General features: G+C 64.3%; 48 protein-coding genes and 1 pseudogene (2 of these 49 only partly in view). 34 read left to right on the forward strand and 15 right to left on the reverse strand.

Annotated features, from left to right (window positions below):
* A protein-coding gene (locus tag Q2K57_RS10260) for a bifunctional diguanylate cyclase/phosphodiesterase (protein WP_304524976.1) crosses the window boundary here: on the forward strand, positions 1-940 show its 3' portion. Its footprint begins 683 nt before the window's first position; the window shows 940 of its 1,623 coding nt (coding positions 684-1,623); the start codon falls outside the window, past its left edge; its stop codon occupies positions 938-940.
* A gap of 43 nt (positions 941-983) precedes the next feature.
* Here the strand turns inward: Q2K57_RS10260 and Q2K57_RS10265 are convergent, their stop codons facing one another.
* Complete coding sequence (locus tag Q2K57_RS10265) at positions 984-1,916, reverse strand: LysR family transcriptional regulator (protein WP_112055130.1); 933 nt, start codon at positions 1,914-1,916, stop codon at positions 984-986.
* 178 nt (positions 1,917-2,094) lie between these two features.
* Here Q2K57_RS10265 and Q2K57_RS10270 point away from each other — a divergent pair, with 178 nt between their 5' ends.
* The 4 genes from Q2K57_RS10270 to Q2K57_RS10285 all read left to right on the forward strand — a co-directional run bounded on the left by Q2K57_RS10270 (position 2,095) and on the right by Q2K57_RS10285 (position 5,859).
* Complete coding sequence (locus tag Q2K57_RS10270; protein ID WP_112055131.1) at positions 2,095-2,565, forward strand: DoxX family protein; 471 nt, start codon at positions 2,095-2,097, stop codon at positions 2,563-2,565.
* A 153-nt stretch (positions 2,566-2,718) separates the two neighbouring features.
* A complete protein-coding gene (locus Q2K57_RS10275) occupies positions 2,719-3,543 on the forward strand; it encodes a class III extradiol ring-cleavage dioxygenase (RefSeq protein ID WP_112055132.1) in 825 nt (274 codons plus the stop codon).
* A gap of 339 nt (positions 3,544-3,882) precedes the next feature.
* Positions 3,883-4,491, forward strand: a complete 609-nt coding sequence (locus Q2K57_RS10280; protein ID WP_112055133.1) for a LysE family translocator — start codon at positions 3,883-3,885, stop codon at positions 4,489-4,491.
* 108 nt (positions 4,492-4,599) lie between these two features.
* Entirely contained in the window at positions 4,600-5,859 is a 1,260-nt protein-coding gene (locus tag Q2K57_RS10285) for an EAL domain-containing protein (RefSeq protein ID WP_112055134.1), read from the forward strand.
* A 74-nt stretch (positions 5,860-5,933) separates the two neighbouring features.
* Here Q2K57_RS10285 and Q2K57_RS10290 read toward each other — a convergent pair whose 3' ends face one another.
* Positions 5,934-7,586 carry an acyl-CoA dehydrogenase family protein gene (locus tag Q2K57_RS10290; RefSeq protein WP_112055135.1) on the reverse strand — a complete coding sequence of 551 codons (1,653 nt, stop codon included), beginning with the start codon at positions 7,584-7,586 and terminating at the stop codon, positions 5,934-5,936.
* A 163-nt stretch (positions 7,587-7,749) separates the two neighbouring features.
* On the opposite strand from Q2K57_RS10290, the gene Q2K57_RS10295 reads away from it, so the two are divergent.
* From Q2K57_RS10295 to Q2K57_RS10315, 5 genes are read left to right on the forward strand one after another with little or no spacing between them, the layout of a single operon-like run.
* Entirely contained in the window at positions 7,750-8,289 is a 540-nt protein-coding gene (locus Q2K57_RS10295; RefSeq protein WP_112055136.1) for an NUDIX hydrolase, read from the forward strand.
* Complete coding sequence (locus Q2K57_RS10300; protein ID WP_112055137.1) at positions 8,286-9,215, forward strand: MoxR family ATPase; 930 nt, start codon at positions 8,286-8,288, stop codon at positions 9,213-9,215. Before Q2K57_RS10295 ends, Q2K57_RS10300 begins: the two co-directional genes overlap by 4 nt.
* Before the next feature lie 3 nt (positions 9,216-9,218).
* On the forward strand, positions 9,219-10,391 hold the full coding sequence (locus Q2K57_RS10305; RefSeq protein ID WP_112055138.1) for a DUF58 domain-containing protein: 1,173 nt from the start codon (positions 9,219-9,221) through the stop codon (positions 10,389-10,391).
* Complete coding sequence (locus tag Q2K57_RS10310) at positions 10,388-12,760, forward strand: DUF3488 and transglutaminase-like domain-containing protein (RefSeq protein WP_112055139.1); 2,373 nt, start codon at positions 10,388-10,390, stop codon at positions 12,758-12,760. Before Q2K57_RS10305 ends, Q2K57_RS10310 begins: the two co-directional genes overlap by 4 nt.
* Before the next feature lie 19 nt (positions 12,761-12,779).
* On the forward strand, positions 12,780-13,274 hold the full coding sequence (locus tag Q2K57_RS10315; protein WP_112055140.1) for a glutathione peroxidase: 495 nt from the start codon (positions 12,780-12,782) through the stop codon (positions 13,272-13,274).
* 56 nt (positions 13,275-13,330) lie between these two features.
* Here the strand turns inward: Q2K57_RS10315 and Q2K57_RS10320 are convergent, their stop codons facing one another.
* Positions 13,331-13,726 (reverse strand): hypothetical protein, encoded by a 396-nt coding sequence (locus Q2K57_RS10320; RefSeq protein WP_112055141.1) that lies wholly within the window; start codon positions 13,724-13,726, stop codon positions 13,331-13,333.
* A gap of 139 nt (positions 13,727-13,865) precedes the next feature.
* Here Q2K57_RS10320 and fabV point away from each other — a divergent pair, with 139 nt between their 5' ends.
* The 4 genes from fabV to rluF all read left to right on the forward strand — a co-directional run bounded on the left by fabV (position 13,866) and on the right by rluF (position 17,876).
* Positions 13,866-15,065, forward strand: coding sequence for an enoyl-ACP reductase FabV (gene fabV / locus Q2K57_RS10325; protein WP_112055142.1), 1,200 nt, complete (start codon positions 13,866-13,868; stop codon positions 15,063-15,065).
* A gap of 65 nt (positions 15,066-15,130) precedes the next feature.
* On the forward strand, positions 15,131-15,334 hold the full coding sequence (locus Q2K57_RS10330; protein WP_112055143.1) for a hypothetical protein: 204 nt from the start codon (positions 15,131-15,133) through the stop codon (positions 15,332-15,334).
* Between the two features lie 201 nt (positions 15,335-15,535).
* Positions 15,536-16,510: a GlxA family transcriptional regulator gene (locus tag Q2K57_RS10335; RefSeq protein WP_181463077.1), complete on the forward strand. Its 975-nt coding sequence runs from the start codon at positions 15,536-15,538 to the stop codon at positions 16,508-16,510.
* Positions 16,511-16,712: 202 nt separating this feature from the next.
* Entirely contained in the window at positions 16,713-17,876 is a 1,164-nt protein-coding gene (gene rluF / locus Q2K57_RS10340) for a 23S rRNA pseudouridine(2604) synthase RluF (protein ID WP_304524977.1), read from the forward strand.
* On the opposite strand, the gene Q2K57_RS10345 is transcribed toward rluF, so the two are convergent.
* Positions 17,856-18,488 carry a class I SAM-dependent methyltransferase gene (locus Q2K57_RS10345; RefSeq protein ID WP_304524978.1) on the reverse strand — a complete coding sequence of 211 codons (633 nt, stop codon included), beginning with the start codon at positions 18,486-18,488 and terminating at the stop codon, positions 17,856-17,858. The genes rluF and Q2K57_RS10345 overlap by 21 nt on opposite strands.
* A 158-nt stretch (positions 18,489-18,646) precedes the next feature.
* Positions 18,647-19,441, reverse strand: a complete 795-nt coding sequence (locus Q2K57_RS10350) for an SDR family NAD(P)-dependent oxidoreductase (RefSeq protein ID WP_112055146.1) — start codon at positions 19,439-19,441, stop codon at positions 18,647-18,649.
* A gap of 259 nt (positions 19,442-19,700) precedes the next feature.
* Between Q2K57_RS10350 and Q2K57_RS10355 the strand changes: the two genes are divergently transcribed.
* The 6 genes from Q2K57_RS10355 (at position 19,701) to zapE (ending at position 27,434) form a co-directional block, all read left to right on the forward strand.
* Entirely contained in the window at positions 19,701-20,915 is a 1,215-nt protein-coding gene (locus Q2K57_RS10355) for an aspartate aminotransferase family protein (RefSeq protein ID WP_112055147.1), read from the forward strand.
* A 65-nt stretch (positions 20,916-20,980) separates the two neighbouring features.
* Positions 20,981-22,045 carry an arginine N-succinyltransferase gene (locus Q2K57_RS10360; protein ID WP_112055148.1) on the forward strand — a complete coding sequence of 355 codons (1,065 nt, stop codon included), beginning with the start codon at positions 20,981-20,983 and terminating at the stop codon, positions 22,043-22,045.
* Positions 22,045-23,103 carry an arginine N-succinyltransferase gene (gene astA / locus Q2K57_RS10365; protein WP_304524979.1) on the forward strand — a complete coding sequence of 353 codons (1,059 nt, stop codon included), beginning with the start codon at positions 22,045-22,047 and terminating at the stop codon, positions 23,101-23,103. The genes Q2K57_RS10360 and astA overlap by 1 nt, the downstream gene beginning before the upstream one ends.
* 116 nt (positions 23,104-23,219) lie before the next feature.
* Positions 23,220-24,689, forward strand: a complete 1,470-nt coding sequence (astD, locus tag Q2K57_RS10370; protein ID WP_304524980.1) for a succinylglutamate-semialdehyde dehydrogenase — start codon at positions 23,220-23,222, stop codon at positions 24,687-24,689.
* Positions 24,686-26,029 carry an N-succinylarginine dihydrolase gene (gene astB / locus Q2K57_RS10375; protein WP_304524981.1) on the forward strand — a complete coding sequence of 448 codons (1,344 nt, stop codon included), beginning with the start codon at positions 24,686-24,688 and terminating at the stop codon, positions 26,027-26,029. The genes astD and astB overlap by 4 nt, the downstream gene beginning before the upstream one ends.
* A gap of 241 nt (positions 26,030-26,270) precedes the next feature.
* Positions 26,271-27,434 carry a cell division protein ZapE gene (gene zapE / locus Q2K57_RS10380; protein ID WP_304524982.1) on the forward strand — a complete coding sequence of 388 codons (1,164 nt, stop codon included), beginning with the start codon at positions 26,271-26,273 and terminating at the stop codon, positions 27,432-27,434.
* A 55-nt stretch (positions 27,435-27,489) separates the two neighbouring features.
* On the opposite strand, the gene Q2K57_RS10385 is transcribed toward zapE, so the two are convergent.
* The 5 genes from Q2K57_RS10385 to Q2K57_RS10405 form a co-directional block, all read right to left on the reverse strand.
* Positions 27,490-28,878 carry a PepSY domain-containing protein gene (locus Q2K57_RS10385; protein ID WP_304524983.1) on the reverse strand — a complete coding sequence of 463 codons (1,389 nt, stop codon included), beginning with the start codon at positions 28,876-28,878 and terminating at the stop codon, positions 27,490-27,492.
* A gap of 99 nt (positions 28,879-28,977) precedes the next feature.
* Positions 28,978-29,427, reverse strand: a complete 450-nt coding sequence (locus tag Q2K57_RS10390) for a DUF2946 domain-containing protein (RefSeq protein WP_304524984.1) — start codon at positions 29,425-29,427, stop codon at positions 28,978-28,980.
* Positions 29,428-29,749: 322 nt separating this feature from the next.
* Positions 29,750-30,799 carry an SPFH domain-containing protein gene (locus Q2K57_RS10395; RefSeq protein ID WP_304524985.1) on the reverse strand — a complete coding sequence of 350 codons (1,050 nt, stop codon included), beginning with the start codon at positions 30,797-30,799 and terminating at the stop codon, positions 29,750-29,752.
* A gap of 2 nt (positions 30,800-30,801) precedes the next feature.
* Positions 30,802-31,275: an NfeD family protein gene (locus Q2K57_RS10400; RefSeq protein ID WP_304524986.1), complete on the reverse strand. Its 474-nt coding sequence runs from the start codon at positions 31,273-31,275 to the stop codon at positions 30,802-30,804.
* A 106-nt stretch (positions 31,276-31,381) separates the two neighbouring features.
* Positions 31,382-31,591 carry a hypothetical protein gene (locus Q2K57_RS10405; RefSeq protein WP_112055155.1) on the reverse strand — a complete coding sequence of 70 codons (210 nt, stop codon included), beginning with the start codon at positions 31,589-31,591 and terminating at the stop codon, positions 31,382-31,384.
* A gap of 185 nt (positions 31,592-31,776) precedes the next feature.
* Between Q2K57_RS10405 and Q2K57_RS10410 the strand changes: the two genes are divergently transcribed.
* The 3 genes from Q2K57_RS10410 to rmuC all read left to right on the forward strand — a co-directional run bounded on the left by Q2K57_RS10410 (position 31,777) and on the right by rmuC (position 36,260).
* Complete coding sequence (locus Q2K57_RS10410) at positions 31,777-33,120, forward strand: DUF2252 domain-containing protein (protein ID WP_304524987.1); 1,344 nt, start codon at positions 31,777-31,779, stop codon at positions 33,118-33,120.
* A 57-nt stretch (positions 33,121-33,177) separates the two neighbouring features.
* A complete protein-coding gene (cysK, locus tag Q2K57_RS10415; protein WP_304524988.1) occupies positions 33,178-34,149 on the forward strand; it encodes a cysteine synthase A in 972 nt (323 codons plus the stop codon).
* A gap of 74 nt (positions 34,150-34,223) precedes the next feature.
* Positions 34,224-36,260, forward strand: coding sequence for a DNA recombination protein RmuC (gene rmuC, locus Q2K57_RS10420; protein WP_304524989.1), 2,037 nt, complete (start codon positions 34,224-34,226; stop codon positions 36,258-36,260).
* 6 nt (positions 36,261-36,266) lie between these two features.
* On the opposite strand, the pseudogene Q2K57_RS10425 reads toward rmuC, so the two are convergent.
* Positions 36,267-37,213 (reverse strand): annotated as a pseudogene (locus tag Q2K57_RS10425) (IS1595 family transposase).
* A 457-nt stretch (positions 37,214-37,670) separates the two neighbouring features.
* On the opposite strand from Q2K57_RS10425, the gene malE reads away from it, so the two are divergent.
* The 5 genes from malE to Q2K57_RS10450 all read left to right on the forward strand — a co-directional run bounded on the left by malE (position 37,671) and on the right by Q2K57_RS10450 (position 43,903).
* Positions 37,671-38,855, forward strand: a complete 1,185-nt coding sequence (gene malE / locus Q2K57_RS10430) for a maltose/maltodextrin ABC transporter substrate-binding protein MalE (protein ID WP_112055158.1) — start codon at positions 37,671-37,673, stop codon at positions 38,853-38,855.
* 84 nt (positions 38,856-38,939) lie between these two features.
* Entirely contained in the window at positions 38,940-40,493 is a 1,554-nt protein-coding gene (malF, locus tag Q2K57_RS10435; RefSeq protein WP_112055159.1) for a maltose ABC transporter permease MalF, read from the forward strand.
* A 13-nt stretch (positions 40,494-40,506) separates the two neighbouring features.
* Positions 40,507-41,397, forward strand: a complete 891-nt coding sequence (gene malG, locus Q2K57_RS10440) for a maltose ABC transporter permease MalG (protein ID WP_112055160.1) — start codon at positions 40,507-40,509, stop codon at positions 41,395-41,397.
* A gap of 268 nt (positions 41,398-41,665) precedes the next feature.
* The gene (locus tag Q2K57_RS10445; protein ID WP_112055161.1) at positions 41,666-42,937 is read left to right on the forward strand and encodes a maltoporin; all 1,272 of its coding nucleotides are present in this window, start codon (positions 41,666-41,668) and stop codon (positions 42,935-42,937) included.
* Positions 42,938-43,036: 99 nt separating this feature from the next.
* Positions 43,037-43,903, forward strand: coding sequence for a MalM family protein (locus tag Q2K57_RS10450; protein ID WP_181463078.1), 867 nt, complete (start codon positions 43,037-43,039; stop codon positions 43,901-43,903).
* A gap of 95 nt (positions 43,904-43,998) precedes the next feature.
* On the opposite strand, the gene ugpC is transcribed toward Q2K57_RS10450, so the two are convergent.
* The 3 genes from ugpC to malT form a co-directional block, all read right to left on the reverse strand.
* Positions 43,999-45,114: a sn-glycerol-3-phosphate ABC transporter ATP-binding protein UgpC gene (ugpC, locus tag Q2K57_RS10455; RefSeq protein WP_112055163.1), complete on the reverse strand. Its 1,116-nt coding sequence runs from the start codon at positions 45,112-45,114 to the stop codon at positions 43,999-44,001.
* Entirely contained in the window at positions 45,102-46,787 is a 1,686-nt protein-coding gene (locus Q2K57_RS10460) for an alpha-glucosidase family protein (protein WP_112055164.1), read from the reverse strand. The genes ugpC and Q2K57_RS10460 overlap by 13 nt, the downstream gene beginning before the upstream one ends.
* Positions 46,788-46,952: 165 nt before the next feature.
* On the reverse strand, positions 46,953-49,679 hold the full coding sequence (malT, locus tag Q2K57_RS10465; RefSeq protein WP_112055165.1) for an HTH-type transcriptional regulator MalT: 2,727 nt from the start codon (positions 49,677-49,679) through the stop codon (positions 46,953-46,955).
* A 150-nt stretch (positions 49,680-49,829) separates the two neighbouring features.
* Between malT and Q2K57_RS10470 the strand changes: the two genes are divergently transcribed.
* Positions 49,830-51,407, forward strand: a complete 1,578-nt coding sequence (locus Q2K57_RS10470) for a glycoside hydrolase family 32 protein (RefSeq protein ID WP_112055166.1) — start codon at positions 49,830-49,832, stop codon at positions 51,405-51,407.
* A 75-nt stretch (positions 51,408-51,482) separates the two neighbouring features.
* On the opposite strand, the gene Q2K57_RS10475 is transcribed toward Q2K57_RS10470, so the two are convergent.
* Positions 51,483-52,511, reverse strand: coding sequence for a LacI family DNA-binding transcriptional regulator (locus tag Q2K57_RS10475; RefSeq protein ID WP_112055167.1), 1,029 nt, complete (start codon positions 52,509-52,511; stop codon positions 51,483-51,485).
* Between the two features lie 449 nt (positions 52,512-52,960).
* Between Q2K57_RS10475 and ltnD the strand changes: the two genes are divergently transcribed.
* The 5 genes from ltnD to denD all read left to right on the forward strand — a co-directional run.
* Entirely contained in the window at positions 52,961-53,866 is a 906-nt protein-coding gene (ltnD, locus tag Q2K57_RS10480; RefSeq protein ID WP_112055196.1) for an L-threonate dehydrogenase, read from the forward strand.
* Positions 53,863-55,197 (forward strand): 3-oxo-tetronate kinase, encoded by a 1,335-nt coding sequence (otnK, locus tag Q2K57_RS10485; protein ID WP_304524990.1) that lies wholly within the window; start codon positions 53,863-53,865, stop codon positions 55,195-55,197. Before ltnD ends, otnK begins: the two co-directional genes overlap by 4 nt.
* A complete protein-coding gene (otnC, locus tag Q2K57_RS10490) occupies positions 55,194-55,841 on the forward strand; it encodes a 3-oxo-tetronate 4-phosphate decarboxylase (RefSeq protein ID WP_112055169.1) in 648 nt (215 codons plus the stop codon). Before otnK ends, otnC begins: the two co-directional genes overlap by 4 nt.
* A gap of 91 nt (positions 55,842-55,932) precedes the next feature.
* Positions 55,933-56,727 (forward strand): 2-oxo-tetronate isomerase, encoded by a 795-nt coding sequence (gene otnI, locus Q2K57_RS10495; RefSeq protein WP_304524991.1) that lies wholly within the window; start codon positions 55,933-55,935, stop codon positions 56,725-56,727.
* 54 nt (positions 56,728-56,781) lie between these two features.
* A protein-coding gene (gene denD, locus Q2K57_RS10500) for a D-erythronate dehydrogenase (RefSeq protein ID WP_304524992.1) crosses the window boundary here: on the forward strand, positions 56,782-56,889 show its 5' end (the start). Its footprint extends 855 nt past the window's final position; only the first 108 of its 963 coding nucleotides appear in the window; the start codon lies at positions 56,782-56,784; its stop codon lies beyond the right edge, outside the window.

The raw sequence follows: 56,889 nt of genomic DNA on the forward strand, positions 1-56,889 counted from the left end.
TCAGCAGGTACCTGTGCGCATGCAGCTGGCGATCGGCAGCAGCCTTCGACAAGGCGACACCGTCAAACAGGAAGACCTTGTCCGTGAGGCCCGTATTGCTCTGTTCACGGCCATCCAGGAAGGCAGCGATCACAAGCATTTTTCCCCCGGATTCGAGCGGCATTCCCTCGATAGCCTGCAACTGATCGCCCGTGTGCGCTGCGCGCTCCAAGAGAAAGAGTTCTCGCTGCACTACCAGCCCAAAATCTGCCTGGTAAACGGTCATGTGTGTGGCAGCGAGGGACTGATCCGCTGGCCACAGGCCGATGGCAGCCTGGTTCCGCCCGGCCAGTTCATGCCCAAGGTGGAAAACACCTCACTGATCAATCCCGTTACCCACTTCATGGCTCGCGAGGCCGCCAGCTTTGCCTGTCGGCATGCGGGCTGGGGTGCCATCAGCATCAATCTGTCCGTGCACAACCTCTATGATGACGAACTGATCGATCTGCTCATCGAACTGGTCGAGCAAGTCGACCTGACCGCCGAGTGGCTGGAGGTGGAAATTACCGAGACTGCACTGATTGGTGACCTGGCGGCGGCACGCCGTGCCATTCAGCGCATTCGTGATGCGGGGATCGGGGTGAGCATTGATGACTTCGGAACGGGGTTTGCCTCTTTTGAGTACCTTCAGCACCTGCCGATCACGGGGCTAAAGATCGACCGTACCTTTGTCGCCCAGCTGGAAGTTAACGCTCGTGCCCGTAAGCTGATGGCCTGCATGATCGAGATGGGGCATGCGCTGGACCTGACGGTCACCGCCGAGGGCGTGGAGACGCAAGGGCAGGCGGATATCCTGCGCGAGCTTGGCTGTGATCAGGCGCAGGGGTTTTTCTATACGGGGGCGCTGCCGGCGAGTGACTACCTTGCCTGGTGCCAGGCTCATGCCAACACCTTGCCCTGAAGCGACTGGCTTGGCTTCCTGTTTGGCCTGTGTCGGGCATGCCTCAGCCGCTGAGCGCCTCGCGCAGAAACTCGCGAAACACGCGGACCCGCGCCGGGGCTTCGAGCCCTGATAGCGTGATGGCATAGAGCCTCGCCGTCGCGACGCTATGGTCGGGCAGTACGGGCACCAGCTTGTGCTCATCCACCAGGGGCTGAACGATCAGGTCGGGCAGCACGCCAATGCCGCCACCAGCGGCCAGCAGACGGGCGAGGCTGGCGTAGTCGGTTGTACGCAGGCGAGGCTGGGCGTTGATCTCGCTGCGCTTGCCGCGTCGGTCGGTGAGCACCAGCGGCGTGGGGCCTTCCAGTCCGCGACGGATCGCCAGTGCGTGATGCTGCAGGTCGCTCGGGTCTGCCGGTGTGCCGTGCCTTTCCAGATAGCCCGGTGCCGCATAGAGCCGCATGCAGAAGTCGGCGATACCCGAGGCACGATAGTTCATGTCGGGCAGGTCGTCGGCGCTGGCCCGCAGCGCCAGGTCGATGCGGTTGGCGGCCAGGTCCAGCGGCGTATCGGTGATCAACAGTTCGATGCGAATCTGCGGGTGGCGCTCCTGGAAGGCCACTACCAAGGCAGGCAACAGGTCGATGCCCATGTCGATCGGGGCAGTGACGCGCAGATTTCCTTCGGGCACCGAGCGTGAGGCGCGGGCGCTTTCGGTGGCATCTCCCAACAGCCGCAGCGCCTCCCGGGCCTTGGCATGGAACAAGAGACCCTCTTCGGTGGCGGTGACCGCCCGCGGGGTGCGGGCCAGTAGCGCCGCACCGAGTCGGCCTTCCAGCCGCGAAATGCGCCGGCTGACGCCTCCTTTGGTTTCATCAAGCTCCCGCGCTGCCGCGGAGATGGAGCCGAATTCCACCACCGCACAGAACGCGCGGATGTCTTCCAGGGCGCCGCCCAGCGCTGCACTGCCTGAGGTTTCCATTTCATCAACCATGAGTTGTCATTCCGCTATCTCCTGCAAAACTGGAAACCCCAATATGCTGTCTTCCATCGACAGGGCGCAAGCGCCTGTTGCGATCAACTAGCTGTCGCATCGCTACCCCAGATGTTGCAAACCACAGACGTTGCAAACCACAGACGTTGCGAACCACAGACGATACGAGGACACGCTCATGAACCAGAACATCAACGCCGCCGCTTCCAATGCCACGCCCGGTCCGGCGATCTTCCAGCGCCTGTCGGTGCTGTCCTATCCGCTGATTCGCGTGACCGCGGGCTTGCTGCTGATGCCTCACGGCGCCCAGAAGCTGTTTGGCTGGTTCGGCGGCTATGGTCTGGAAGCCACCGGCCAGTTCTTCGCCGACAGCCTCGGCATGACGCCAGGGGTGCTGTTTGCCCTGATGGCGGGCCTGGTCGAGTTCTTCGGTGGCCTGGCATTGGTGCTTGGCCTGCTCACACGCCCTGCGGCGCTGGGGGTGATGGTGCTGATGGGCGTGGCGCTGAGCGTGCACATCCCCAATGGTTTCTTCTGGACCAACGGTGGCCTCGAGTATCCGCTGATGTGGGGGCTGGTGGCGCTGGGCATCTTTCTGCGCGGCGGTGATCGCTTCTCGCTGGATGCCAGGTTTGGCCTCAAGATCTAACAAGGCATCCTTGAGCGTCACTTCCTATCTTGAGCGTCACTTCCTATCTTGGGCTCACCCCTATCTTGAGCTCACCTCTTATCGCCGCAGAGCCAGCTTCGATGAGCTGGCCCTGCGGCGATGTTTCCTCCCTCGAGTCACGGAGGTTTGACCATGACCCTTTCTGCTTCTTCCACTTCCTTGCCAGCAGTGTTTCTGCCCCATGGCGCCGGGCCCTGCTTTTTCATGGACTGGCAGCCGGCCGGGCTCTGGGATCGCATGGCCGCCTGGTTGAGCGGTTTAACCGAGGCGCTGCAGGTGAAGCCACGAGCGATCTTGGTCATCTCCGCGCACTGGCAGGCTGAAACCTTCACCGTCAATGCCCAGGCGTCACCATCGCTTTACTACGACTACTACGGCTTTCCCGATCACACCTATCGGCTGAGCTGGCCGGCGGCTGGGGATCCTGAACTTGCTGCGGCGGTGCGCGAGCGGCTGACCGAGGCAGGCCTTTCCTCTGGCCAAGAGCATCAGCGCGGGCTCGATCATGGCGTCTTCATTCCGCTCAAGCTGGTCTTCCCCGAGGCCGAGGTGCCGGTGGTGCAGCTGTCGCTGAAAGAGGGGCTCGACCCCGCCGAGCATCTGGCCCTGGGGCGCGCCCTGGCCCCGCTTCGCGAGCAGGGTGTGCTGATCATCGGCAGCGGTATGAGTTATCACAATATGGCGCGCTTGAGGCGTGGCGGTGCGGCTGTCGATCCGGACTCCCGCGCCTTTGATACCTGGCTCGGCGAGACCGTAGCGCTCCCCGGCGCGGCCCGCTCGTCACGTTTGCAGGACTGGACGTCAGCACCCGGCGCCCGGGCATCCCACCCGGAAGAGGAGCACCTGCTGCCGCTGTTTGTGGTGGCTGGTGCCGGCGGTGACGCCCCCGGTAAGAAGGTCTTCGAGGACGAGGTGATGGGCAGCGTACAGTCGGCCTTCGTGTTCGGTGCACCCTGACCGGTGCACGTGTAGGCAGAGATCGAGGGCCGGTAGAGAGATGGTAGAGGTCTGATAGAGGATAAAGCCGGACGTGCAGCCGGAAGTGCTCCGGGAAATACCCGAGGGTGAAAGAATGAGGCGAAAGAACGCAGTGGAAGAACGAGGCAAAAGGAGCCGCGAATGCTGCATCGAAGGTCGGCTTGGCCGGGGCACGGCCGGCGCCTAATATAGTGCCCTTCTATCGCGTCCTCGGTTATCCATCCAGCTATGGCCGGGGGCAAGTTTGCCTGGATAAGGCGTTGCCAAGGAGGGCGGCCGGCAAGGATTTGCTGCCAGCCATGAAATAAGGAGATGTTCATGCCGTTGACCCTGTGGCTGTCGCTTGCGGCAGTCTGCGCGATGGGGGCCATGTCGCCCGGGCCGAGCCTCGCGCTGGTGTTGCGCCATACCCTGGGCGGGGGTCGTCTGCCCGGCGTGGCCGCGGCGCTTGCGCATGCGCTGGGCGTGGGGCTCTATGCGCTGTTGACCGTCTGGGGGCTGGGTGCAGTGATCGCCCGCCATACGCAGCTGTTCCAGGTCATCACCTGGGCCGGCGCAGCCTATCTCGCCTGGCTTGGGGTGAAGGCGCTGCGGGCCGGCCAGGCATCAGCACTGCAGGCCAGTGGTGTGGCCACGACCCGGGCGCAGGCCGCCCGAGACGGAGTGCTGGTGGCGCTTGGCAACCCCAAGCTGATTCTGTTCTTCGTCGCGCTGCTCAGTCAGTTCGTCAGCCCTGATATGAGCGCGTCGGCCAAGGCCTTGATCGTCGCTACAGCGATGATCATCGACGGTGGCTGGTACGTGCTGGTGGCCGTTGCGCTATCGCATTCTGCAGTGCTGCCATGGCTTCAGGCCCGGGCTCACTGGCTCAATCGTCTTACCGGGGTGATCCTGCTGGGGTTGGCCGTACGGGTACTCATCGGATAGCGCAGTCATTTATACGCTAATCGCTTAGTTGGTCGTATCAGTTGGGTGTATAAGTGAGGGGCCAGGCTCCCTCTGGCCTAGCGACAACTTAATTGTGTGAGAGCTCTCATGCTTCTGGATACTGCGCCACTGGCCGTCGTCGTCGACAAGGATCCAGGTGTTTTGGCCGACCTGACTCAACTATTTCGCACTCTGGGGCTCGACACTCACCACCAGCCTACTGACCTACAAGCTTGCCTTACTCACCTTAGACCTCGGCTAGTGATCCTCGATCTGGAAATCGACGGGGTCGAGGGAATCGACACCCTGCGCTATCTGGCGGACGTCGGCTATCGAGGCTCGGTGATGCTGCTCAGCGCCGTGGACCCCAAGGTAATGCGGATCGCCGAACGGATGGGTCATACCCTTGGCCTGAACATGCTGGATTCGCTGAGCAAGCCGTATGAACTGAATGCCCTGCACGACAGCCTCGATGGACTGCGGATGCCGTCCCAGAGCGAAGCCGCCGGCAAGCACGGTAAAGAATGGGGCCGCGAGGAGATCGTTCGCGCCCTGAAAGAGCAGGAGCTGGTGGTTCATTACCAGCCCCAGTTTGATTTGACTTCCCAGACCCTCAGCGGTGTCGAGGCGCTGGTGCGCTGGCAGCATCCCGAGTGTGGGCTGATCTGGCCGAGCCACTTCCTGAAGCTGATGACCCAGGAGCAGACGCGGCTGATGACGCGCCAGATCGTGGCGCAGGTGGCTCGTGACTCTCAGCTCTGGCGGGTGTCAGACCAGCAGCTGTCGGTGTCGATCAACATTTCTCCCAATGAACTGCTTCACGATGAGCTGGTCCCGCTGATGGACGAACTGCAGCAGTCGCTGGGGTGTCGGCTGTCGCTGGTGCTGGAAATCACCGAAAACGATGCCATGCATGATGAGCTGTTAAGCAGCGAGGTGGCGGCACGGCTGCATCTGCTTGGCATGGAGCTGTCGGTTGACGACTTCGGGATTGGCTTTTCGTCTCTGGCACGTCTGCAGCTGTTGCCGATCAGTGAAGTGAAGATCGACCGAAATTTCGTTCGCCACCTCCACGACAACTCCGAGGATGCGGCTATCGTCGAAGCCGTGGCATTGCTCGGTCAGCGCCTCGGCATCCGGGTGGTGGCCGAGGGCGTTGAGACGCTGGAGAGCCTGGCGCAGTTGGCACGTTTTGGCTGCACCCATGCTCAGGGCTATGCGCTGGCGAGACCCATGCCGGTCGAGGGTCTGCTGGCGCTGATCGCGAGTCTGGGCAGCTGTCAGCCCGCGGCGTCCGATCCCGCCACGCCCCAGACCTATCAGTTCTGGATGCCACGCAACGCCAAGCCCGCCAGTAGCGCGCCCTGATCGAGGCACTGCTGCTTTTCTGGCCACGCGTGGTGTACTTGTCTTGGCGGCAGCGGACGCTTCCTCCGTGGCGCTCAGGGCGTGATTCGCTCGAGGATCGCGGCCAAGGGGGCATCCACGGGAAGTACACCATAAGCCGGGCTCGGCGCCTCGCCGAGCCGCGTTCGGCAGAAGGTATCGGCCACTGCCGCCGGGGCGAAGCGCAGCAGCAGAGCGGCCTGCAGGGCCTGGGCCATGCGCTGGGCCAGCCAGCGTGCGCGCAGGGTCAGGGTCTCGCTGGGCTGCGTCAGCGCCTCGTCGAGCTCGACCAGGGCACGGTCGAAGTCGGCCTGCTGACCGCGCGCCGCCCTGAGCTCGTTCACCAGCGCCTGGATGCTCTCCGGATGGCGCGCCATCACACGCAGCACATCCAGGCAAATGACGTTGCCCGACCCCTCCCAGATCGAGTTCACCGGCGCCTCTCGGTATAGCCGGGCCAGCGGCGTTTCCTCCACGTAGCCGATGCCGCCCAGGCATTCCATGGCCTCGGCCATGAAGCCGGGCCCGCGTTTGTTGTGCCAGTACTTGGCAAGCGTCGGCAGCAAGCGTGCCAGGGCTCGCTCGTGGTCGCTGCCGCTGGCTTCACCATCGAAGGCGCGGGCGGCGCGCAGACTCAGCGTCACGCCGGCCTCGACTTCTAGCGCCAGGTCGGCGATCACCATCCGCATCAGCGGCTGCTCGGCGAGCGGCCGGCCAAAGGCGTGGCGATGGCGTGCGAAGCGCCATGCTTCGCGCAGGGCCTGTCGCATCATGCCCACCGGGGCCACGGCAGCGTCGAGTCGGGTCTGCTGGACCATCTCGAGGATGGTGGCGATGCCGCGGCCCGGCGAGCCGATGGGCTGCGCCCAGGCGTGACGGTACTCGATCTCGGCGGAGGCGTTGGCGCGATTGCCGCACTTGTCCTTGAGACGCTGAATCTCGATGGGATTGCGGCTGCCGTCGGGCTGGAAGCGCGGCACCAGGAAGCAACTGAGACCGTCTGGCGTCTGAGCCAGGGTCAGGAAGGCATCCGACATCGGCGCGCTGCAGAACCACTTGTGGCCGGTCAGCCAGTTGCCGTCGTTGTCGGCCTTGGCGCGGGTGGTGTTGGCCCGCACGTCGCTGCCGCCCTGTTTTTCGGTCATCGCCATGCCCAGCGTCACCGCTGCCTTGTCATTGAGTGGCAGCGCTCGCGGGTCATAGTCCCAGGTCAGCAGCCGCGAGCCCCAGTTGTCCAGCATCCAATCGTCCTGAGCCAGCACCGGCATGGCGGCATGGGTCATGGTCAGCGGGCAGCAGACGCCGGGTTCCGCCTGGGTCATCAAATAGAGCGCGGCAACATGCGCCTGATGGCCGCCGCGGCCTTCTTCCTGCCAGGCCACTGCATGCCAGCCGTGGTCGAAGGCTTCGTGCATCAGCTCATGGTAGGCGGGGTGGTACTCGACCTCGTCCAGACGACGTCCATGCCGATCGAAGAGCCGCAGGCGCGGCGGGTGCTGGTTGGCGGCCTCGCCCAGCGCCTGCAGCCGCCGGCTGCCTACCGCCCGGCCGAGCGCGGCGAGGCGACCGGCGACCCAGGTGGGGGCTTCACGCGCCAGCGCCTCGCGCAGCGGGGTGTCGTCGGCCAGCCAGTCCTCGTCTTCGGGCGGCGGCGGCTGGTTGATGACCTCATGGGTGGCGAGGTGTTCGCGGGGGGCGCTATCGGCCATGGCGGGGCTCCAGGCGGTGTCTCGAGGCAGGCGCTTATGACCGGTCTCAAGGCATGAGTCCTTTGAGCATGGTCAGCGCCCGGTAATCGGTCAAACGCCTTGAGGCTGGCCCCGACCCGGTGGACTGGTTAGGCTAAAAGGCTGATCCGATAGGGAGAGTCCGATGACCGCCGATGATTCCACGCTGCCGACGCCGGTGATCGCCGAAGAACACATTCAGTTGGTCGATGCCCGCAATCGCCCCTGCGGCAGTGCACCCCGGGCGCTGATGCGCCGCTTCCACTTCTGGCACCGGGCCACCTACATCGTGGTGCGCAACTCAAGGGGAGAGATCTGCGTGCAGCGTCGCACCCTGATCAAGGAAGTTTTCCCCGGCGGTGATGATCTGGCCGCAGGCGGGGTAGTCGGCGCCGGCGAAGCGGTACACCTGGCCGCCCGCCGCGAACTTGCCGAAGAGCTCGGCATTCGCGGCCAGCCGCTACGCGCCTGTGGCGGGTTTCGCTATTCAGAAGGCGGCAATCATATCTACGGCAGCGTCTATCTGGTTGATTACGATGGGCCGCTTTGCCTGCAGCCCGAAGAGGTCGATTCGGTGCGCTGGATGCCGCTCAGGAAGGCACTGGCCCTCGACACCGCCACGCCGGATACCCGCTGCGCGCTGGGCATGCTATATGCGGGTGGCTGGCTCAAGGAGGTGGCATGAACCAGCTCTCGCAGCGCCAAGCAAGCTTCAATGAGGTCATTGCGGCGCTGTCGACGGTGGTGCGCGGCAAGCCGCGCGAGGTGCGGCTTGCGCTGTGCTGCCTGCTGTGTCGCGGCCATCTGCTGATCGAGGATCTGCCGGGGCTGGGTAAGACCACGCTGGCCCAGGCGCTGGCCAGGGTCACCGGGCTCGACATGCAGCGGCTGCAGTTCACCAGCGACCTGCTGCCCGCCGACGTGCTCGGCGTCTCGGTGTTTGACCCGGGGCAGGGGCGCTTTCATTTTCATCCTGGCCCGGTCTTTCATGGCCTGGTGCTAGCCGACGAGGTGAACCGCGCCACGCCCAAGACCCAGAGCGCGCTGCTCGAGGCGATGGAGGAAGGACAGGTGACCGTCGAGGGCGAGACCCGGGCGCTGCCGGATCCGTTCTTCGTGATTGCCACCCAGAATCCACAGGATCAGGCCGGTACCTTTCCGCTACCCGAGTCCCAGCTCGACCGCTTCCTGATGCGCCTGTCGCTTGGCTACCCCGAGCGCCAGGCCGAACGCGAGATTCTGCGCGGCGAAGCCGGGCGCTCGCGCCTCGATGAGCTGCCGGTGCTGCTCGATGCGGCTACCCTGCAAGACATGCAGGCACGCCTGGCAGGCCTGCATGTCGCCGAGCCATTGCTCGACTACGTGCAGGCGCTGGCGGCGGCCAGCCGCAGTCATCGCGACCTGCCCTGGGGGCTCTCCACCCGCGGCGTGCTGGCGCTGCTACAGGCCAGCCGGGGCTGGGCGCTGCTCGAGGGTCGGGATCATGTCTTGCCCGAGGATATTCAGGCGGTGTGGGTGCCCGTTGTCGCCCACCGGCTTAGCAACGGCAGTCGCGATGCCGACGAGAGGGTGGCACGCGACCTGCTTGCCGCCGTGCCGGTGCTGGGCTAGCCGATGAAAAAGCGGGGCGCCCCCTTGGCTGGGCCGCTGACTCGTGGCTGGGCGCGGCTGCGTCACTGGAGCTGGACCCGGCGTTCAACCCCAGCCGATGCGCCGCTTTCCCAACATCGGCTGTTCGTGGTGCCGACTGGCTTCGGCCTGGCCTGGGCGGGCCTGATACTGATCCTTTTCCTGTTCGGCACCAACTATCAGAACAATCTGGCCTATGGCCTGTCCTTTTGGCTGCTCGCCATTGCCCTGGTGGCGCTGTTTCGCGGCTGGCGCAACCTGCTGGGCGTGCGTCTGACGATCACCCCCGAGGGCGAGGCCTTCGCCGGCGGCGAGGCGCGGCTTCGGGTGCGGCTCGCTGCCTCCCGGGATCGCCAGGCGCTGGCGGTGTGCCTCGGGCGGCGGCTCGGTCGCAGGGCAGGTCGACGGGCAGGCCGCAGTGCAGGTCGCCGCGTCGGGCGACACCCTGAAGGTCACCGCGAGGTGGTCGATCTCGTCGGTGGCGAGGCCAGCCTGACGCTTGGCTGGCCGGTCACTGTGCGGGGCGATCAGCCACTGCCGCGACTGCGTCTGGAAAGCGACTGGCCGCTGGGGTTGGTGAGGGCGCTGGCCTGGGTCGATAGTGCCGAGACGCTGCTGGTCTATCCGACGCCCTGGTCGAGTACCGATGCCGCCATTCCCGAGCCCCGTTCGCTGGATGAGCCGGCGCCCCAATCGGCAGCGCCGAAAACGCCGCGTGAGGCGCAGGACTTCGCCGGGCTTCGGCGCTACGTGCCAGGGGATGCCCCTTCGCGGCTTGCCTGGAAGCAGTGGAGCCGCACCGGGGTGCTCGCCACCAAGCACTTCAGCGAGCCCCCCGCGGCGCCTACCTGGCTCGACTACGCTGCGGTGATGGGCGATGTGGAAACGCGTTTGTCGTGGCTCTGCTATCAGGTGAGCGCCTATCACCGCCGCGGCGAGTCCTTCGGCCTGCGCCTGCCCGGCCTCACGCTGCCGCCCGCCAGCGGTTCCGTTCAGCGGCGCCGCGCGCTTACCGCCCTGGCGCGCTTTTCTCTGGAAAACGCCGCGTTAGAAGGCCCTGTCCATGGCGCTTTAGAAGACGCTTTCCGCGACAATGACTCGCCCGCTGCGCCTGACGCGGGTGCACCGGGTGGCGAGGCACGCGAGGTGGGCGCATGAGCGAGTTTTCCGCGCCTGTCCTGCTGGCCGACGGTGAGAGCCTCTCTGCGGCCATGCTGCGTCGGCTGTTCATCGGTCAGTGTCTGGTGCTTGGCATGCATCTGGCGTTCATGCCGCTGTGGCTGCTGGCGGTGGCCGCGCTGGTGGCTTGGCGTCGTCATCGCCAGCTCATTAAACGTGCGCCCCGGGCCGGCGTGGCCCTGCGCCTGGTCTCGATTGCGGCGCTGCTGGGTGCGCTGTGGGTCCAATACGGTGGCTTTGGCGATCTCGAGGCGCTGCTCGGGATGCTGATCGGCATCTACCTGCTGAAGCTTCTGGAGGCTCGCACCCGGCGCGACGCGCGGGTGGTGGTCGGTATCGGCTTCGTGGCCCTGGCGGCGAGCTTCCTGCATGACCAGAGCATCGTGATGGCGCTGGGCGCGGTGGTGGCGGCGACCTGGCTGGTGCAATCGCTGGTCGCGCTGTCGGGAGGTTCGCAGGCCCACGCCAATCGCGTCGCCTGGCGTGAGACCGCCTGGCTGGTGGGCCTGTCGGCGCCGCTGATGGTGGCGCTGTTTATTGTCATGCCGCGGTTCGGGCCGCTATGGAGTCTGCCGACACTTGAGCGTGCCTCGACGGGGCTCACCGACAGCATGGCGCCCGGCGAGATTGCGAGGCTGTCACGAAGCGATGCGAGGGCCTTTCGTGTCAGCTTCGAGGGCCCGGTGCCGCCGCCAGCCAAGCGCTACTGGCGGGTCTATACCCTGACGCACTTCGACGGTGAGCGCTGGTCGCGGGAGACGCCGGAGGCACTGGCGACGACCCTCGAGCGACCGCTCAGCGACTTCGCCAGGACCTCGCGGCGCAATCCCTTTGCGGCAGATACGGCCACGAGGGCGGCCTCTGGCCTATCCGGCGACGTATCCAGTTCCCGCTCGAACACCAGTTCGAACTCAGGCTCGAACTCAGGAGCGAGCTCAGGCGACATTCCGCGCTCGCCACACTATCGCACGGAATTCCTGCTGGAGCCGGACAGCCGCCCCTGGCGTCCAGCGCTGGGAACGCCGCTTGCAAGCCCGGAACGACAGCGCTTTCTCGGCGATGGCACCCTCGAGGGGCTGACGGCGCTTTCCTCACGCGGCCTGGTCACCCTCGAAAGCAGCGGCCAGGCGCCGGCCTTCTCAGACCCGGCGGGACGTGCCTGGCATACGCTGCTGCCCCGAGGGCGCAACCCTCGCACCCTGGCGCTGGCCAAGCGGCTGTGGCGGGGCGCCGAGGGCGATCCGCAGGCCTATCTGGCCGCCGTGATGGCGCGCTTCGGCGAGGCGCCATATCGCTATACCCTGGAGCCGCCGCGGCTCACGGGTGAGCACCGCGTCGATGCCTTCCTGTTCGATAGCCAGGCCGGCTACTGCTCTCATTACGCCTCGGCTACCGCCGTGCTGGCGCGGGCGGTGGGCATCCCGGCGCGAGTGGTGGCCGGCTTTCAGGGCGGCGAGCGCCACCCGGATGGCCACCTGACGGTGCGTGATTACGACGCCCACGCCTGGGTCGAGGTCTGGCGCGACGGGGCCTGGCATCGGCTGGATCCCACATCGGTGATCGCGCCCGAGCGCATCGAGCAAGGCACCGCCGCCCTGACGGCCGGGAGCGAGGCCTTCCTGGCCGATGCCGGCCTGTCGCCGCTGCGCTTTCGCGATGTCGCCTGGCTGAACCGTGCAAGGCTTGCCTGGGAGCGGCTCGAGTATCGCTGGCAGCGACAGGTCGTGGGCTATGAGAGTCGTGATCGTGAGGCACTGCTGACGCGCTTGCTGCAGGTGCTGGAGACACCTTGGCAGGCGCTCAATACGCTCAAGGAGCGTGCGTTGTCACTGATGTCGAACGGCGGCTTCGGTGCCCTGCGCATGGGCGCTGAGATACTGGGCGTGCTGATGCTCGCGGCGCTGTTCGGCTTCGGCCTGAAGGAGGGAGTCCGACGCTGGCGCCGACCGTCGACGCTACGCGAACTGCTGCTTGCCGACGCGGCCTGGCTTGCGCGTCATGGCTATCCGGCACGGCCCGGGGAATCGCCATCGGCGCACTTGCGTCGCCTGGCGGCAGCGTGGCCATGCGGAGGGTCGTCATGTGATGAGCCGGGCTTGGCCGGCGGGCGGGTGCCTGATGTGCTGAAGCATCAGCGAGACCTCGCGGCGGCCAGCCAAGCCCTGGCCGAGGCCATCGAGCGGCTCTATTACGCGCCTCTCGACGAAAGCGAGCGACGCCGCTGGCGGCAGTACTTCCATGCGCGGCGCCGACACTGGCGAGGCGTTTTTCGCCGTGTGAGCCGATGTCGCTCGGGAGATGCCGGCAGGCTGGCGCGTTGGCGACAGACATGGCATCTTGGACGCTAAAGCCGGACCGGTGCTCGCCATGCATATCCACGACATAGACTGTCAGACTGCCGCGGGCGACCCCTTCAACCTGCTGGCCCTGCGCGGGCAGGTACTGCTGGTAGTCAACGTCGCCAGCCGCTGCGGTTTTACTCCCCAGCTCAAGGAGCTCGAAAGTCTCTATCGGCGCTATCGCGACCGGGGCTTTACGGTGCTCGGCTTTCCCTGCAACCAGTTTGCCCATCAGTCGCCGGAATCGGCAGGCGCCTTCTGCACTTTCGGCGAGCAGGAATTCGGGGTGACCTTCCCGCTGCTCGAGAAGGTCAAGGTCAACGGCGCTGGCGCCCATCCGCTGTTCATTGAGCTGCGCCGCCAGGCGCCGGGGCTGCTGGGCACCAAGATGATCAAGTGGAACTTCACCAAGTTCCTGGTGGGTCGAGAGGGCCAGGTGCTTTGCCGCTTCGGCCCCCGGGACGGCGCGCGGGAGATCCGCGTGGCGCTGGAAGCGGCGCTGGATGCGCCTTTTTCTGCCTGAGGCACCTTTTTAGCCCGAGGCGTCTTTTTAGCCCGAAGCTGCGCCGCTGGGGCGGGTCAGCGCGAGTCGGGTGTTTCCCCGCGCGCCACCATCACCCGCATCATCAGCTCGTTCCAGCGATGGCGGGTCATCATGGTGGTCAGTCCCGAGAACAGCATCCACATCTTCTTGCGCCAGCCGGAGAGCCGCTTGTAGTGCGCGACCAGCTGGCCTACCAGCTTACGGTCATCGAAGCGTCGCCACTCTCCGGCTACCGATAGCTGGTGGCGCGCCAGGACCGGCGCCAGTTCCAGGCGAAAGATCCACTCCAGCTCCTTGAGCGTCAGATCGTGGCGCTCGATCTCCTCGACCATGCGCGCGTAGTCGCTCTCGCGGGGCTCGCGTTCGAGCCACAGCGGGGCCAGGGCGAGCCAGAGTTCGGCACGCAGGTCGACCAGGGTTTGGGTGTCCATGGTTATCCTCTCGGTTGAGGAGAGCATCTTCGGTGATGGGCGCAGCCGACTCAAGGGGCGGACACTCGCGCGCCAAGTCGCTAGAATATGCACCACTGTCATTTTGCTTGCACTTTATCACCGACTGTCGAGGTTGCCTGTGATCATCAAACCCAAGGTTCGCGGTTTCATCTGCACCACCACTCACCCCGTCGGCTGCGAGAAGAACGTCCTCGAGCAGATCGAAGCCACCAAGGCGCGTGGTCTTGACAAGGCGAGCGGACCCAAGAAGGTGTTGGTGATCGGGGCCTCCAGTGGCTATGGCCTGGCGGCACGTATCACCTCGGCCTTTGGCTACGGCGCCGACACCCTGGGCGTGTTCTTCGAGAAGCCCGGTACCGAGAAGAAGACCGGCACCGCCGGCTGGTACAACTCGGCGGCCTTCGACAAGTTTGCCAAGGCCGAGGGCCTGTACAGCAAGTCGATCAACGGCGATGCCTTCTCTCATGAAGCCCGCGAGAAGGCCATCGAGCTGATCAAGGAGGATATGGGGCAGGTCGATCTGGTGGTCTACTCGCTGGCATCCCCGGTGCGTAAATTGCCGGACAGCGGTGAGATGAAGCGCTCGGTGCTCAAACCGATCGGCGATACTTATCGTGCCACCGCGATCGACACCAACAAGGACGCCATCATCGAGGCCGAGGTCGAGCCGGCCACCGAGCAGGAAATCCAGGACACCATCACCGTGATGGGCGGTGAGGACTGGGAGCTGTGGATGAACGCCCTCGACGAGGCGGGTGTGCTGGCCCCGGGCGCCAAGAGCGTGGCCTTCAGCTATATCGGCACCGAGATCACCTGGCCGATCTACTGGCACGGCGCGCTGGGCAAGGCCAAGGAAGACCTGGACCGCGCCGCTCACGCCATCGACGCCAAGCTCAAGGCGACCGACGGCGGCGCCAACGTGGCGGTGCTCAAGTCGGTGGTCACTCAGGCCAGCGCCGCCATTCCGGTCATGCCGCTCTACATCGCCATGGTCTACAAGGTGATGAAGGAGCAGGGCCTGCACGAGGGCACCATTGAGCAGCTCAACCGTCTCTACGGCGAGGCGCTCTACTCGGGTGCGCCAGCGGCCACCGACGAAGCCGGACGCCTGCGCCTGGACGACTGGGAGCTGCGTGATGATGTCCAGAAGGCTTGCCAGGAGCTGTGGCCGCAGGTCACCACCGAGAACCTGTTCGACATCACCGACTACGCCGGCTACAAGCACGAGTTCCTCAAGCTGTTTGGCTTCGAGCGTGACGATGTCGATTACGAGGCCGATGTGGATACTGTCGCCGATTTTGATGTCGTAACACTGTAAGAGGCCTTTGGCGCACAGCCTGACGGTCTCTGATGCCAACGAATCAGCGATCGCGGAGGTGCGTGATGGACACACGAACCAGTCAGAGTTCCGAGGAAGAGCTTGAGCATCTCAAGGAGGTCAGCCAGCCCGAGGACTTCAAGCATCCGGAGCCCGACGCAAGTCAGCCCGAGGCGCTGGAGCCGGCTCATGGCCTGCACTGGGTGCTGCCGATCGTGGTGGTCCTGGTGTTGGTCGCGGGCGTGGCCTTCGTACTGCTGAAAGCCTGAGTGGCGCCCACGCCACCCGTCGGTGACATGTCTGTTCGCACGGCCGCCTCGCGGCGGCCGTCGTTCTCGTAACGCCCGTCCTCGCTCGGGCGTTTTTTCATGCTGGCACCGCTAGTTTCATCCTCGCTCCGCCGAGCTGTCGGCGGGACGGCGATGCCCTATGATGTGCTTCCCGCGCTGGATAGATGATGGCGATCCGCAATGCATGACCTTTCTGTTGATCCTTCGGCTCAGCCGCCGCGTCAGGTGGGGGTGCTGCTGCTGACCGGTTTCTCGCTGCTGGCCCAGGCCTGTGCCCTGGAACCCCTGGCGGTGGCCAGCCAACTGGCCGGCCGGCGGCTCTATGCGCCGGTGGCCTTCGGCCTCGATGCCCGGGCGGTGACCAGCGCCGCCGAGCTGTCGCTTTCGCCGCCGCTGGTGCCTGGCGACGACGACCGGGAGCTCGACGTGCTGCTGGTCTGCGCGCCGAGCCCGCTGGCCGCCGCGCTGCCGGCGAGCCTCGCCGACTGGCTCAAGCGCCTGGCGGGGCGAGGCGTGGTACTGGGCGGCATCGCCGGCGGCGCCGAGGTACTGGCCTGGGCGGGGGTGCTGGATGGCTACCGGGCGACGCTGCCCTGGCAGCGGGTCGATGCCGTGGGGCAGGAACATCCGGGCATCAATCTGTCGCCGCAGCTCTTCGAGATCGATCGAGACCGGCTGACCTGCGGCGGCGGCACCTCGGCCATGGACATGGTGATGACCCTGATCGGCATGCACCACGGCCAGCGACTGGCCGAGAAGGTGTCCGAACACTTCGTCTGTGAGCGTATCCGCATGGCCGACGAGCCTCAGCACGTGCCGCTGCGCTCCCGGCTTGGTCATGCCCCGCAGAGCCTGATCGACGCCGTGTCGCTGATGGAGGCCAACATCGAGGAGCCGCTGACCACCCACGAACTGGCCGAGCACCTGGGTATCTCCCGGCGCCAGCTCGAGCGGCTCTTCAAGAAGTACCTGCAGGCGGTACCGAGCCGCTACTACCTGGACCTGCGCCTGCAGGAGGCGCGCAAGCTGCTGCGCGAGAGTGATCGCGCGGTGGGCGACATCGCCCTGCAGACCGGCTTCTCTTCCGGCGCCCACTTCTCCACCGCCTATCGTAACCACTTCGGCATGACGCCCCGGGAAGAGCGCTTGGCGTAACGGCCGCGGCGGCGTGTCCGAGCAGGATGACAGGGCAGAGCGCCTGAACGGTATAGCCGAAAGCCGGCCATCTGCCGCCGCCGCTGGGCGCGGGCGGCCCGGGACGCTACCATTGGCCGACATTCATGCACGCAGGATGCGGCGACCATCGAGCCCTGTCTCGACGCCCGTGTCATGCCCTCGACTCTCCACGGTTTCCCCCATGGCACTCGACGCAAGCGATACCCGCCTCAACAAGTTCATCAGCGAAACCGGCATCGTGTCGCGTCGCGAGGCCGACCGGCTGATCGAAGAAGGGGCGGTCAAGGTCAACGGTCGCCGCGCCGAGATGGGCATGCGGGTGACCGACGCCGACCGGGTCACGGTGCGCGGCAAGCCGCTGCGGGCCAAGCCCCGGCCGGTCTACCTGCTTTACAACAAGCCGGTCGGCGTGACCTGTACCACCGATCCCGCCGACCCCACCAACATCGTCGATGCGATCAACTACCCCGAGCGGATCTTTCCCATCGGGCGGCTCGACAAGCCCTCCCAGGGGCTGATTCTGCTGACCAACGATGGCGATATCGTCAACAAGATCCTGAGGGCCGGTAACGCCCACGAGAAGGAATACCTAGTGCGGGTCGATCGCCCGATCGATCAGAGCTTCATCGAGCGCATGGGCGCGGGCATTCCGATTCTCGGCACCGTGACCCAGCCCTGTCCGGTCCGACAGACCGGACCCAACAGCTTCACCATCGTGTTGACGCAGGGCCTCAACCGCCAGATCCGTCGCATGACCGAGTACCTGGGCTATGAGGTCACCTACCTCAAGCGTGTGCGGCTGATGAATATTCATCTGGACAGGCTGTCGTCCGGCCAGTGGCGCGAGCTGAGCGATGATGAGATGGCCACCCTTGAAGGTATGCTCGGCGATTCGCGCAAGACCGAAGATGCCTCGCTGCCCAAGCGCAAGGCCAAGCCCGCTAAGCAAGGGGCTGGGAAGACAGGCGCTGGTAAACCAGGCTCCGGCAAATCGGCCGCGGCCAAGCCCGGCGCCAAGCGCACCGCCGAGCCCGGGAAGCGTAAGCCCGGCCAGAGTAAGCCGGGTCAGAATAAGTCAGCGCAGGGTAAGCCCGCCGCCAAGCCCAAGCGGGCGATCAAGCAGGCGGCCAAACCGGGGGACGGCAAGCCCGCAGGCAAGGGCGGTCAAGGCAAGGCGGGATTCAATAGCAAATCGCCGACCAAGTCAGGCAGCAAGCCAGGGGCTAGCAAGGCAGACAACAGGACAGGCAGCAAGAAAGGATTCAGTAAGCCAGGATCCAGCAAGCAAGGGCCGAACAAGGCCGGTGGCGGGTCCGCTAGGCGCTCACCGCGCGGGCGTTCCTGACTTTCGCGCCAGCAGGGCGCGAAACAGCTCGCCCATCATCACCGGCTCGTCGTTCTCGATCACGAAGCCGGCGCCGTCCAGCAGTGGCTGGGCCTGGCGGGTAATATCGGTGGCGATGGCGCTGGTCACCAAGTTCAAGGCCCGCCTTACTGCGCCTGCCGGGCGGTGATCGGGCTGGAACTTGTCCAGCACGCAGAGCTGACCGTCATCGGCCAGCACCCGGTAGGCCTCACGCAGGCCCTGCTGTGGCTGCGGCATGACCGCGAGTATCAGGTGCATCACCACCACATCGAAGTGAGCGTCCGGGTAGTCGAGGTGCTCGGCGTCCATGACCCGGGCGCTGGCATCGATGCCCAGGCGGTCTGAGCGTGCCTGAAAGCGGCGCACCATGGCCGGGGAGAGATCGGTGCCATGCAGCTCGATGCAGCGGGGCAGCCAAGGCAGGTCGAGCCCGGTGCCGGCGCCGACGATAAGCACTCGCTGGCCGGTTTGCCAGTCCACGGCGGACAGCGCCTGGCGGCGGGCGCGGCGAAAGGCGCGTTCGGCGACCAGGTCATAGGCCGGGGCGTAGAGGGTATAGCGCAGTCGGTTCCAGCCGGTGGTATTGAACATCGCGATGTCTCCCTTGGGCTCACCTGGCCGCTTTTGGCTCCATGCATGTCTGCATCATGCGCCAGTCTCGCAAAGCTGAGAAGAGCCCCGGGCCTTGCCATCAACCAATGGCAAGGCGGATCTTTCCGACTGCTGTAGCTGCTGCGCCCCGGGATCGCTTAGGCCATGGTGTCCACGATGCCACCTTCCACCCTGAGCGCCGCGCCGGTGGTGGCGCTAGCTTGGGGCGAGGCCGCGTAGACGCTCATGTTGGCGACTTCCTCTGGCGTTGCCAGGCGCTGAATGATCGAAGAGGGACGGTTCTCCTGCACGAAGCGGGCTTCCATCTCTTCTTGGGAGATGCCCGCCTCATCGGCGGCCTGCTTGAGCATCTTGATCACGCCTTCGGAACGGGTCGGCCCCGGCAGGATGGCGTTGACGGTGACGTTGGTACCGGCGAGCACCTTGGCAAGTCCGCGGGAGATCGACTGCACCGCGCTTTTGGTCATGCCGTAGTGGACCATTTCGCTGGGAATGTTCAGCGCCGACTCGCTGGACAGGAACTGGATCCGCCCCCAGTCGCGCTCGCGCATGCCCTTGGCGTAGTGGCGCGACAGACGCACCGCGCTCATGACGTTGACGTCGAAGAACTGCTGCCAGGTCTCGTCGTCGGTCTCGAAGAAGTCTTGGGGGGCGAAGATGCCCACGTTGTTGATCAGAATATCGGTTTCAGGCTTTGCAGCGATCAGCGCCTGACAGCCTTCAGCAGTGCCCAGGTCGGCGGCGACCCCCGTAATGCTCGCCTGAGGAAGCGCCTTCTTCAGGCTTGAGATGGCGTCATCGACGCGGGACTGGGTGCGCCCGGTGATCACCACCTCGGCGCCGGCTTCGGCGAGCCCACTGGCGATGGAATAGCCGATGCCGGCGGTGGAACCGGTGACGATGGCATGCTTGCCGGATAGATCGATATGCATGTGGCAGACTCCTTGTGGAATAGGCCCTGGTGGGCTCGTCAAAAAGCCCTGGCGGGGCAGGAGATGTCTTTAGCCTGCTAAAAAGATGGGGCGCTCGCCGGATTCTTCAAGGGCCGTCTTCAAGGATGGTTATCGACGCCGATGGCCTGATGGCCGCCCGCCGCTTTTCATAATTCGCCGTCCCATCGCTGAAAGCCGAGCGTGACGGCGCCCCCGTATACTCTTTCAATACCCAGATCCCAAAAGGATGGAACAGACCATGAGCTATACCCCGACCCGCAGCGACTTCGACCGCTATATGGCGCCCAACTACGCGCCCCAGCAAGTGATCCCGGTGCGCGGCGAGGGGAGTCGCCTTTGGGATCAGGACGGCCGCGAGTATATCGATTTCGCCGGCGGCATCGCCGTCAACGCCCTCGGCCACTGCCATCCGGTGCTGGTCGATGCCCTCAAGGATCAGGCCGATAAAGTCTGGCACCTGGCCAACGTCTACACCAACGAGCCGGCGCTGAAACTCGCCAAGACGCTTGTCGAGCGCACCTTCGCTGACAAGGTGTTCCTGTGTTCCTCCGGCGGCGAGGCCAATGAAGCGGCGCTTAAGCTGGCGCGCCGCTGGGCCTATAACGAGCACGGCGAGCACAAGGACAAGATCATTTCCTTCCGCCAGTCGTTCCACGGCCGCACCTTCTTCACCGTCAGCGTCGGCGGCCAGCCCAAGTATTCCCAGGGCTTCGGGCCGGTGCCGGGCGGCATCCTGCACGCCGAATTCAATGATCTCGAGGCGGTGCGCGAGCTGATGGGCGACGACACCTGCGCGGTGATGGTCGAGCCGATGCAGGGCGAGGGCGGCATCGTGCCGGCCACCCAGGAATTCCTCGAGGGCGTGCGGGCGCTGTGTGACGAGCACCAGGCGCTGCTGATCTTCGACGAGGTGCAGACTGGCGTCGGCCGCAGCGGCTCGCTTTACGCCTACATGGAGTACGGCGTGACCCCGGACATTCTGACCAGCGCCAAGTCGCTGGGCGGCGGCTTCCCGGTCGGCGCCATGCTGACCACCGACGCCATCGCCCCGGCGCTGGGCATCGGTACCCACGGCTCCACCTACGGTGGCAACGCCCTGGCCTCTGCCGTGGCGCTGGCCGCGGTCGAGTTCATCGACACCCCCGAGGTGCTCGAGGGCGTCAAGCGTCGCCACGCGCTGTTCCGCGAGCTGCTCGAGGAGATCAACCAGAAGCATGGTGTCTTCCAGGAGGTGCGCGGCATGGGCATGCTGATGGGTGCCCAGATGTCGCCGGCCTATGAGGGCCGCGCCAAGGACATCCTGCCGCTGGCCATCGAAGAGGGCCTGATGGCGCTGATCGCCGGGCCCAACGTGCTGCGCATGGCGCCGTCGCTGGTGATCCCCGAGGAAGACATCCGCGAGGGCATGGCGCGCCTCGAGCGGGCCATCGCCAAGCTCGTCGCCCAGGCATGAGCGCGACCATGACGGCCTCAGCCCAAGGTTCAGCCCCCACTCATGGCCACGATGGAGGACAGCCCATGCTGGTCGTTCGTCCTGCTCGCTCGGCGGACCTGCCGGCCCTTGAGCGCCTGGCCGGCACCGCCACGCCGCGCCTGACCAACCTGCCGGCTCACCGCGATCGTCTGGAAGAGCGGATCACCCGCTCCCAGCGCTCCTTTGGTCGCGCGGTCGACTTTCCCGGCGATGAGCACTACACCTTCGTGCTCGAGGACCGGGAACGCGGCGAGGTGGTGGGTACCGCCACCATTCGCGCTCAGGCAGGGGCGGTGGACGCGTACTATACCTATCGCCAGGAAACCCTGATCCACGCCTCGCAGCAGCTCAACGTGCGCCGTGAGGTGCAGACCCTGTCGCTGTCCCACGAGGTCTCCGAGGCGTCGCTCTTGTGCGCGCTGTCGCTGGACCCGCGCTACAAGGGCACCAGCGCCGAGAGCCTTCTGCGTCGGGCGCGGCTGATGTTCATCGCCCAGTATCCGGAGCGCTTCGCCGACCTCTTGGCGGTGGCCTTCCCGGGCTTTCTCGATGAGGCCGGTGAGTCACCGTTCTGGGCGAGCGTCGGCGAGCACTTCTTCCAGCGCGGCTATCAGGAGATCAACCACATCGCCGGAGTGCGCTCGAAAAGCTTCATCGCCGAGGTGATGCCGCAGTTCCCGCTCTATCTGCCACTGCTCACGCCGCCGGCGCGGGCCGCTATCGGTCGCGAGCACCCGGATCACGAGGTGGCGCTCGAGGAGATGCTGGCCGAGGGCTTTGTGCGTAGCCGACATGTCGACATCTTCGATGCCGGCCCGGTGATCAAGGGCGAACGTGACCGCCTGGAGACCTTCCGTCGCGCCAGCTGGCATCCGGTGCGGATTCGCCCGGCGTCGTCGCTGCCCGATGCGGAGCCGGCGATGATCGCCAACCAGAAGCTCGGCGAGTTCCGCTGCGTGGTGGCCCGCTATGCCCTGTCGCCCACTGGCCAACTGATGCTGTCCCCCGAGCACGCCGAGATCCTCGGCGTCGAAGAGGGCCGCGCCGTGCTGGCCGCGCCGCTTGCGCTGCCCGACGCCATCGATGCCCTCGACGAAGGAGAACTGTGATGCGCATTCGTCCGATTGCCCGCGGCGACCTGGACGGCCTACAGGCCCTCTCCCGACAGACCGGCGTCGGTTTCACCTCGCTGCCCGATAATCGCGAGTTTCTTGCCAGCAAGATCGAGTCGGCGGCGCGCGCCTTCGAGGAACGCACTCCGGTCGATGACCGCCTGTACTTCTTCGTGCTGGAAGACGAGGACAGCGGCGAGCTGGCCGGCTGCTGCGCCATCGAGGCCCAGGTGGGGCGCGAGGTGCCGTTTTATCACTACCGGCTCGGCACCCTGGCGCACTCCTCGGTGCAGCTCGATTTGCACCGCACCATCGATACCCTGTTCCTGAGTTCAGATCACACCGGCGATGCCGAGGTGGCCTCGCTGTTCCTGCGTCCTGAATATCGCGGCGCGGATCGTCGCCACGAGCGCAACGGAGCCCTGTTGTCCAAGGCGCGCTGGCTGTTTATGGCGCAGTTCCGCGATCGTTTCCCGGACAAGGTGCTGGCCGAAATGCGTGGCGTCTTCAACGAGGAGGGCGTGAGCCCCTTCTGGGAGAACCTGGGTAGCCACTTCTTCCCGCTCAATTTCAACCAGGCCGACCGCCTGACCGGCCTTGGCCAGAAGAGCTTCATCGGCGAGCTGATGCCCAAGTTCCCGATCTACACCACCTTCCTCTCGAAGGAAGCGCAGGCCTGCATCGGCGAGGTGCACGAGCACACCCGCCCGGCGCTCGAGATGCTCAAGAAGGAAGGGCTGCGCTGGGAAGGCTATATCGACATCTTCGATGCCGGTCCTACCGTCGAGGCCTATATCGACGACGTACGCGCGGTGCGCAACTCGACGCTCTGCCAGGTTGAGGTGAGTGCCGAGCTCACCACTGAGACCGGGGACAAGAGTGAGGGTGAGCGCGGCGAGCGTCCGGAATGGCTGGTATCGACCACCGCGATGGTCGGCTTCTGCGCCTGCTGGGTGGGCCGTGGCCCCGAGGGCGAGGTCATCACCCTGAGCGAGACCGAGGCCCGTCGCCTTGGCGTCGGCGCCGGCGACACCGTGCGGGTGCTCAGCACCTGAGCCGCTGACGATCCACCATAACAATTCGCGACCGGGCGTCACGGCAGCACCGCCCCCCCCGGTCCGCCACCCATTTCGCGAGCGCGGCGGCCCCGCCGCGCCGAGGGAGAGACTTCATGCACGCCAAGCAGCAACTCCTGATCGGCGGTACCTGGCTCGGCGGCGAGGCCGAGGGCTTCGTCAAAATCGACCCAGTGTCACACGACACTCTCTGGCAGGCCGGCAGTGCCAGCGCCGACCAGGTCGGCGCCGCCATCGAGGCCGCCCGCGCCGCCTTCCCGGCCTGGGCCCGCACGCCCTTCGCCGAGCGCCAGGCGCTGATCGAGCGCTTCCGCGACGTACTCGACAGCCGCCGCGAAGAACTTGCCACCGCCATCGCCCAGGAAACCGGCAAGCCGCTCTGGGAGGCCAGAACTGAAGTCGGCGCCATGATCGGCAAGGTGGCGCTGTCGGTGGCCGCCTATCACGAGCGCACCGGCGAGCGCAGCAAGGATGTTAACGGCACCACCGCGGTGCTGCGCCATCGCCCCCACGGCGTGCTGGCGGTGTTTGGCCCCTACAACTTCCCCGGCCACCTGCCCAACGGGCACATGGTGCCGGCGCTGCTGGCCGGCAACAGCGTGGTCTTCAAGCCCAGCGAGCAGACTCCGCTGACCGCCGACCTGACCCTCCAGTGCTGGCGCGAGGCCGGCCTGCCCGACGGCGTGATCAATCTGGTGCAGGGCGCCGCCCCGGTCGGCCAGGCGCTCTCCGCCCACCCCGGCATCGACGGCCTGCTGTTCACCGGCAGCGCCAAGGTCGGCGGCATCCTGCAGCGCCAGTTCGTGGGCCAGCTCGACAAGATTCTGGCGCTGGAGCTTGGTGGCAACAACCCGCTGGTGGTCAAGGACGTGCCGGATGAAAACGCCGCGGTGCTGGCCATCCTGCAGTCGGCGTTCCTCTCCGGCGGCCAGCGCTGCACCTGCGCGCGCCGCCTGATCGTGCCGGAGGGTCCGGTCGGCGATCGTCTGATCGAATCGCTGGTCTCGGCCATCTCCAAGCTGCGGGTGGCCGGTCAGTTCAGCGAGGACGCCCCCTTCTACGGCGGCCTGGTCAGTGTCGAGGCCGCCAACGGCTTGCTCAAGGCCCAGGACGATCTGGAAGCCATGGGCGGCAGCGTGCTCGCGCGCATGCGCCGGCTGGAAGACGGCACCAGCCTGCTGTCGCCGGCGCTGATCGACGTCACCGGCATCGCGGTGCCCGACGAGGAGCACTTCGGCCCGCTGCTCAAGGTGCATCGCTATGGCGACTGGGATGAGGCGATCGCGCTTGCCAACGACACCCGCTACGGCCTCTCAGCAGGCCTGATCGGCGGTGAGCGGGCCGACTGGGACGACTTCCTGCTGCGCATCCGCGCCGGCATCGTCAACTGGAACCGCCAGACCACTGGCGCTTCCGGCGATGCGCCCTTCGGCGGGGTGGGCGACAGCGGCAACCATCGCCCCAGTGCCTATTACGCGGCCGACTACTGCGCCTACCCGGTCGCCTCCATGGAGGCCGAGAGCCTGGTGTTGCCCGAGACGCTGCCGGCGGGGGTGGTGCTATGAGTGACGTGCGGGAAGTGAACTTCGATGGTTTGGTGGGCCCGACCCACAACTATTCGGGGCTGGCCCACGGCAACGTGGCGTCGATGAGCCACGGTGGCCTGGTCTCCAACCCCCGGGAAGGCGCCCTGCAGGGCCTTGCCAAGATGAAGTCGCTGATGGATGCGGGCTACGCCCAGGGCGTGTTGCCGCCCCAGCAGCGCCCGGATCTTGGCGCCCTGCGCGCGCTGGGCTTCAGCGGCAGCGATGGCGAGGTGCTCGCCCGCGCCGCCAAGGAGGCCCCGCAGATCCTGCGGGCGGTGTGCTCGGCCTCCAGCATGTGGACCGCCAATGCCGGCACCGTGACGCCGAGTATCGATGCCCCGGGTGGCCGGGTGCACTTCACCCCGGCCAACCTTCAGTCGAGCTTCCACCGCTATCTGGAACCGCAGACCACCGGGCGGGTGCTCTCGGCGATGTTCCGGGACGAAGGCCACTTCGCCCATCATCCGGTGCTGCCGGCCACGCCCGCCTTCTCTGATGAGGGCGCTGCTAACCACACCCGCCTGTGTGGCGCCTACGGAGAGCCCGGCGTGCACCTGTTCGTCTACGGCCGCCAAGCCTTCGGCGGCGATGGCATCGAGCCCAAGCGCTATCCGGCCCGCCAGACGCTGGAGGCCAGCCAGGCCGTCGCTCGCCAGCACGGCCTGACGGATGCCCAGACGGTGTTCGCCCAGCAGCACCCGGGCGCTATCGACGCAGGCGTCTTCCACAACGACGTTATCGCGGTGGGCAATGGCCCGGTGTTGCTCTACCACGCTAAGGCCTTCCGCGACGAAGAAGGCACGCTGGACGAGCTGCGCACCAAGATGGCTACGCCCTTGATCCCGGTGCGGGTGCCGGAAGAGGCGGTCAGCCTCGAGGACGCCGTGGGGTCGTACCTGTTCAACTCGCAGCTGCTCGCCAACCCGGATGGCTCGATGACCCTGGTGGTGCCAGGTGAGTGCCAGGAGAACGAGGCGGTCTGGCGCACCATCCAGGATCTCTTGATCGCAGGCCCAAACCCGATCAACGAGGTGCTGGTCAAGGACGTCAAGCAGAGCATGCGCAACGGCGGTGGTCCCGCCTGCCTGCGCCTGCGCGTGGCGCTGTCCGACGCCGAGCGGGCCGCCGTGACCGGCCGGGTGCTGCTCAACGACGGCCTCTACGGCGACCTCACCGCCTGGGTCGAGCGCCACTACCGCGACCGTCTGGCGGTAGAGGATCTGGCCGACCCGCAGCTTGCCGTCGAGACCCTCAGCGCCCTGGATGAGCTGACACAGCTTCTGGAGATCGGCTCGGTGTATCCGTTCCAGTTGGGATAGGCCGCTGCCTCGAGGGCTTGTCCTTTGAGGCATGGCAATGCGTCGCCCCCGTCGGCCTCCCTGGCTGGCGGGGGCATTTTTTATTCTGGTAGCCTTAATTGCTGCTCCGACGCTGGCGCTTTTTATAGTGCCCCCACGCCGGCACCTTCTGCCGTGCCGCTTTTTACCTTGCCGCGAGGCTGGCACTTTCTACCGAGCCCCGACGCTGGCACAGTAACGCCTCTTCAGATTTCCTTTCACGATGCAGGCCCTGCCGATGACCTTCTCGCCGCTTGAAGCCTATGAGCACGCCCTTGAGAACGGCTTTGTCGAGGACGCTGCCCAGCGCCAGGCTGCCGAGGCGCTGGACGCCTGCGTCGCGGCGCTGCACAGAGCGAACTCCCAGGGATCAGGAGCAGGGACAACGTCCCCACGGGCAGAACGCGCCAGGGGCCTCTACCTCTGGGGGCCGGTGGGGCGAGGCAAGACCTGGCTGATGGATCGTTTTGTGGCCTCGCTTGAGGTGCCGGCGCGCCGCCAGCATTTTCATCACTTCATGCGCTGGGTGCACCGGCGCCAGTTCCAGCTGATGGGTACCGCCGACCCGCTGGGCCAGCTGGCGGCTGAGCTTGCGGGTGAGGTGCGGGTGCTGTGCCTGGATGAGCTCTACGTCAACGACATCGCCGATGCCATGCTGCTGGGCGGTGTGCTGATAGCGCTGTTCGAGCAGGGCGTGGTGCTGGTTACCACCTCCAATCAGGCGCCGGATCAGCTCTACGCAGACGGCTTCAACCGCGAGCGCTTCCTGCCGGCCATCGCCGCCCTTGAGCGGCATCTTGAGGTGATTCACCTCGACGGCGGCCAGGACCATCGCCAGCATCCGGGCGAGGCGCATGAGCGCTATTGGGTGGTCGAGCCCGGCACGCCGAGCCCGCTGCCGGCAGTCTTCGAGGAATTGGCAGCAGGGCAAACGACCACGCGCGAGCCCATCACCCTTGGCCACCGTGAGATCGACGTGAATCAGCGAGGCGAGGACGTGCTCTGGTGTCGCTACGCCATGCTCTGCGAGCAGCCGCTGTCGGCGCTGGATTTCATCGGCCTGTGCGACCGGTTTCGGTCCATCCTGCTGGATGATGTGCCGAGCCTGGGCGGCGAGCCCGAGGCCGCGCGCATCGCCCGCGGCACCGAGGACGGCGTGGAGCGGGTGGTGGCAGGCGACCGGACGCTGCCCGCGCTCTCGCCCCAGGACGACGGCGTGCGCCGCTTCATTGCCCTGGTCGATGAGTGCTACGACCGGGGCATTCCTCTCTACCTCGCCGCCCGCGTGCCCCTCGAGGCGCTTTACTCCAAGGGGCACCTGGCCTTTCCGTTCCGGCGCAGTCTGAGTCGTCTGCAGGAGATGCAGCTTCGCCGCTTCGGTGCCTAGGCAGCGGCCGATCGGTGCTGAATGACCGGCCGTATAAGGACGAGGAGGGATTCGCCTAGCGAGAACCGCTCGCTGCTTCGCTGGCCGCCGCGCGCTTGTCACCGCGCAGCCCGTCGATGGCCAGCAGAACCAGCAGGCTCACTCCCAGCACCGGCATGCCAACCCCCAGTCCCAGGGCGATAACACCAAGCGCGAGCAGCGTGGCCGGCGGCAGGCGGCGCAGCAGCGGCCACAGGGCCTGCCCGGTGTTTGGCTGACGGCGCCGCCACCACATCATGTATCCCCAGCTCACCATGACGATGATGCCGATCCCGAGCCCGGCTAACAGTAGTTGGTTGGGCAGGCCGAACAGCACGCCCATGTGGGCATCGATGCCCCAGCGGGTCAGCTTGGCCGGCAGCGAGTAGTCGCCAAAGCGTACCTGATCGAGCACCTCAAAACTGTGTGGGTGGATGGCCACCTCGTCGACCTGTGAGGGCCAGCCGCGGTCGATCTCGCGCACCTTCCACGCTTGATCAGGGCCGGGCACCCTTAGCTCAATCTTGCCGGCATCCAGGCCCGCGTGGCGGGCCACGGCCAACACTCGGTCGATATCGCCCGTATTCAGAAGGGCCGTCCCGGCGTGCGAGGCCTGATGCTCCGCGTGGGCATTTGCGGCGGTGGGCGTACCGAGATCGAGCGACACCCTGGGGGTGCCCCAGCCACCGGCCTTGAGCAGGGTGAAGAAGTTGCCGCCTGCCCATTGCGACCAGGTCATGCCGGTGGCGGAGAGGGCAAGCATCCCTACCAGCAGCACCAGGCCCAGCAGGCTGTGGCGGCGGCGAGTGCGCAGGCGCTTGGCCGTCCGGGTCTGCTTGCGCGAATCGACCTGGGGCGTTGGTGAGAAGGCCCAGATGGCCAGGCCGCCGAGGGCCGCGAGCCACAGCCAGGACGCTGCCAGCTCACTGTAGAGCCGGCCGATATCGCCCTGCATCAGGTTGCGATGCAGCTGGTCGATGAAGCGTCGCAGTGGCAGCACACCGCTGGTGCCGTAGACCGTCAGGTCGCCGCGCACCGCAAGGCTCGTTGGGTCGATGAAGATGGCGCGATGCTCGCCGCCCTCGAGGCTTGGGTCGTTGAACATCACCCGGGTGGTGGTGCCGGGCTCTGGGGCCGGGCGCACGGCGCTGGGCGTGCGGTCATCCTCTATATAGGCCTTGGCCGCGGCGATCTGCTGGGCAAGCGGCGCTGGTAAGGCGCCCCCCGCGCTTTCTGCGGGATCAGTGGTCAAGGCCTCATGATAGATCGCCCGCTCAAGCGCCGGCGTCAGGGCATAGAGGGTGCCGGTCAGCGCCGCGAACAGGATGAAGGGGCCTACCATTAGGCCGATACAACCATGCAGGCGGATGATCAGCGCCTTGAGGGTGCTGGCGGTGCGCGGGGAAGCCGTCGCGGATTCGGTCATCGGGCGTCTCTGATGTATGGAGCGATGTCCTGCGGATCAGTGCAGGGCACAGGCCTGTTCGGCAGGCGGCCATGGCCGCCTGCCGTCAGGGGAGTGGGGTCACGACATCAGGGAGCGCGGCGGGGCGCGGGGCGCGAACGCCGGATAAGAGGCTTCGGAGTGCGCCAGCGGGAGACTGGCCACCGGACGTGCGCGGGTGGGTGGTGGCGTCGTTGCCAGTGGTGCCAGCGTCGGCACCAGCCCCGGAGTGTGGGCGAACAGCACGCAATAGCCGCAGGCGGCCAGGGCATCGGCGTGGTGACGCATCCCGCCGTGGTCGGCGGGCTCATGGGTCTCAGTCACGCTCGTAGCCTGAGCCTGAGCCTGAGCCATGGGCATGTCGGGCTGCTCATGCACCAGCAGGCGCTGCGATTGGCTGATCAGCGGGCCGACGAATACCAGCAGCATGGCGACCAGCGCCAGCCAGGCCAGGCGGCGGTCGGGTCGTATCCGCGGGCCGGTGTCGCCATGCGGGCGGTGGACGCGGGAGTGACGTACAGGCCTTGGCAAGAGAGCGGATATCCGAAGTGAAAGGAAGAAAGGAAAGAAGCGGGCCCAGGAGCGACGCTCGCCTGAGGATGATATAGCGCACTATAAAACAGCGGCCCTATGTCGCCTACCGGCGACATAGGGCCTATTGTCGCAGGGCTCGGTGCGGCGCTTGCGACAGGAGGGTGATAGTGAGGGTTGGCCTTGAAGGCAAGTCCTGGCGCGAGCTTGCCGACGCGCTCTGACAGCCGGTGGCTAATGTTCAGAGCTCAGGAAGTAGAACCCAGGGCCTGGGCTTTCAGCATTCCACTTAGGCATCGATGGCCTTGCCAACGAGCATGGCTCAAGAGCCGCTGCTGGCCCCGCCCAGCATGCCGCTGCGCAGGCCGGACTGGCTGGCATTTGAGTTGAGATGCTGGCGCACGCTGTCTTCCGGGGAGCCGGCCATCTCGCGGAACATGCCCATCGAACCGAGCAGCGCCGAGGACTCGTAGGGCACGAAGACCCGCTCGCCGTCCTTGGCCATGGTCGGCAGGGCCTTGATGTAGCTCTGACCGAGCAGGTAGCCGACTACGGTGCGCTTGTTCTCCTCGCTCTCGCCGATGGCGTTGAGCACCAGCTTGATCGATTCCTGCTCGCCCTGGGCGCGCAGAATGGCGGACTCCTTGTCGCCTTCGGCGTTGAGGATCGACGACTCGCGCTGACCCTGGGCCATGGCGATGGCGGCGGACTTCTCGCCCTCGGCTTCGGTGACGGTGGCACGACGCTTGCGCTCGGCGGCCATCTGCAGGCGCATCGCGGACTCGACCTCTTCGGGCATGGCGATGTCCTGCACCTCGACCCTTGAAATCTTCACGCCCCACTTTGAAGCCGGTTCTTCCATCGAGGCCTGGATCTCGTTGTTGACCTCGGCACGGGACTCGAACAGCTTGTCGAGTTCCATCTTGCCGACCACCGAGCGCAGGGTGGTCTTGGCCAGCACCTCGACTGCCTGGCTCATGTTCTCGACTTCGTAGACCGCCCGCTTGGGATCGATGATCTGATAGTAGAGTGCGCCGTTGATGGTCACGGTGACGTTGTCGGTGGTTACCACCGGCTGGCCGGGGAAGTCCATGACCGTTTCACGGCGGTCGATGCGAACCTCGTCGCTGGTCAGCGGCAGGTATTCCTCCCCCATCTTCTTGTAGCGGATCATGGTGATGGCGCGGGGCTGTTCGATGAAGGGGATGATGATATTGATGCCGCTCTCCAGCACCCGATTGAACGAGCCCAGCCGCTCGATGACCATGACCTCGGACTGGCGCACGATCACCAGCCCCTTGGCGATGACCACGATACCCATGACGACCACGATCAGGCTGAGAATCAGCCCCGGGCTCAACGGAAATTCCATTTTCACTGCTCCTGTGATGATGCGCTGGCGGATGCCAGCGTGACGATGGCGGTGGTGCCATCGAATTCCTTGAAGATGACTTCGGTGCCCGGTGGCAGACGAGTGGTGGTGCTATTGGCAACACGCAGGCGGTAGAAGTCGCCATTGATCTTTAGGCCGCTGGCGCCATCGAAGTCGCGGTCCAGCGTCAGGTAATGTCGCCCCTGCTCGGCGCCGCTGCCTGTGGTGCCATAGGCCACACCCTTAGGCGAGAAGCGTGGCCGAATCACCTTGATGGTCAGCGGAACCAGCACCCCGGCCAGCACGCCCATGGCGAGCAGTTGCCCGCTAACGGGTAGCCCGAGGGCGGCGGTGGTCGCCGCGGTCAGGGCGGCGGCGATGGCGAGTGCCAGCAGCAGCAGAGTGCCGGATGTTAGCTCGGCCAGACCGAGCACCAGGGCGGCGGCGAGCCAGAGCATCGCGGGGGTCCATTCCATGACGGTTCCTTGTGGGCAGGCCGGCTAGTCGCCGGTGTTATGCCGAGTACAGTGTTTCAGGCGAGGGTATCCGTGCCATTATCCGTGCGCTGCGTCGCTGAGGGGGTCAGCGCGGCGCGTCGGAAATCGCGCGGGGTTCACCGGTTTCATCGAGGATCACGCCCGGCGAGTAGGGCGTGGGCGTCTCGTCGCCAGGCGCACCGAGCACGGTCTCGCGGTGTCCATCCGGGTAGGTGTTGATGGTGCAGCCGGTGAGCAGCATCGCGAGCAGGAGGCCGGCAATAAGCGGCAGGGCGCGCAGACGTGGGTGTGGCATGGCGATGAGCCTTCTACGGATAGCACAAGATCGAAGCGTAATGCCGTGATCATACCCCGCCATTATGCCTGGTGACATCTTCGTGACCGCTCTCTTGGTGTCATATCATCGAACGTCATCCGCCTCTACCATGAAGGGACTGGCCGCTATCATGGCTATTGCCCCTTATCGAGGAGACACGCCGCATGTCGCAGCCCCTGACACGCCATAACCGACCCCAGCAGGTGCTCGATGCCATCGATGCCGCCAACGCCAGCCTTTCCGATGCCGACCGGGAGGCCAAGTTCGCCAAGCTGGCACAGTCGCCGTACCGCTTCTTTCGTGGCACCAATCATCTCTACTGGGACGATGTCTGGCACGATTGGCGCTTCGCGCTGTTCGGTGGCCTGCCCGAGACCCAGACCTGGCTGCAGGGCGATGCCCATGCCTACAATTTCGGCGCCTATGGCCACCACGACGATGCGGTGCGCTACGGCATGGATGATTTCGACGATGCCCTGATCGGCGACTATCAGTACGATCTTTGGCGGCTGGCCATTAGCCTGGTGCTCGACGCCCGCGAGAACGTCGGCCTGTCGCGCAAGGGTATCCGCAAGGCATTGAAGAAGCTGCTCGAGAGCTACCACGACGAGCTGGCCGGCCACGTGCGCGGCGAGGCGCCGATGGCCGTGACCCTCGAGACCGCCAAGGGACCGCTGGCGCCTTTCCTCGAGAAGGTGACCCGCAAGGAAAGCCGGGCCAAGATGCTCGACAAGTGGACCACTCTCGACGAGACGGGGCGGCGCTTCGCCGTCGAGGACCGCCCAGAGAAGCTGGCCCGGTTGCCTGCACACCTGGGCAGCCAGCTGCGTAAGGCCATCGAGGAGGAATACCGCAATACCCTGGGCGGGGCGCGCGCCGAGGCCGAGGAGGATCACTTCCGGGTCAAGGACATGGCGCGGCGTCTCGACGCCGGCACCGGCTCGCTGGGGCTCGAGCGCTATTACGTGCTGATCGAGGGCGGACGCAGGCTCGAACACAAGCATGAGCACGACGACGTGATTCTCGATGTGAAAGAACAGACGCCCCCTGAAGGCTGGCGCAAGATGAATGCCGCCGAGAAGCGTGCCTGGAAGGCCACCTTCCCCCATGAAGGCACACGTCATGCCGCCGCCTTCAGCGCCATCGCCGAGTATCCCGATCTCTACCTGGGCTGGCTGCACCTGGGCGAAAGGGTGTTTTCGGTGCGCGAGCGCTCGCCGTTCAAGGAAGACTTTCCCACCCACAAGCTCGACGGCGCCAAACCCTACCGTCAGCTGGTCAAACAGTGGGGGCGGATTCTCGCTCGCGAGCACCTGCGTGGCGCCCGTGCCCTTAACCAGGATGACCCGGCGCGCTTTGCACGCAATGTTTGCGAGCGACTCGATGGCCGGCTGGAGCCGTTCGTCGAGGTCGTCAGCACCCTGGCGGTGACCTATGCCGACTGCGTGGCACAGGATTACCGGGTCTTCGTCGAGGCCCGTATGCCCGGCTATTCGGACAAACCCTAGCCGGTGCTATGATCGGCAGATATTCAATTTCACACATATATCCCCAGGGAAGGACTCATGGCCAATATCCACAACGACAACTCGCTGTCTATCGGTAATACCCCGCTGGTGCGTCTGAACCGGGTAAACGCAGGCGCGACCATCTGGGCCAAGATCGAGGGCCGCAACCCGGCCTATTCGGTGAAGTGTCGGGTCGGTGCGGCGATGATCTGGGACGCCGAGGAACGCGGTCTGCTGACGCCGGACATGACCATCATCGAGCCAACCAGCGGCAATACCGGCATCGCACTTGCCTTCGCCGCTGCCGCTCGCGGCTACAAGGTGATGCTGACCATGCCAGCGTCGATGAGCCTGGAGCGGCGCCAGGTGCTCAAGGCACTGGGCGCCGAACTGGTGCTGACCGAGCCCGCCAAGGGCATGCCGGGGGCCATCGCCAAGGCCGAGGAAATCGCCGCGTCCGCGCCTGAACGCTACTTCATGCCCCAGCAGTTCAATAACCCGGCCAATCCGCGCATCCACGAGACCACCACCGGCCCCGAGATCTGGAACGACACCGACGGCGCGGTGGATGTGTTCGTTGCTGGGGTGGGCACCGGCGGCACCCTGACCGGTGTTTCGCGCTACATCAAGCAGACCCAGGGCAAGGCGATTACCAGCGTGGCCGTCGAACCCACTGACTCGCCTATCATCACCCAGACCCTGGCCGGCGAGCCCTTGGCCCCCGCGCCGCACAAAATTCAGGGGATCGGCGCCGGTTTCGTGCCCAAAAACCTCGATCTTGAGATGATCGACCAGGTCGAGCAGGTCAGCAACGAAGACGCCATGGCCATGTCGCACCGGCTAATGCTCGAGGAAGGCATCCTCTGTGGCACCTCCTGCGGAGCCGCCGTGGCCGCTGCCGTGCGTGTCGGCCAGCAGCCCGAACATCGCGGCAAGAATATCGTCGTGGTGCTACCCGATAACGCCGAGCGTTATCTGAGTTCCGCGCTCTTTGCCGACCGCTTTAGCGAACAGGAAACGGTGCAGTAAGGCCGATTGATGCAAGGCTCACGTCATCGGCAACGACGAATCATAAGGGCAGAAGCATGACGCTTGATCCAAGAATGATGGCTACGCTGGCGGCCATGGTGGCCTTCGTGCTGGGGGCGCTGGTGACTTCTGTGTTGGCCCGTCGACGGCGCCGTGAGGCGCTCAAGCAAGCCCAGGCCGAGGCACTGTCGCAGGCTGAGTCGCTGCGCGAGGCGTTGGCCCATCAGGCTGAGACGCTGGAAGCGCGTGACGCGATGCTTGCTGAGCGGGAGACGGCGCTGGTCGAGAAAGGCGAAGCGCTCTCTCAGGCCGAGCTTGCAAGGGCGCGTCTGGAGACCGAGCTTTCAAGTCTGCGAGAGAGGCTCACCGCCCGCGAGCAAGAAGTCGAGCGGCTTACTGATGCGCTTACCGAGTCTCGAGAGCGGGCTCAGGCGCTAGGCGAAGAGAAGGCGACGCTGACCGAGTCGCTGGCTCGGTTACGCGAGCACCAGACGGCACTCTCGGACGGTTTCCATGAGCGGTTGGTGGAGCGTGAGGAACGGCTCGAGCGGGCCGAGTCACAGCGCGTCAGGCTCGAGCAGGCGCTCGAGGAGAGCCAGGAGAAGGTCGCCGACCTGCGCGAGAATCTCCGCTCGGCAAGCACCCAGCGCGACGAGAAGCAGGCAGCGCTGGTCAACTATCAGGCCTGGTGGGAACGCGAGAAGGCTGCCCGCGAGACGCTGGCCGAAGAGCTTGCGAACCTGAAGACCACTCATGGCGAGCTGACCAGCACGCTCTCCCAGAAGCAGCAGCACTTCGACGAACAGCTGACGCTGATCAAGGAGAGTCGCGATCAGTTGAAGCAGGAGTTCGAGAACCTTGCCAATGAGATCCTCGAGCGCAAGGGCAAGGCCTTCTCGGACATGTCTCAGCAGCGCCTGACCGGCCTGCTGCAGCCGATCCAGAGTGAGATGAAGGGCTTTCGCGAGAAGGTTGAGTCCATCCATCAGCAGGAGAGCGAGCAGCGCGTGCAGCTGCGCACCGAGCTCAAGCACCTGCAGAGCCTGAACCAGGCGATCACCGATCAGGCCGACAAGCTGACCAACGCCCTGCAGGGCCAGAAGAAGATCCAGGGCAACTGGGGCGAGCTGATGCTCGAGAACGTGCTGGATGGTGCCGGCCTGCGCCGGGGCAAGGACTATGACCGCGAAGTCAGCTTCACCACCGAAGACGGTCGTCGCCGTCCAGATGCCATCGTCTACCTACCCCAGCAAAAACATTTGGTGATCGACGCCAAGACGTCGCTTGCCGCCTATACGCGCTATGTGAACGGCGACAGCGACGGCGAGCGGTATCAGGCACTTGCCGAGCACTGCAAGGCGGTGGGCGATCGCATCAACGAGCTCTCCGATCGCCACTACTATGATCTGCCGGGGCTCAACTCGCCGGAAGTGGTGGTGATGTTCATTCCCGTTGAGTCCGCCTACGTCGAGGCCCTCAAGCACGACGAGAGCCTCTATCAGCGTGCTATCGAAAACAACGTCCTGGTGGCCACCCCGACCACGCTGCTGACCAGCCTCAATATCGTGCGTCAGCTTTGGCGCTTCGAGGATCAGAGCCGACACTCGGCGGAGCTTGCCAGCCGTGCCGAAAAGTTCTACGACAAGCTGCGTGTGTTCCTTAACAGCATGGAAGACGTCGGCAAGAAGCTCGACGGCGCTCGCCTGAGCTTTGATAAGGCCATGAATCAGTTAAGCGCCGGCAAGGGCAACCTGATCAAGCAGACCAACGAGTTCCGCGAACTCGGCGTGGCGGTGAAGAAGGAACTGCCGCGGGAGATTACCGAGCGAGCGCGGCTGGAACTGGAGCCTGGCGGCATGGATAGCGGCGAGGTGGATAAAGGCAAGATCAATGACGATACGGTCGATGGCGGCGAAGAGGCTGAAGCGCCGGCCAAAATAGAGCAGGGCGAAGACTCGCATGGCGCGGCGCCGAACACCTCTGATCAAGCTGCCCCCGGCCAAGAAAACTCTGGCCAGGAAAGCTTGGCTCAAGAGAGCACTCATCATGAAGATTCAGGCGATGCGTCGTCACGGCCGACACTTGCCTGGGACTCCGCGGAGCGCCCATGAAAAAGGCTATGTACCCGTTACGTGTTGTATGTGACGCCCGACCGCTTCCTGAAGACAGTGAACGGGCTGTATCGCCTTGGCATAGCGCTCCAGCATGCGTCGCCAGCCGAGATAGTTGACCAAATACTTGGTGGCGACCCCATGGAAACGGCCCATCCAGCGCTTCAACCGGCTGTGGTAGGCAAAGCGCCCGCCCGGACTCGCTGCCCGGGCTTGGCATGCACCACCTGGTGGGTGATGCCGCAGTCTCTGGCAAAGGCCGCGTATACACTGGCACTGTCCGAGCACAACACGGACTCGCGATCAACCAAGGGCTGGAGCGCCTCCCGCACATGACGGGCATCGAGCTTCTTCAACTGGAAATCGGCCGTGTGGCCGGCTCGGTCGCGAACGACCATAGCCGGAATCTGGTCCGGTCCTGTGCCTCGTGTCGCCCCGACACCCCCTCGCTTGCGCGATGGTCGTGGCAGGCGACGTTGGCCTTTGAAGGATTCCAGGAAGAAGGTTTCGTCCGCTTCGATGATGCCGGTTTCGCGTGTGTCGCTATGCTCGGCGACCCGCGCCAGAAAACGATGTCGCCATCGGAAGGCCGTATTCTTGCTGATCCCACAGCGTCGCGCTGCCTCTCTTACCGTGAGCCCCTCGATCAGTGCCTGGGCATAGCCCAGCCAGCACTCGACCTGACGGAGACGCGCCAGTGGTGTGGCCGTCAAGGCATTGCAGGTACGACGGCACTCCCGTCACCGGTAGCGGCGCAACCCGCGGCTCCAACCCCATGGGGCTAACTGCGCGGCACCGGCCGCACAGTGCGGGCAGGCCTGGAGCGTCGGCAAGGTATCGTGGAGTGCGTCCTGCTGGGGTCGCTTTTGAAGCTGACACCGAAGAAGGTTCTTTTGTCTGGTGTTGAGTTGGGTCAGTTGACCAAGCCAATGCTGGAAGGCGTGGGCATCCATGAGCAGGTACCTCTCAAGGCATCTATCAACAGGATAGCTGTCCAACACGTAACGGGTACATAGCCATGAAAAAAGGGCAGGCAGGCTAGCAGCCTTAAACGTCATGCCTTTGGCTGTTGGAGAGCGACTGTCAGGATGCTCCGCCACGCCCTTCGATGGTTGTCATCACCCGCCAGGGGGCGGGCAGCATCGGCTGACGGGCGTGCCGATTGAGCTCCACGTTATCGCAGTCGACGTCTGAAATATCCTGACTCAAAATGCCCCGCGCTCATGCGCGGGGCATTTCGTTTCTGGGTCGCTTGGCCCTTATGAGCTATAGCCTTTTGGCTTACGCCCTATTGCTACGCCGGGGGGGATGCGACGGAGGATGAGCCGTTCAGGGTGAAGATTGACGAGGCTATCCATATCCACCATCAGCTGATCAATTAACGTCATAACAATGAAGAGGTCCGTTCGCATGTCACTACGCCAAGCGTTCACCGCTATGCTCATGCTGCCGCTCGCAGCCAGCGTGGCCCTGCCGGCCATGGCTTTCGAGGATGATGGCCTGACTATCTGGATGGGCGACAACAAGGGGCCCGAGGGCATCCGCGAGGTGGCCGACAGGTTCGCCCAAGATACTGGCATCGCCATTAACATCGTCAATCCTGACAATCTCACCGATCGCTTTCAGCAGGCGGCGGGCAGCGGCCAGGGCCCCGATATCGTGATCTGGGCTCACGACCGCATGGGAGAGTGGGCCAAGAGCGGGCTGCTGAAGCCGTTGGCGCCTAGTGAGGACTTCCGTGATCGCTACTTCGACTTCACTTGGGATGCGATGATCTGGAACGGAGAAACCTATGGCTATCCTATCTCGGTGGAGTCCTTGGGCCTGATCTACAACAAGGCGCTGGTCGGCGAGGTACCACAGAGCTTCGACGAACTCGCTGATCTTGATGCCAAACTCTCCCCTGAGGGCAAGAAGGCTATCCTCTTTGACTATGGTGAACCGTACTATGGCTGGTCTCTGCTGGCCGCAAACGGTGGCTACCCCTTCAAGCGCACAGCCGATGGCTTCGACGTCAATGACATCGGCGTCAATAATGCCGGCGCCGTAGAGGGGGCAAAGCGGTTGCGGGCATTGATCGAAAGCGGTGTGCTTCCTGAGGGTACCGATTACAGCGTCATGGACACACGCTTCAACCAGGGGGAAGTGGCCACCATGATAAGTGGGCCCTGGGCCTGGAATAACCTGCGCCAGAGCGGTATCGACTTCGGTGTGGCCCTGCTGCCCAAAGTCGGTGACGCCCGTGCCAAGCCATTGTTCGGTGTGATGACAGCGATGATCAATTCGGCCTCACCCAATGACTTCTTGGCCACCGAGTTCCTCGAGAACTATCTGCTCAGTGAGCCGGGTCTCCGCACTTTCAACAGTGATGGCTCGTTGGGAGCGGTAGCCCACAAGGTGTACCAGCAAGACTTGGAGAGCGATCCCAAGATTGCAGCCACCCTAGCCAACGCCGAAGTCGGTGAGCCGATGCCTAATATCCCTGAAATGGGCGCCTTCTGGTCGGCCATGGAACCAGCCCTGCAGAACATCGGTAGCGGTCGGCAATCACCCGAGGATGCTCTAGACGCCGCCGCGCGGCGCATGCGTCAGTAACGCCACCTCACCCATCGGAGCCCCGGGCTCCTTGGTCGGCCCCAGAATCATGCCGGGGCCGGCCTGTCGAGCAGGATCAATTGCATGTATACGACCAATGCTACGCGGGGTCTGCCGCGACATCGTTCCCGCGACCTGCGAGAGCGTTACTCCCGCTGGACAATGCGTGCGCTGCTTGTAGTGCTGATACTCGCCACACTTTGGCTTGTGGCGGCCTTCCATCTGCAGGGACAGTGGATGTTCGCGCTACTTTTCCTGGTACTGGGCACGTCGTTTGCCATCGTCTTCTTCAAGCGCTCGCTGATGAGCCATCGCTATATCTTTCCGGCTCTGGCCGGGATGGGCGTGTTCGTTATCTTTCCGTTGCTCTATACCATCGGGATCAGCTTCAGCAATTACAGCTCCAGTAACCTGCTAAGTGAGGAGCGGGTCCGCGATCAACTTCTGGATATGCGTTATCAGGCCGAAGGTGGCGCCTTCGATTTCTCGCTCTATGAAGAAGACGGTATGGCCAGGCTCTATCTTGAAGGGGACCCCAGCCTGGTCAGCCCACCGCTCAACCTGGCCAATTCGGAACCGCGCAGGGTGGGGCTCGACCGTGCGTCTGAGCCGCCCGCAGGCAAGCCGCTGGCGATGCGCGAGGTGATCCGTCAGCGCACCCTGCTGCAGGGCCTTACGCTGCAGACCCCTGATGGTGTAGAGCTACGCATGGCCGGACTCCGCCAGTTTGCACCGTTGTTGCCGCGTTACTCACAACTGGCTGAAGGGCGACTTCTAGACGAGCGAGATGGGGGAGTACTGACGCCGGATGAAGAGATCGGCTTCTTTGTCGATGAGAGCGGCCAGAGGATCAACCCGGGCTGGCCGGTAGCGGTTGGATTGGATAACTATAAGAAGATCTTCACCGACCCGGCCATCCGCGGTCCCTTCATGCAGATATTCGTATGGACCTTCGTTTTTGCCGGATTGACGGTGGTCTTCACTCTGGCGGTGGGGTTCATCCTAGCCACCCTACTGCAGTGGGAGCAGCTCAAGGGCAAGGCTGTCTATCGTACCCTTTTGATTCTGCCCTATGCGGTGCCGGCCTTTATCTCGATCCTGATCTTCAAGGGCATGTTTAACCAGAACTACGGTGAGATAAATCTGATCCTTGAGAACCTTTTTGGCATCAGTCCTGATTGGTTTACGGATCCGGCTCTGGCCCGAGCCATGCTGCTGATCGTCAACACTTGGCTGGGCTACCCCTACATGCTGTTGCTGTGCATGGGGCTGATCCAATCTATTCCTCGTGATCTATACGAAGCCTCGGCGGTGGATGGAGGTGGGCCGCTCACCAACATGATGCAGATCACCTTGCCATTGATCCTCAAACCGCTGACGCCACTGTTGATCGCCGCTTTCGCTTTCAATTTCAATAACTTCGTTTTGATTGCACTGCTTACGGGTGGAAGCCCCGACATACTGGGTGCGAGCACGCCAGCGGGTACCACCGATTTGCTGGTGAGTTACACCTATCGCATTGCCTTTCAGGATGCCGGCCAGAACTTTGGCTTGGCAGCGGCCATCGCCACCCTGATTTTTCTGCTGGTGGTTGGCTTATCGCTGCTCAATCTGCGCTTGTCGAAGGTCAAGGTCTAGAAGGATTTGTCTTATGGCTATGGTTCAACCCCGTTCGATCCGCGCCCGCAAACTAGGCGCACACCTCGCCTTGCTAAGCTTTGTCGCGCTGGTGGTGTTTCCGCTGCTGTTGGTGATCTCAATTTCCTTTCGCGAGGGCAATTTTGCGACCGGTAGCCTGATCCCCGAGCGTTTCGCCCTTGAGCATTGGGCATTGGCGCTGGGCATTCCTTGGGAGCGTGCCGATGGCAGCGTGGTGCAGCCGCCATTTCCTGTTCTGCTATGGCTATGGAACTCGATCAAGGTGGCGGTGGTGTCCTCGTTGATGATCCTGCTGCTCTCCACCACCAGCGCTTATGCTTTCGCCCGAATGCGCTTCAAAGGCAAGGCGCCGATTCTCAAGGGCATGCTGATCTTTCAGATGTTCCCAGCGGTACTCTCGCTGGTGGCTCTTTACGCCCTGTTCGACCGTCTGGGGCAACTGGTTCCCTGGCTCGGCATCAATACCCATGGTGCGCTCATCGTCGCCTCATTGGGGGCGGTGGCGCTACATATCTGGACCATCAAAGGCTACTTCGAGTCTATCGACGGTTCGCTTGAGGAAGCCGCCATGGTTGACGGAGCCAGCACCTGGCAGGCCTTTTGCCATATTCTGCTGCCGTTATCGGTTCCGATCCTGATGGTGGTGTTCATCCTCGCCTTCATCATGTCGATCATGGAGTATCCGATGGCCTCGGTGCTTCTGCTCGACGAAGACAAGCTGACCCTGGCAGTTGGTGCCCAGCAATACCTGGCAGATCACAACCAGCGCTGGGGGGACTTCGCTGCAGCGGCGGTGCTTTCTGGCCTGCCTATTACGGTCATTTTCCTGCTTTGCCAGCGCTGGATCGTCGGCGGTCTGACCTCCGGCGGGGTCAAAGGCTGAACTCGCTTCGGCCCTTTGATGTGATTTCAAGCTTTGCTGCATTCCCCGCCTTTCGGCGGGGTTTTTTTCTTACACGCTCGACCTTTTATGAGTTTCTACGCCTTATCTGGGTAATCCTACGCCCTGTTACCACGCCTCAATAGGAAGTCGGGGGGAGGACAAAATCGGCCAGAGAGTGAGGGAAAGTAATACGTCAAGGCTCATCTGCATCACGGGCCTGACACACGCCTTTTCTGCTCACAACTCGCAAAATAACAATGAGGCCACGATGAAAATCCAGCACCGCTATACCTTTCCACTCGTCACTTTGACTGCTGCTATTGTCACGGCCGCGTCAGGTAATGTTCAGGCAGCCGATGTCGATTTTCACGGCTATGCCCGCTCGGGGATCGGCACCACTTCCGGTGGTGGCGACCAGGCTTGTTTCCAGGCCGCGGGCGCCTCGGCCAAGTATCGCCTAGGTAATGAATGTGAGACCTATGCCGAGCTCGGATTAGGCTCCACGCTATTCGAGGAGGAAGGCAAGAGCTTTTATTTCGACAGCCTGGTGGCCTACGTCAATGAACAAGCCAACGATTTCGAATCTCTGGATGGTGACACTTCAGATGGCAATACCATTGCCCTGCGTCAGGTGAATGTGCAGGCCACCGGCTTGGTCGATGCCGCACCCGAGGCAACTATCTGGGCAGGTAAGCGCTTCTATCAGCGTCATGATATCCATATGAACGACTTTTACTACTGGGACCTTTCCGGGCCAGGTGGTGGTATTGAGAACATTGATCTGGGCATCGGAAAGTTGAGCCTCGCCTGGCTTCGAAATACCAGCCAGGATAACGAGTTTCCGGACAGTCAGCAGAATTTGGCCAATAATACCTTCGATGTGCGCCTGGCCGGCCTCTCGACGAACCCTGATGGCCAGTTGGAACTTGGCTATGACTATGGCTCCGCGACCTTGACCAAGGCTCAGGACAATGCCGGTGTCGATCCGCAAAGCGGCCACATGCTGACCCTTGAGCATACTCAGGGCAACTGGCTGGGTGGTTTTAACAAGGCAGTGGTTCAGGTCGCCAATGACGGCATGATCGGCAGTACGGGCAAGTCGAATACATCTTCAACTGGGCCTCAGGGTGAGATGCTGCGCCTGATTGATCACGGCTTAGTCAACCTAAGCCCGGACATCGACATGCTTTATGCCCTGATCTACGAGGATCGGGATCTGGATACCGGTGATGGCCAGACCTGGATGTCGGCGGGAATTCGCCCCACCTACTACTGGTCCGAGACCCAGAGTACCGCTCTCGAACTGGGCTATGATCGGGTCAAGCCCCAGGGTAGCGGCAAAGATACGGCCAACCTGGCCAAGCTGACCATCGCTCAGCAGTGGTCGGCGGGCCGCAGTGCCTTCGCTCGCCCGGTGTTGCGTGCTTTTGCCACCTATGCCCATTGGAATGGCAACGGCTACAACGCCGCCAGCGAATCCATTGAAGACGGCGAAAGCAATGGTGTGACCCTCGGCCTGCAGGCCGAGGCCTGGTGGTAACTCTCAGCGCTCGCGATCGATAGGTCCTTTATGCTTGCCGGCTCCTCTGGGGCCGGCTTTTTGGCTTCACAGGTGGGGCGAAGCCCCTAGGAGATGCAGATGTACGCCGATAAATGGTTGGCCATGGGTCTACTCGCCACGCTGCTTTCCGGCTGCGCTTTGGCACCCGAGCCAGTCGAGGAGGGGCACGTGGTGTCGACGGACTGGCTGGCTCAGTCACCCGACTGTTGCCAAGGTCTCGCGGATCTGCCGCCAACCGCTATGCAGTTGGAGACCCGTCAGGTGCTGGTTTTTGATGCCGATACGCCGGTACATGCCTTTGCCAGCGGCAAAAGCCCCTTTCATGCTCTGGACCTGCCGACCGATGTCGGTCCCGTGCAAGTCGAGGTGACGAGCGAGGTCATGCGGGACAGGCGCGGGTCCCTGGAGGTTATCGCGCCTACCCTGCTGTTGCTGGATCGCGAGGGCCGCGTGCAGCGGCGACTAGACTGGCAGGCCTTCGATTATCGACCTTCACGCGGCTTGGCTCCCGACCGCTTGACGGCATCACTCGGCATTAATCCTTCAGTCGAGGCGGCACGACTAGTGGTTCTGACCACGTCCGAGGCACTGGCGGCCACCACCGAGGTTCTGCATCCGTCCAGGGCCCGTGCTCAAGCCCGCCACCTGGCCGACCCTGCGTTGACCAATCCCCGGGCGCGCCATGTGGCTAGGGGTGAGGTGGTTCTTCGGGTGAGTGTCTTGGGAGAGCAAGGGCGCTGGAGTAAAACGCGACCCGCCGGGGCTTCACTTCCGCCAGCAGTCACCGAGGGCTCGGCTCTGGATGGGCTCGCCATCCGGCGCCTGATCCGGGCGGCACTCAAGGCCGATGACATCGACCTTGCCATGGCACTGGCTGAGCGCGCCGAAGGTGCTGGTGAGACCGGAACCCGAGCATGGCTCGCCGAGCAGTTGCGGGTACGCTAAACACGCCTAGCAGTATGGCTCAATGAGAAGGCCCCGACGCCTGCGTCGGGGCCTTTGTCATGGGGCTAAGCGAGAAGTTGCTGGGTAAGGCGGGATCAGCGTGTAACGCCGGGAACCTCGACCTGGCGGGGGCAAGCATCGCCGTTGGCAGCGAACAGGTGGCAATGCGCCCCTGATAGTCCGAGATTAACCCACTGGCCTTCTTTTAGCTCCGCGAGGCCGTCCAGACGCTGGGTCATGGGTGCCTCGACCCCCTCCACGGAGAGGTGCGCCAGACTTTCATAGCCTAGCTTTTCGGCAACCACCAGCCGTGCTTCGAGGGTGGCATCGGCCCCCTCGGCTGCGACGAAGTCTTCGGCACGTACTCCTAACGTGGCTGTGTCGCCAACCTGTAAGCCTCGGCCGTCAACTGCTACGGCCAGGGTTTCTCCGGAGGGCAGGCGCACGCTTGTGTGCTTTGCTCCGGGGTCGATCACGGTCACTGGCAGGGTATTGATACGCGGCGAACCGATGAACTCAGCGACCTCAAGTGTATGCGGGAAGTGATAGAGCGACAGTGGGGCGCCCACCTGGGCGATACGACCGCTCGAGAGCAGCACGATGCGGTCGGCCAGGGTCATGGCCTCGACCTGGTCATGGGTCACGTAAACCATGGTCGCGCCGAGCCGTTTATGCAGCGCGGCGATCTGCACCCGCATCTCCACTCGCAGTGAAGCATCGAGGTTGGATAATGGTTCATCGAACAGGAACACCGCCGGCTCTTTGACCAGGGTCCGGCCGATCGCCACCCGCTGCCGCTGACCGCCGGATAGGTCCTTGGGCTTGCGCTCGAGCAGTGGCGTCAGCCGTAGAATCTCGGCCGCATGCTGGACGCGGCGCTGGATTTCGGACTTGTCGGTGCGGGCGAGCTTGAGGCCGAAGGCCATGTTTTCCGCCACCGTCATATGCGGATAAAGAGCATAGGATTGGAAGACCATGCCGATATCCCGCTCCTGAGGCGGTATCTCGTTGATACGCTCGACGTCTAGGCACATCTCTCCTTGGCTGATGTCCTCGAGCCCGGCGATCATGCGCAGCAGGGTTGATTTACCGCAGCCCGAGGGGCCGACGAAGACCACGAATTCACCGTCCTCAATGGTCAGGTCGATATGTCGCGAGATCTCGACGCCGTCGTAGTCCTTACCGATGTCATCGAGTGTCAGACGTCCCATTGTGCATCCTCCTCGTCGTTTTGCGGGCAGCGGGCGATGGCGATGCCGAAGGCTGGCAGGGTGAGGGAGGCGTCCTGCCAGCGGCCATTGACCATCGATGGCGCATCATCGATGGCCTTGGCTGCACGGGGAGCCGGAAGCTCGCGTGCCTGGTCGGAGAAGTTTAGTGCTACTAACAGACGTTGATCGGGATCGCTGGCCGCATGGCTGCGCTCGAAGCAGAGCACGTCGTCATGCACCGGATGGTAGCGGATGTCGCCCTTGATCAGCGCCGGTTGAGTGCGCCGGAAAGCTAGGAAGGAGCGATAGTGGTTGAGCAGCGAGTCAGGCTCATTGTCCTGCTGGTCGACGGCAAGCCCCAAGTGACTTTCTGGCATCGGCAGCCAGGGCATGGCGCGGGAGAAGCCGCCGTGAAGGGTATCAGCCTCCCACGGCATAGGTGTTCGGCAACCATCACGCCCCTTGTAAGCTGGCCAGAACGCGATGCCGGCGGGGTCGACCAACTGCTCGAAGGTGAGCTCGGCCTCGGGCTGGCCCAGTTCTTCGCCCTGATAGAGGCAGATGCTGCCGCGCTGGGTGAGCAGGAAGGCCAAGTAAAGGCGCAGTGCAGCGTTATTGCCCTCGGCCTGCCAGCGGGTGGCGAGGCGAGTCACGTCGTGGTTGCCCAGCGCCCAGCACGGCCAGCCATCGCCGATACGCGCTTCCATCTCGGTCAGGGTCTTGTGCAGGAATGCCGGATCGTGGCGTTCGCCGAGCAGGTCGAAGGAGTAGGCCATGTGCAGGCGGTTACCGCCCCGCGTGTAATCGGCCATCACGCTCAGCGAGTCATCGTCGCCCACCTCGCCGACGCTGGTGGAGCCGGGGTATTCGTCGAGTAGTGCGCGCAGCTTTTCGAGGAACACCAGATTCTCTGGCTGAGTTTTATCGTGGAGGTGAAGCTGGAAGCCGTAGGGGTTGTCGGGCCTAACGCCGATGAAGCCTTCGGCCAACTCCTCTCGGGGCGGGTTGTCTTTCAGCGCTCCGTGGGTGCAGAAATTGATCGCGTCGAGACGAAAGCCGTCGACGCCTCGCTCCAGCCAGAATCGCACCTCGCCGAGGATCGCCTCGACAACTTCGGGGTTACGGAAATTGAGGTCCGGCTGCTCGACGAGGAAGTTGTGCAGGTAGTACTGGCAGCGACGGGTATCCCATTGCCAAGCGCTGCCGCCGAAGATTGCCTGCCAGTTGGTGGGTGGGGCGCCGTCAGCCTTGGGATCGGCCCATACATACCAGTCTGCCTTCGGGTTGTCGCGACTCGCTCGGCTCTCCTGAAACCAAGCGTGCTGGTCGGAGGTGTGTGAGAGCACCTGGTCGATAGTGACCTTCAGGCCGCGGGCATGAGCGGCTTCCACTAAGCGGTCGAAGTCCTCAAGGGTTCCAAACATCGGGTCGACGCTGCGGTAGTCGCTGATGTCGTAACCGAAATCTAGCATCGGTGAGGTGAAGAAAGGCGACAGCCATATGGCGTCGATGTTCAGTGACGCGATGTAGTCGAGCCGGTCGATGACGCCCTGCAGATCACCGATGCCGTCGTCGTTGGTGTCCATGAAACTGCGCGGATAGATCTGGTAGATCACCGCGCCGCGCCACCAGTCCGCACCTTGGTTACTGAGCCGAGAAATGTCGTTGGTCATGTGCTTTGTCCTTGCCGTGTGGCTAGAGGCCAGGTGTGACCGCGCATCGGTTCGCGGGGCGCCAGCCTTACGAGAAACGTACGGGATATGTTGGCGGCAGTGCCGAAGAGGAACATCCTCCTGGCGTCGATGTGGCAGGCGTAGGCGGGGGGAGGAGGGGAGCGATTACTCCCCCTGAATGCGAGCCAGCAGGTCGCCGGCCAGGGCGATGGCCTCTGCACGATGGCGAATGTTCTGCTTCTGGTAAAGGCTGCGGATGTGGGTCTTGATGGTGGTGGGGGCTACTGTCAGCTGCTCTGCGATCTGCTCGTTGGATAATCCGGCGTGGATCAGTCCCAGTATCTGCCATTCGCGACGTGTCAGCGGCGATGTGCGAATCAGTTCGGGCACGTCGGGACGGGCGATAATATCGGCGATCTCGGTGTCGTCGAGCATCAGGCGCACCGCGCGACCGAAGTCGCGCTGACGGCCGGCCAGGGCTATCAGGCGTTTGGCCCGCTCTCGCGCCAGGCCATCGAGCTCATCGGTCTCGAGCAGAGCCGTGAGCATTTCTCTAAGCGGCGTGCCCAGACGCAGGAAACTGCCGGTGACGGCCGTGCGCGTGGCCAGTACGAGTGCTTTGGACATATGCGAGAGTGCTGGCCTGCGGTTGCCGCATTGCCATTCCAGAGCCGCCAGGCACAGCTGGTTTCGATTGGTGTCTGTGATCAGCCCGAAGCAACGGGTCTGCTGCTCCAGGGTCATTAATAATGTCCGGGCCTGCTCGGTGTGGCCGAGCAGCATCAGGGCGCGGGCATGATTGCGCACGTTGGCCTGGGCGAAGTGATTGCTGGCGGTGTCGGGTTCAGCGGTGGGCGCTTCTTGCAGCCAGCGGGCAACGGCATCGAGATCGTCGTTGGAGTGCCACCAGGCGAGCAGGGTGGCATGGGCGTTGGCTCGCCAGTCGATATGGTAGTCGCCATCGGCGAGGATTTTGCGAAGACGGCGGATGTGGTCGGCACACTGAACCTGGTCGCCGCGGGCCAGAGCGACCTTGGCGAGGCTTACGTGACATTGCAAGGTCCAGGACTCTCCCTGATTGTCGAGCACGGCGATGCCGTTGAGCGCCGCTTGTTCGGCCTCATCCAGCCGGTGCCATTCCCACAGCAGCTGGCTGCGTATGCGATACAGGAATTCGGCCACAGGCAGGCGGTCGAGTCCGCAGTGTTCGATATGAGCGAAGGCTCGCTCCTGGATATCGAATGCCGCCTGCAGGCGGCCTTGGGCCACCAGGGTCTCTGAATGGTGGCATAGCGCCCAAAGCATCAACTGATCGTCGCCGAGACGCATGGCTTCCTGTTCCACCACATGGATCCGGGTCAGCGATTCTTCCAACTGGCCTTGGACGAATCGCGCTTCACAGAAGATGGCGGCGGCGGACGCTGGCGTGGAGTCCAGATAGCGTGCGGGCAGCGTTAGTGCCTGCTCAGCCAGCGGGGAGGCCCGTTCGGCGTTGCCTCGGTTGATCGCTAATTGAGCACGGAGGGTAGCGAACTCGGCGGCGAGCGCTTGCCAGGGCGGTTCTTCGAGCTGTGCCTCGATCCAGCCGATGGCCCTCTCGGTTCGGTCGTACTGGTACTGGGCATGGGTGACCCAGCCATAAATCAGGGTCAGGCGCGGCGAAGCACTCAGCTTTGGTTCGCCGAGGGTGTCCATGGCTCGTGCCAGCAGGGCGAAGTGGCCCTTGGCCAGTAGGTGAGGGCCATGATCCTCGATCAGATCAGCCAGCGCTTCAGGGTGGTCGGCATTAATGGCCTGGGCAAGCGCCAGGGCTGGTTTGCCCAGAGCCAACCATGCAGTGCCGGCACGGCGGTGCAGCTGGTGCTGGGAGTCAAGGCTCATTTCGTGTCGCCGATGGCACAGGTACTGGGAGAACAGGGTATGAAAGCGACACCACTGATCGTCAGGGGTCAGGCGAAGCAGGAACAGGCCGGCCTGATCCAGGGCCTCTAGACGTTGTGTGACTCGGTCACCTTCCAGCAGTCGTGCCACCAATTGCGGGGAAAAGCGTTCGAGAACACCTAGCTGCAACAAAAGCTGGCGATCGTGATCATCGAGATGTTCCCTCAGCAGGTCATCAAACCAGGCCACAAAGTCTGGATGCGCGCCGCTCAAACGCTCGAGTAGGGCGTCGAAGCCGGCACGAGTGGTGGTGCGCTCGACCAGCCAGTTGAGGGCCATGACCCAACCTTCGGTCAGGCGCAGGGCTCGCTCCAGGCTGACCCGGCTCGGCGGGAAGCTGAGTTGCTCGGCGCAAAGGGTCTGGGCCTCTTCATGGTCGAAGGCCAGTTCCTCGGCGCCGATCTCCTCCAGTTCGCCACGCATGCGCAGCGCCGGCAGGCCAAGGGCTGGCCAGGTGCGCGAGATCAGTGTCAGCGTCAGCCAGGGGGGCTGGTGGCGCAGCCAGTGAGCGAGTCCTGCCAGGATCTCGGGGGCAGAGATGTGCTCGAATTCGTCGATCACCAGCCGGCAGGGAGTAGCCTCGCTAGGCAGTTGTGACAGCCAGGTCTCGATGGCTTCGTCGAAGGCTATATCAGGTGCTTCGGCGAGGTCGCCCAGGGACGGGGGCGATAGCGCGAGATGCTCATGAAAAAGGGTGCTGAGAGCGGCCTCAAAATAGCGCAGGAAGCGAGTGGGGGTATCGTCCTTGGGGTCGAGGCGCAGCCAGGATGCCGGTTGCTCCAAGGCTGGCAAGCGCTCGGCGAGCAGAGTGGTCTTTCCGTACCCTGGTGGAGCATGAATGACCTGCACGCGGATGCGTTCATCGAGCATGAAGTGATCATTGAGACGCTCACGAGCGACCGGTGTGGGCGGTAACGGTGGCGGAGTGAGCTTGTCTGGAATCAGTCGCATATCACACCAGATATAGGCTTAATCGTTATAGATGCCTAGTAGTATGCCTAAACTGATGGACCCGCGAGATACCCTGCGACCAAGGTGGTAGGGTTGGGTCTTTTATTTCGACGCCCCTTCGTTCCACGCTATTAGCGCCGCGAGTCCGTTATGACCGATGCCGTTTCCGCTTCGCCGGAATTTCGTCCGCTTTTGCACTTCACGCCGCCCAAGGGCTGGATGAACGACCCCAACGGGCTTGTGCATCACGCGGGGCAGTACCATCTCTTCTATCAGTATTACCCGCATGACACCGTCTGGGGGCCGATGCACTGGGGACATGCCAGCAGCGGCGATCTGGTGCACTGGACCCATCGGCCGGTAGCGCTCACGCCCGATGAGCATGGTATGTGTTTTTCGGGCAGTGCGGTGGTCGACTGGCAGCATGCCTTCGTGCCGGAATGCGAGATCACCACGGCGCCGCGCAAGGCCGAGTGCGGCACCCTGCGTGCCGACATGATCACGCCCCTGGTGGCCTTCTTCACTCGCCATGTGCCGGGCGGTTCCCCCGAGCGAGACCATCAGTCCCAAGCGATGGCGGCCAGCCGCGATGGTGGTCGCAGCTGGCAGATGCGTGACGCGGCGATCCTCGACAACCCAGGGCTTCAGGACTTTCGCGATCCCAAGGTGTTCTGGCATGCCGAAAGCGAGCACTGGGTGATGATTCTCACCGAGGGGCAGGAGCTTGGCATCTATCGCACCCAGGGCGGCGCTGACTGGGAGAAGGTATCGGTGTTCGGTGCCGAGTACGGCGCCCACGACGAACTGGCCTGGGAATGTCCCGACCTCTTCCCGTTGCCGGTAGACGGCCGAGGCGGCGCCGATCATCAGAGCGGTGCGGAGAGCCTCGAGGAGCGCTGGGTGCTGATGGTCGGCGTGCAGCGCGGTGGCCCTGCCAGGGGCTCCGGCACTCAGGTGTTCATCGGTGACTTCGACGGCATTCGCTTCACGCCCCATCAGGCCCCTGAGACGGTGACCTGGTTCGATCAGGGCGCCGATTGCTACGCGGCCCAGAGCTGGTCGGATCATCCCGGCGAGCGCCTGGTGATCGGCTGGATGAGCAATTGGTTATACGCGCACGAGACACCGACCGGTGACTGGCGCGGGGCGATGACGATTCCCCGGGCGCTGAGCCTTGCTCGTGATGAAGGAGGCAAGGGCTATGAGCTGCGCCAGACGATTCCGGATCGGGTTCGCGATAGCGCCATGGCCCTCGATGCGCTCGTGGTGCCGCGAAAGCCGGCACCCGGCAGCGTACTGGAGCTTGGTGAGGCCGAAGCCGCGTTGGCCGAATTCCGGCTCGACCTCGCACCGGGCGCCGCGGTGGTGCTGCGTCCCTTCGGCGATGACAGCCTGATCTACCGGTTGGAAGGCTTGGACTCGAGCCTTGCGGTGACCGTTGAGCGCACTGCGCCGCGCGATCTTGGCGGTGATCCTTACGGCGACCCATGCGTCAACGACTCGGCCGCGCTGAGCGAGCACTTTCCTCACCGCACCCAGTACCATTTGCCCGCGGGGCCGCGCATCGCCTGTCAGCTGCTGCGTGATCGCTGCTCGGCGGAGCTGTTTATCGATGACGGAAGGTTGGTGATCACTGAGCTTGCCTTCCCAAACGAGGCTCTGCCGATGACGCTGAGCGTTGAGCAGGGCGAGGTCGGCCTCGGCGCCGTCAGCGGTCGGCACTGGTAGGGCGGGGACCGTCAGGACCAGGATAATTGCAGCGTCGCAGGTCCTGGCCTGCGTCACTGAGCATTGTTCATAGGCTCATGTGCTTTCACCGACCAGCAGCTCGAAGCCGACGTCATGCTGGTCGGGGGTTCGAGCGGCGCCCTCGAGCCTTGCAATCACCCGGCGGGCGGCCTCGCGACCGATAGCCTCACGCGGTGAGCGGATGGTGGTCAGGCGCGGGGTGATGCGCTGGCCGATCGGCAGGCCGTTGAAGCCGGCGATGGCGATCTCTTCGGGCACCCGAATGCCCTGTCGCTGGGCGTGCAGGATGGCGCCGGTGGCCAGATCATCGTTGGCGAAGTGGATCGCCGTGGCCTCCGGGTGATGGGCGAGCACCTCTTCCAGCGCCTGGGCGCCGGTCTCGAACTGACCCAGGTGCGCCAGATCCAGCAGCGGTGCCGACAGGCCCTTTTCTTCCAGCACCTCACGGTGCCCCGCAAAACGCAGGCCGGCGCGATAGTCGCGTTCGAGCTGGGCGGCCACATAGACGATCCGGCGATGGCCGCGCGCCAGCAGGTGGCTCGCCATGCAGCGCCCGGCTTCGGCATGATCGAGGCCAATGTTCAGGTCGCGAGCTTCGCCGAGCTCCATGATCTCGGCGATCGGGCGCTCCCAGTTCTCGAGCACGCGCTGGCAGGCCTCGCTGTGACGCAGGCCGGTCAATACCAGCGCCGAGGAAGACCAGCCGAGAAAGGTGCGCACCAGCTCGCATTCCCGGTCCAGGTCGTAGTCGGTGTTGCCGAGCAGGATCTGGTAGCCGTGGCGCTCGAACTCCGTTTGCAGGCCGGCGATCACCTCGACGAAGACGATATTGGCAAGCGACGGCACGATCACCGCGATGAAGCGAGAGTTGGCCGAGGCCAGGCTGCCAGCCAGCATGTTGCGCACATAGCCGACCTTGTCGATGGCCGCCTCGACGGTGGCGCGCGTCGCGGGACGTACCGCCTGCGGCGAGTTGAGCACCCTGGAAACGGTGATCGATGAGACGCCGGCCTCCCGCGCCACGTCAGCAAGCGTCGGCTGCATGACACTCTTGCGGTGGCGTCGTTGTTTGTCGCCCGCCATGGGCTTTCCCTCCTGTGATCAGTCCCTGACTGCTGATGGTTCGATGGCTCGTTCCCTTACTGCTCGCCTCATTCCGTCTCTGTCAGCCGCTTTCTCAGCTGCTTTTTTCAGCTGCTCTCTCAGCTTCTTTTATCCGTCTTTCTCCTTTTCTCTCGGCACCGGGTTTGGCCTTCGATGTGGCCCCCTGCATGGGGCGGTGATCCGGGGCGAGGCGGGTGATTAGACATTGGTCTCGCTTTGTGCGCTGCGTCTTGCTCTGTCCAGAATCCTACTCTAAGAATGAATGGTAGCGCTAACATCAGCACATCGCCAGAGACAGTCAGCGGCCATTTTTGCCCCACTGTTGGCCCCTCTCGGCGAGCGGCCTATTCGCTCATGATCAACTCAGGTAGGAGTCTTCCGTGTCCCCACAAAACGCCTCATCCATCGGTGTCGTCGGCCTTGGTGCCATGGGTCTCGGCTCGGCTACGGCCATGCTCGAGGCCGGTCTGCCGGTCATTGGCTGTGATATTTCGGCCAAGGCCCGCGAGACCTTCGAGGCCCGCGGTGGACGCAGCGTGTCCACCCCCGCCGAGCTTGCCGCCGAGTGCCGCGTGGTGGTGCTGGTGGTGGTCAATGCCGAGCAGGTCGAGAGCGTGCTGTTCGATGCGCCGGCCCCGGGAGAGGCGGCCCTGGCCGAGCGTCTGGCGCCGGGCAGCCTGGTGATGCAGTGCGCCACGGTGGCACCGAGCTATGCCACGGCGCTCGGTGAGCGGTTGGCGGCGCTGAACCTCGAGATGCTCGATGCGCCAATCAGCGGCGGCGCCGCCAAGGCGCGCAGCGGCGATCTATCGGTGATGGCCTCCGGCGCCGAGTCGGCCTACGCCAAAGGCCAAGCGGCGCTCGACGCCATGGCGGCCAAGGTCTATCGCCTCGGCGATGCGCCGGGGCCCGGCTCCAGCGTCAAGCTGGTCAACCAGCATCTGGCCGGCGTGCATATCGCCGCGGCCGCCGAGGCGCTGGCGCTGGGCATCCGCATGGGTATCGACCCCGAGGTGCTGTATGACGTGATCACCCACTCGGCGGGCAATTCCTGGATGTTCGAGAACCGGGTGCCGCATATCCTCAAGGGCGACTACACCCCGCTCTCGGCGGTCGACATCTTCGTCAAGGATCTCAACATCGTGCATCAGACCGGCCGCGAGCTGCGTTTCTCGATGCCGGTGGCGGGCAGTGCCCTGCAGCAGTTCACCGCCGCCAGCGGCGCGGGCTTTGGCCGCGAGGATGACTCGGCGGTGATCAAGGTTTACCAGCGCCTTTCCGGCATCGACCTGCCGGCGGCCAACGACGGCGATGCGGGGGAGGGCCACTCATGAGGCGTGAGCCTGCTCCCAACATCGTCCTCGGCGCGATCGCTGATGATTTCACCGGCGCCACGGATCTTGCCAACAACCTGGTGCGCTCGGGCATGCGCACCCTGCAGGTGATCGGCGTGCCGAGCGCTGCTCTGTCGCTGGAAAATGTCGATGCGGTGGTGGTGGCACTCAAGTCACGTTCCTGCCCCGCGGCGGATGCCATCCGCGATTCCCTGGCAGCCCTCGACTGGCTTCAGGCCCAGGGCGCCCGCCAGGTATTTTTCAAGTATTGCTCGACCTTCGATTCCACCGATGACGGCAATATCGGCCCGGTGGCCGATGCTCTCCTAGATCAGCTGGGCAGCAAGCAGACGGTGATGGTGCCGGCCTTCCCGATCAACGGCCGCACCGTCTATCAGGGCCACCTGTTCGTCGGTGATCGGCTGCTCAATGACAGCGGTATGCAGCATCATCCCTTGAACCCGATGCGTGACGCCGACCTGGTGCGGGTGCTCGCAGGTCAGACGTCTCACCAAGTGGGCCTGCTGAATCGGGCGACCCTTGCCAAGGGGGCGCCGGCGGCCAGTGCGCATCTCTCCGACCTGCAGCAGGCAGGGGGCCGCCATGTGATCTGCGACACCCTGGATGAAAGCGATCTCGAGGTCATCGCCGCGGCTGTGGTCGAGATGCCGCTGGTCACCGGCGGCTCTGGCCTCGGTCAGGCGCTGCCGGCGGAGTATCGCAAGAAGGGCTGGCTTTCACCGGTCGAGAACGCCGGGCGATTGGCGCCGGCCAGCGGCGCGGCCCTGGTGCTTTCCGGCAGTTGCTCACGGGCGACGCTTGGCCAGGTCGAGCACTTTCTCGGCCGCCACGAAGGCCTCGCGCTTGACCCGCTGGCGCTGGCCGAAAGCGACGCGCCGATCGAAGAAGCCCTTAACTTTGCGCGGGCGCGGCTATCCGGTGCGGCCGACGGCCCGGTACTGATCTATGCCTCGGCGGCGCCGCAGGCAGTGGAAGCCGCCCAGGCGAGCCTGGGCGCGGCGCGGGCCGGCGAGCTGGTCGAACGGGCGCTGGCCACTATCGCCCAGACGCTGGTCGCCGAGGGCGTGGGGCGGTTGCTGGTGGCCGGCGGCGAGACCTCCGGCGCGGTGGTCTCGGCGCTGGGCGTTGGCGAGCTGCGCATCGGCGAGCAGATCGACCCCGGCGTGCCATGGACCCAGACACAGGTGGCAGGCCGTGAGGCGCCTCTGTCGCTGGCGCTCAAGTCCGGCAACTTCGGCGGCGTCGATTTCTTCACCCGAGCCTTCGAGGTCCTTAACGAGCAGTCGGCCGCTCGAGAGGAGGGCGCATGAGCACGCGTGATGACAACCGCTTGCGCGAGCAGATCGCGGTCTACGGTAAGTCGCTGTTCGATCGCGGCCTGACCATGGGCTCCAGCGGCAATATCAGCGTGCGCCTCGATGATGGCGGCTGGCTGATGACGCCCACCAATGCCTGCCTTGGGCGGCTCGACCCGGTGCGTATCTCGCGGCTCGACCGCGATGGCCGCCATCTGGATGGCGCCAAGCCGACCAAGGAAAGCGTGCTGCACATGGCGATGTACGGCGAGCGGCCTCAGTCCGAGGCCATCGTGCACCTGCATTCGACTCACTCGGTGGCGGTGTCCTGTCTGCCCGAGGTCGATCCCTGCGACTGCATCCCGCCGCTGACCGCCTACTACGTGATGCGGGTCGGCCGGCTGCCGCTGGTGCCCTATCACATGCCGGGCGACCCGGCGCTGGGTGATGCGGTCAAGGGGCTCGCCGGCAAGCACAGTGCCGTGCTGCTGGCCAATCACGGCCCGGTGGTGGCCGGGAAGTCATTGGAAGCTGCGGTCTATGCCACCGAGGAGCTCGAGGAGACCGCCAAGCTCTATCTGCTGCTGCGTGGCCAGAACCCCCGCGGCCTGACGGATGAGCAGGTGGCCGAGCTCGAGGCGCGTTTTCCTCGCGATTGACGTAGCCCGCCACTGAACACAATGCGGCGCCGCTTGCGCCGGGCGAAATGATCGAAAAGATCGACATAACAGAGAGTAAACAGGAATCGATATGATCCGAGTGGCCGCCAATCTCAGCATGCTGTTCCCGGAACAGGCCTTCATGGAGCGCTTCTCGGCCGCCGCCGCGGCCGGTTTCCAAGGCGTCGAATACCTCTTTCCCTATGTCTTCGATGCCCGGGAACTGCGCTCGGCGCTGGATGACAACGGCTTGCAGCAGGTGCTGTTCAACCTGCCGCCCGGGGACTGGGACGCCGGCGAGCGGGGGCTGGCGAGCCTGCCCGGCCGTGAGGCTGAATTCCGCGATAGCGTCGTTGAGGGTATTCGCTATGCGCAGGCGCTGGACTGTCCGCGGCTACACGCCATGGCGGGCCTGCTGCCTGAGGGCGCCGATGCGGCGACCCGAGACGCGCACCTGGCCACCTATATCGAGAATCTACGCTTCGCGGCCGGAGAGCTTGAGAAGGTCGGCAAGACGTTGCTGATTGAGCCGATCAACGGCCGCGACATGCCGGGCTTCTACCTGCAGCGCCAGGGTCAGGCCCGTGAGGTAGTCGAACGGGTCGGTGCCGACAATCTCAAGGTGCAGTTTGATCTCTATCACTGCCAGATCGTCGAGGGGGACCTGATCCGCAACATGGAGGCGCAGTTCCCGCACATCGGTCACGTGCAGCTCGCCGGGGTGCCGGAGCGTCATGAGCCGGACCTGGGTGAGGTGAATTACCCGGCGGTGCTCGCCCACCTTGATGCGCTGGGCTATCAGGGCTGGGTGGGCTGCGAATACCGGCCGGCCGGCGATACCCGCGCGGGACTCGCCTGGGGTCGCGATTATGGCCTGCACGGCTGAATCCTCGGCGATGCTTTTTCACGACACGTTTTTAACAACCACCAGGTAGCTGACATGCACGTTCTGATCACCGGTGCCGCCGGTTTCCTCGGCCAACGCCTCGTCCACGCCCTCGCCACCTGTCGCGAACTGGACGGTGAGCCGCTCACACGCCTGACCCTG

The organism is Halomonas sp. I5-271120, from assembly GCF_030553075.1.
Classification (GTDB): Bacteria; Pseudomonadota; Gammaproteobacteria; order Pseudomonadales; family Halomonadaceae; genus Onishia; species Onishia taeanensis_A.

Bases quoted from the DNA above. Each gene is read 5' to 3' on its own strand.
- Q2K57_RS10265 (WP_112055130.1), bottom strand. From the start codon at position 1,916: ATGGTTGATGAAATGGAAACCTCAGGCAGTGCAGCGCTGGGCGGCGCC.
- Q2K57_RS10270 (WP_112055131.1), top strand. From the start codon at position 2,095: ATGAACCAGAACATCAACGCCGCCGCTTCCAATGCCACGCCCGGTCCG.
- Q2K57_RS10275 (WP_112055132.1), top strand. From the start codon at position 2,719: ATGACCCTTTCTGCTTCTTCCACTTCCTTGCCAGCAGTGTTTCTGCCC.
- Q2K57_RS10280 (WP_112055133.1), top strand. From the start codon at position 3,883: ATGCCGTTGACCCTGTGGCTGTCGCTTGCGGCAGTCTGCGCGATGGGG.
- Q2K57_RS10285 (WP_112055134.1), top strand. From the start codon at position 4,600: ATGCTTCTGGATACTGCGCCACTGGCCGTCGTCGTCGACAAGGATCCA.
- Q2K57_RS10290 (WP_112055135.1), bottom strand. From the start codon at position 7,586: ATGGCCGATAGCGCCCCCCGCGAACACCTCGCCACCCATGAGGTCATC.
- Q2K57_RS10295 (WP_112055136.1), top strand. From the start codon at position 7,750: ATGACCGCCGATGATTCCACGCTGCCGACGCCGGTGATCGCCGAAGAA.
- Q2K57_RS10300 (WP_112055137.1), top strand. From the start codon at position 8,286: ATGAACCAGCTCTCGCAGCGCCAAGCAAGCTTCAATGAGGTCATTGCG.
- Q2K57_RS10305 (WP_112055138.1), top strand. From the start codon at position 9,219: ATGAAAAAGCGGGGCGCCCCCTTGGCTGGGCCGCTGACTCGTGGCTGG.
- Q2K57_RS10310 (WP_112055139.1), top strand. From the start codon at position 10,388: ATGAGCGAGTTTTCCGCGCCTGTCCTGCTGGCCGACGGTGAGAGCCTC.
- Q2K57_RS10315 (WP_112055140.1), top strand. From the start codon at position 12,780: ATGCATATCCACGACATAGACTGTCAGACTGCCGCGGGCGACCCCTTC.
- Q2K57_RS10320 (WP_112055141.1), bottom strand. From the start codon at position 13,726: ATGGACACCCAAACCCTGGTCGACCTGCGTGCCGAACTCTGGCTCGCC.
- Q2K57_RS10330 (WP_112055143.1), top strand. From the start codon at position 15,131: ATGGACACACGAACCAGTCAGAGTTCCGAGGAAGAGCTTGAGCATCTC.
- Q2K57_RS10335 (WP_181463077.1), top strand. From the start codon at position 15,536: ATGCATGACCTTTCTGTTGATCCTTCGGCTCAGCCGCCGCGTCAGGTG.
- rluF (WP_304524977.1), top strand. From the start codon at position 16,713: ATGGCACTCGACGCAAGCGATACCCGCCTCAACAAGTTCATCAGCGAA.
- Q2K57_RS10345 (WP_304524978.1), bottom strand. From the start codon at position 18,488: ATGTTCAATACCACCGGCTGGAACCGACTGCGCTATACCCTCTACGCC.
- Q2K57_RS10350 (WP_112055146.1), bottom strand. From the start codon at position 19,441: ATGCATATCGATCTATCCGGCAAGCATGCCATCGTCACCGGTTCCACC.
- Q2K57_RS10355 (WP_112055147.1), top strand. From the start codon at position 19,701: ATGAGCTATACCCCGACCCGCAGCGACTTCGACCGCTATATGGCGCCC.
- Q2K57_RS10360 (WP_112055148.1), top strand. From the start codon at position 20,981: ATGCTGGTCGTTCGTCCTGCTCGCTCGGCGGACCTGCCGGCCCTTGAG.
- astA (WP_304524979.1), top strand. From the start codon at position 22,045: ATGCGCATTCGTCCGATTGCCCGCGGCGACCTGGACGGCCTACAGGCC.
- astD (WP_304524980.1), top strand. From the start codon at position 23,220: ATGCACGCCAAGCAGCAACTCCTGATCGGCGGTACCTGGCTCGGCGGC.
- astB (WP_304524981.1), top strand. From the start codon at position 24,686: ATGAGTGACGTGCGGGAAGTGAACTTCGATGGTTTGGTGGGCCCGACC.
- zapE (WP_304524982.1), top strand. From the start codon at position 26,271: ATGCAGGCCCTGCCGATGACCTTCTCGCCGCTTGAAGCCTATGAGCAC.
- Q2K57_RS10385 (WP_304524983.1), bottom strand. From the start codon at position 28,878: ATGACCGAATCCGCGACGGCTTCCCCGCGCACCGCCAGCACCCTCAAG.
- Q2K57_RS10395 (WP_304524985.1), bottom strand. From the start codon at position 30,799: ATGGAATTTCCGTTGAGCCCGGGGCTGATTCTCAGCCTGATCGTGGTC.
- Q2K57_RS10400 (WP_304524986.1), bottom strand. From the start codon at position 31,275: ATGGAATGGACCCCCGCGATGCTCTGGCTCGCCGCCGCCCTGGTGCTC.
- Q2K57_RS10405 (WP_112055155.1), bottom strand. From the start codon at position 31,591: ATGCCACACCCACGTCTGCGCGCCCTGCCGCTTATTGCCGGCCTCCTG.
- Q2K57_RS10410 (WP_304524987.1), top strand. From the start codon at position 31,777: ATGTCGCAGCCCCTGACACGCCATAACCGACCCCAGCAGGTGCTCGAT.
- cysK (WP_304524988.1), top strand. From the start codon at position 33,178: ATGGCCAATATCCACAACGACAACTCGCTGTCTATCGGTAATACCCCG.
- rmuC (WP_304524989.1), top strand. From the start codon at position 34,224: ATGATGGCTACGCTGGCGGCCATGGTGGCCTTCGTGCTGGGGGCGCTG.
- malE (WP_112055158.1), top strand. From the start codon at position 37,671: ATGTCACTACGCCAAGCGTTCACCGCTATGCTCATGCTGCCGCTCGCA.
- malF (WP_112055159.1), top strand. From the start codon at position 38,940: ATGTATACGACCAATGCTACGCGGGGTCTGCCGCGACATCGTTCCCGC.
- malG (WP_112055160.1), top strand. From the start codon at position 40,507: ATGGCTATGGTTCAACCCCGTTCGATCCGCGCCCGCAAACTAGGCGCA.
- Q2K57_RS10445 (WP_112055161.1), top strand. From the start codon at position 41,666: ATGAAAATCCAGCACCGCTATACCTTTCCACTCGTCACTTTGACTGCT.
- Q2K57_RS10450 (WP_181463078.1), top strand. From the start codon at position 43,037: ATGTACGCCGATAAATGGTTGGCCATGGGTCTACTCGCCACGCTGCTT.
- ugpC (WP_112055163.1), bottom strand. From the start codon at position 45,114: ATGGGACGTCTGACACTCGATGACATCGGTAAGGACTACGACGGCGTC.
- Q2K57_RS10460 (WP_112055164.1), bottom strand. From the start codon at position 46,787: ATGACCAACGACATTTCTCGGCTCAGTAACCAAGGTGCGGACTGGTGG.
- malT (WP_112055165.1), bottom strand. From the start codon at position 49,679: ATGCGACTGATTCCAGACAAGCTCACTCCGCCACCGTTACCGCCCACA.
- Q2K57_RS10470 (WP_112055166.1), top strand. From the start codon at position 49,830: ATGACCGATGCCGTTTCCGCTTCGCCGGAATTTCGTCCGCTTTTGCAC.
- Q2K57_RS10475 (WP_112055167.1), bottom strand. From the start codon at position 52,511: ATGGCGGGCGACAAACAACGACGCCACCGCAAGAGTGTCATGCAGCCG.
- ltnD (WP_112055196.1), top strand. From the start codon at position 52,961: ATGGGTCTCGGCTCGGCTACGGCCATGCTCGAGGCCGGTCTGCCGGTC.
- otnK (WP_304524990.1), top strand. From the start codon at position 53,863: ATGAGGCGTGAGCCTGCTCCCAACATCGTCCTCGGCGCGATCGCTGAT.
- otnC (WP_112055169.1), top strand. From the start codon at position 55,194: ATGAGCACGCGTGATGACAACCGCTTGCGCGAGCAGATCGCGGTCTAC.
- otnI (WP_304524991.1), top strand. From the start codon at position 55,933: ATGATCCGAGTGGCCGCCAATCTCAGCATGCTGTTCCCGGAACAGGCC.